Origin of the sequence: Paraburkholderia sp. EB58 (assembly GCF_050436665.1) — a bacterium.
GTDB lineage: Bacteria > Pseudomonadota > Gammaproteobacteria > Burkholderiales > Burkholderiaceae > Paraburkholderia.
The window spans coordinates 111,894-167,631 of sequence record NZ_JBNDMQ010000009.1 but is presented as its reverse complement, the minus strand read 5'-3'; the positions used below and the strand labels follow the sequence as shown (position 1 = coordinate 167,631).

The following is a 55,738-nucleotide window of genomic DNA, read 5'->3' as shown; positions in this document are numbered from 1 at the left end:
TTCATCAGTTCGGTTGCGAACCTCGCAGGTTTTCTGACGCCGTGGCTTACCGGGTACGTGCGCGAAGCTACCGGCACCTATACCAGCGGCTTCGTCACCGCTGCGTGCGCGCAAGCACTGGCGGCAGTCATGCTCGTCGTGGTCCTGCCCATGGCTTCCCGCAAAATTCAGCCGTCCCTTTCCAGCGAGGGATGATGCTGCCGACCGCGGCGGTATTACGGGGTAGCGGACCGATCGTTGCGCAGGACCTTGGCCAACCCGGCGCGCGCCCTTAAGTCCAGAAGCCGGTTTCCGTGCCCTGCCTCACGACACCCGTCACGTAGTGCCTCACGCCAGATATATAGCATTACTAATCAATTGGATTTTTATCAATTATGAGCGCTCTCAATCATATCCGGGTGTTGGATCTCACCCGCGTGCTGGCCGGCCCGTGGTGCGCGCAGACGCTCGCCGATTTTGGCGCAGACGTCATCAAGATTGAACGCCCCGAAGTCGGCGACGACACGCGTCACTGGGGCCCTCCGTACCTGAAGAAGCCGGACGGCACAGATACGCGCGAAGCGGCCTACTATCTCGCCGCGAACCGCAACAAGCGCTCCGTGACCGTAGATATCGCCACGCCCGAAGGGCAGCGCCTTATACGTGAACTGGCCGCGCAAAGCGACGTGGTGCTGGAGAACTACAAGGTCGGCCAGTTGAAGAAATATGGCCTCGACTACGCGACGTTGAAAGAGATCAAGCCGGACATTATCTATTGCTCGGTGACCGGCTTCGGTCAGACCGGGCCATATGCCCAACGTGCGGGCTACGACTTCATCATCCAGGGCATCGGCGGCTTCATGAGCATCACCGGGGAGCGTGACGGCTTGCCCGGCGGCGGTCCGCAAAAGGCCGGCGTGGCAATCACCGACCTGATGACCGGTATGTACTCAACCGTCGCCGTGCTGACAGCGCTCGCGCATCGCGACCGCACCGGCGAAGGCCAGTATATCGACATGGCGCTGCTCGACGTGCAGGTCGCCATGCTCGCGAACGTCAACTCCAACTTCCTCGCTAGCGGCCAACCGCCGGTGCGGTGGGGCAATGCGCATCCGAACATCGTGCCCTACCAGACTTTCCAGACCAGCGATGGCTGGATCATCGTTGCCGTAGGCAACGACGGGCAGTTCCGCAAATTCGTCGAAGCCGGCGGCCGGGCGGAACTCGCTGACGATAAGCGCTTCGCCACCAACCCGGAGCGCGTGCGCCATCGCGACACGCTGGTGCCGATCCTCGCGGAGATGGTCTGCGTGCGCGGAAAGCATGAATGGATCGCCGCACTCGAAGCTGCGGGCGTGCCTTGCGGCCCAATCAACGATCTCGGCGAGGTATTCGAAAACGAGCAGGTGGTGGCGCGCGGACTGCAACTCGACCTGCTCCACCCATCCGGCGGCACAGTGAAGGTCGTGCGCAACCCGATCAACATGAGCGCGACGCCACCTCAGGCACTCACCCACCCTCCTCAGCTTGGCGAGCATACAACTGACGTTCTGCGTGTCGTCCTGGGATATGACGATGAGCAAATCGCAGCGTTACGTGATAGCTCGGTGATCTAACGGGTCATGCGGGCGCTGCCTCGATTTTTGTGCGGTATCAGGCAGTGCATTGCCAGCATTGCCGTTTGTTTGAAGTGGACTGTTCCGCCGCCCAGGTCGTCACGAGACCAGCGGCAAATTGCTGAATAGAGATTGCTTATAACGCTTCACTGGGGACATACATGAAATTGAGGAAGGCGATTTTTCTTGCAACCAGCGGATTGGCCAGCGCGTCGGCCTGCGCGCAAAGCAGTGTGACGCTCTATGGGGTGGTTGATGCGGGCATCAGCTACGTGAACAACGTAGCCAGCACGGCAGGCGCCATTGGTGCCCGCAAAATTCAGGAAACATCCGGTGTCGGTGCGCCGTCCCGCTGGGGCTTTCGAGGGGTTGAGGATCTGGGTGGCGGCAACTCCGCTATCTTCGTACTTGAGAACGGCTTCAGCGTCGCCAGTGGCACGCTATTGCAAGGTGCACGTTTGTTTGGCCGCCAGGCATACGTCGGACTGGCCAACGATGATCTGGGTACGGTGACTCTCGGCCGACAGTATGACTCGGTCGTCGACTTCGTCGGGCCTTTTGTTTCATCGAGACAATGGGCGACACAATATGGCTCGCACGTCGGTGATATCGACAATCTCTACACCACATTCCGCATCAACAATGCCGTCAAGTACACCAGCCCGACCTATCGCGGGCTGGCCTTCGGAGGGTTATACGCTTTCAGCAACCAGGCCGCCAGTTCAACGGGCACTGGCTTCTCGAACAATAGCGCATGGAGCGTCGGGGCGAACTACGCCGCGGGACCGCTGACGCTGGGGGCTGGCCACCTGCACCTCTCAAGCCCTTCGGCCGGGGGTACGAACGGAACCAATACCGGTGGCGCCATCGTTGGCGATTACACGAGCCCCACCGATATCTTCTACACGCGCCCGGTCAGGACTCAGGACGTCACCGGGGCTGGCGTGGCATACCAGCTGGATGCGGCGACGCTGGGGTTTGCATACACAGTGGCCAGGTTGCGGTACGTCGATCACTCGAACTTTTCCCTTGCGAACTATGAAGCCAACGCAAAGTATCAGATCACCCCGAGTCTTCTTGCGGGTGTCGCATTCATCTACAGCGATGGAAAGGTAGGCGGAGCCCCGGACATAGCACACGTTACCGATGGAACTCATCCTCGTTGGGCGCAAATCAACGTAGGGGGACAATATTTCCTGAGCAAACGTACCACTGCCTATCTGGCCGCGGTTTATCAGAAAGCCTTGGGCGATGCCCTGACTGCAACGATCGACAACGTGGGCGGACCGACGGGTTCCAATTCGCGATACCAGGTAGCCGTTACCGCTGGCTTGCGCGTCAGATTCTAGGAGTAAATATGAGTATCCAACAAGACACCCAACTGCTGGGACGCGGTTTCTACTGGCAGGAGATTCAGGCCGGCCAACGCTTTAGAACTTATCGCCGCACCGTGACCGAGACCGATCTTGTCAATTTCATCTCCGTGACTGGCATGCTGGAGGCCATTTTCATCGACGCAGATTACGAACACGGCGCCATGCGCGGTCGTGCGGTCCCTGCCGCGCTGACGAGCGGCCTGATTGAAGGGCTGCTATTCCAGACGATGATACAAGGCACGGGGCTGGCCCTGCTGGAGTTGACGCTGAAGGCCCACGGTCCTGTTCTCGTCAACGATTCGATCTACGGAGTAGTGGAAATCGAGGAGGTGAAACCCACATCGAAAAACAACCGTGCAGTCGTCACGAGCCGCATTGACGTGTTGAATCAGCGCGATGAACGCGTCCTTTCATACACCGCGAAGCGATTGCTGGCCGGTCGCCCCATTTAGGTTTCCGAATCGGAACAACGCGCCACGACGCACAGATCAAACAGGCACCGTCCTGCCCAGATCCGCCAACGGATGCGCATCACTGCGCCACGGCGAAGCCAGGAAGTGCCGCACGCGCTCCGTGCGCACTTCCGCCAGCGTCATGGGCGCCCAGCGCGGCTGGCGGTCCTTGTCGACCAGATGCGCCCGCACCCCCTCGCAGAAATCCCCCTCTTCGATCACCCGGCTGACGATTCCCAGCTCCATGCGGAAGCATTCGGCCAGCGTCATCTGCCGGCCGCGCAGCAGCGCCTCGCGGGTCACGTGGAGCATGGTCGGCGAATGGCTGGTGAGCGCATCGAAGGTGGCCTGCAGCCATTGACGCACTTCGCGCGGCGGCTCGCGCTCCAGATCGTGGCGCAACGTGGCCACTGTCCGCTCGACACTCGCGCGGGGATCGAAATGCCGCAGGATCAGTTGCGTGAACGATCCGAGCGCGGCGTGCGGCACCACATTGCACGGCGGTTCGAACACCGCGCGCAGCGCGGGCAACAACTCGCCTTCGGTCGGCATGCGTTGCAGCCGCTCCTCGAAGCTGGCGAGCCATTCGGCGGGAACGCACAGATCGGCCAGTTGCAGACGCACCGCATCCGCGCCGGACAGCGTCACACCGGTCAGCCCGACATACAATTCAACCTCCACCGGCATGACAGCCAGGAAATGCGTGGCGCCGACATCGGGCAAGAAGCCGATGCGCGTCTCGGGCATGGCGATCTTCGTACGCTCGGTGACGACGCGGAGTCTCGCCGCCTGGCCGAGGCCCATGCCGCCGCCCATCGTAATGCCGTCGAGCAGCGCCACAACCGGCTTCGGAAACGTATGCAGCGCGTAATCGAGCCGGTATTCGTCGACAAAGAACGCTTGCCAACCGGTCTCGCCGCGCGTTTTCATGCGGTACAGCTCGCGCACGTCGCCGCCCGCGCAGAAGCCCTTTTCGCCTGCGCCGCGCAGCACCACGGCGACGATCCCGTCATCAGTCCGGCAACGCTCGAACAGCACCGCGAGTTCACGCACCATCGGGTGCGACAGCGCGTTCAGCGCAGTCGGCCGGTTCAGCGTGATGATCGCGACGCGGTTGAGCACGCGAAACAGGATGGCCGGTTCGGCCGCCAGCTCCGCCGATCCTTTGGCATCCTCAGCGGGAGCACTACGTGCGTTCGCCACGGCATTCATGACTGCGCCCCCTCACCCGTCCCCTGCGTCACGTGCCATTGCGGCGCACGCTTCTCGAGGAATGCGTTGACGCCTTCGCGCTGATCCGGACCATCGAACAGATCCACGAAGCGCTCGCGTTCGACCGCCAGCGCGGCCGAGCGCGGCACGCCATGGCGCGCCTGATGAATCAGGCTCTTGCTGAACGAGACCGCTTGCGGGCTCAGCGAGGTGACGCGTGTCGCCATCGCCAGTGCGGCCTCGCGCGCGGCGCCCTTGTCCACCACTTCTTCGACGAGACCGATGCGCAAGGCCGTCGCGGCATCGACACGTTCGCCGGTCAGAATCATCCGTTTCGCCCAGCCCTCTCCCACGAGCCAGGGCAGCGTCTGCGTGCCGCATCCGCAGGGCAACAGGCCGACCGCGGTCTCCGGCAAGGCAAGCTGCGCGTGCTGCTCGGCAATGCGGATATCGCACGACAGCGCACATTCGAGTCCTCCGCCCATCGCATAGCCGTTGATCGCGGCGATCACCACAGCGCGCGCGTTTTGCAGCGCCTCGAAGGCTGCGCCAAAGCGCGTGGCCGCCGTGCGCGCCACATCGCGATTGCCGTCGGCGAAGGTGTTCAGATCGGCGCCAGCGCTGAAGAATTTCGGGCCATCGCCGGTGATGACGATGGCCCTCACGCGCGCCTCGCCGTTCAGGCGTTCGACGGTGTGCTGCAGTTGCAGCAGGCCATCCGGTGTAAAGGCATTCGCCGGCGGGCGCTTGAGCGTGAGCAATGCAATGGCGCCTTCGTTGGCGTAGTCGAGTTCGATCATCTTGCGTCTTCCTTCAGTCTATTTACTGTTCGTGCCCGACAGATCCGGAAAGTCCTCTTCCCAGTACTCACCAGGCAGGCGCGCGGGCTCCGTCCCGCGCTCCATTTCGCGGCGCCGCAGCTCGACGCGGCGGATCTTGCCGGAGATGGTCTTCGGCAGTTCGCTAAATTGCAGCCGCCGGACGCGCTTATATGGAGAGAGTTTTTCTCGCGAAAACTGAAACACGCTGCGCGCGAGTTCGGGACCCGCTTCGTAGCCGTGCCGCACGGTGACGAACGCCTTAGGCACGCAAAGGCGCACGGCGCAGGCGCTCGGCACCACGGCAGCTTCGGCAATCGCTTCATGCTCGATCAACACGCTTTCGAGTTCGAACGGGCTCAACCGGTAGTCGGACGACTTGAACACGTCATCGGCGCGGCCCACATACACGTAGTAGCCATCGTCGCGGCGCAGCGCGACATCGGAGGTGTGGTAGTAGCCGTTGCGCATCGACTGGACGGTGGCGTTGGCGTTGTTCGCGTAACCGGTCATCAGGCCGAGCGGGCGCTGCGCCAGCGGTAAGGCGATTTCGCCTTCGCTGGCCGGTTGATCGTCGGCATCGACCAGTTCGATCCGGTAGCCCGGCAAGGGCCGCCCCATGGAGCCCGGCACGACCGGCTGACCCGGCGAATTGCCGATCTGGCAGGTGGTCTCGGTTTGCCCGAAGCCATCGCGGATCATCACGTCCCATGCGTGCCGGACGCGCTCGATAACCTCTGGATTCAAGGGCTCACCCGCGCCGACGATCTCGCGCAGCTTGACCGGATATTCCGTCAGCGGCTCCTGCACCAGCATGCGCCAGACCGTGGGCGGCGCGCACAGCGTCGTGATCTGGCAGCGCACCAGCACGTCGAGCGTTTCCTTCGGCACGAAGCGCGCATAGTTGAACACGAACACGCAGGCCTGCGCATTCCACGGTGCGTAGAAGCAACTCCAGGCGTGCTTGGCCCAGCCTGGTGAGCTGATGTTCCAGTGGATATCGCCGGGTTGCAGGCCGATCCAGTACATCGTCGACAGATGGCCGACCGGATAGCTCTGATGGGTATGCTCGACGAGTTTGGGCTTCGACGTCGTGCCCGAGGTGAAGTACAGCAGAAGCGGATCGGTGGCGTGCGTCGGGCCGTCCGGCGTGAACTGCGGCGCCGCCTCGGAGGCCGCGGCAAGATCGATCCAGCCGTCGCGCGGCGTGCCGACCGATATACGCGTCAGAGGAATCTCGAGGCCGTCGAATTTCGCCAGTTCGGCGCTGTCCACCACCACGAATTTCGCCTCGCCGATCTGCACGCGATCGCGGACATCGTCGGCGGCAAGCTGGGTGGTCGCGGGTAGCACGATGGCGCCAAGTTTCATCGCCGCCAGCATCACGTCCCACAGTTCGACGCGATTGGGCAGCATCAGCAGCAAACGGTCGCCGCGTCCCACGCCGATGCCGCGCAGGAAGTTCGCCATCCGCGCCGAGCGCTCCGACATCTGGGCGTACGAGTACCTCGTGCCCTCGCCCGCGGGATCGTCCACGATCCACAGTGCGGGGTTGTCGTTACCCTGCGCGATCACGTCGAAATAGTCGAGCGCCCAGTTGAATTCACCGAGCACTGGCCATGCGAACTCGCGATAGGCGCGCTCGTAGTCCGTGCGATGGCGCAGCAACAGGTCACGCGCCTCGAGAAAGCTCTGCGTCGAAATTGTCCGCCCGGTCATCGTCGTCTCCTGTGTCGACCAGAGTTAGCGCTTTAGCGCTTACTCTGGTCCCATGCAGTCTTATCGCGGTCGACCAGAGTTAGCGCTTTAGCGCTTACTCTGGTCCCATGCAAGGTACTTGCTCTATGGCGCATTTGCGCTCTGTTGGCGTTTGATTCTGCGCTCAAACCTGCCGCGCGATCACCATTCTTTGTACCTCGCTGGTCCCCTCGTAGATCTGCGTGATGCGGGCATCGCGATAGTGGCGCTCGACCGCGTAGTCCTCCAGGAAGCCATAGCCGCCATGAATCTGGATCGCATGCGAGCAGACTTCCTCGGCCATCTCAGAGGCGTAGAGCTTGGCCTGCGAAGCTTCGGACAAACACGGCTTACCTGCGCTACGCAGCCGCGCCGCGTGATGCACCAGCAGCCGCGCCGCGTTCAGGCGCGTGGTCATATCGGCCAGCATATTGGCGACGCTCTGATGCTCCTTCAAAGTCTTGCCGAACTGGACGCGCTCGCTGGCGTAAATACGCGCCGCATCGAAGGCCGCCCGTGCAATCCCCAGCGCCTGCGCCGCAATGCCGATCCGTCCGCCTTCGAGGTTCGACAAAGCAATGCGCAGCCCTTCGCCGCGCTGGCCAAGCAGATTCGCCTCGGGCACGGCACAGTCGTCGAACGCAATCGGACAGGTATCCGACGCGCGAATGCCCATCTTGTGCTCAGGCCGGCCAACGTTAAAGCCGGCCGTATCAGTGGGCACGATAAACGCGGATATGCCGCGCTTGCCCAACTCCGGATCGGTAACGGCGAACACGATGGCGATGTTGGCCCGCGCGCCGTTGGTCACGAACTGCTTGTTGCCGTTGAGAATCCACTTGCCGTCGCGCAACTCCGCGCGCGTGCGCAGGTTGTGGGCCTCCGAGCCGGCCTGCGGTTCGGTCAGGCAGAATGCGCCGATCCGGCGTCCCGTGGCGAGATCCTCGAGGCAGGTGTCTTTCTGCGCCTGCGTGCCGAAGTTCAGGATCGGACCGCAGCCGACCGAGTTGTGCACGCTCATCAAGGTCGCGCAGGATGCGCAACCGGCGGCGACTTCCTCGAGCGCCAGCGCATAGGCCACGTAGTCGGTGTATGAGCCGCCCCATTCGGACGGCACGATCATGCCCAGCAAACCGAGCTCGCCCATTTGTTTGACTACCGCGTCCGGCAGCTTCGCGTCGCGGTCCCACTGCGCCGCGTGTGGCGCCAAACATTCGACTGAAAAATCGCGCGCCGCGTCGCGGATCATCCGTTGGTCGTCGGTATAGAAATCGTCCATGAAGGGGCCTCGCCTCTGCGTCAATGTGAGAACCAGTGTAGCAAGTCGCTGGACAGGTTCGATGCTCTGCCCGATCATTCTGCGTGAGCGAATTTGCCATACCGGCATAACTGGCTAGGCTCAACAGGCGCGGATTCATGTGGCAGGCATCACGCGGCACGCTGATTCCTGAGCGCATTTGCCAGCTCCGTGTTTACCAACCCCGCGTTTTCCACCCGTTGCCAGCCCGAGCCGTGCAACCCGATTTGATCCAATGACGCCGAAAAACGATAGAGGGACGATCTCGCTGAGCCTCGTCGAAGAAACGCTGGCGCTCGCTCGCGCGCGCGGCCTCGACGTCCTGCCGCTGGTCGAAGCGGCCGGGATTGCGCCGCAAATGCTGGCCGCGCCGAAAAGCAGGGTGTCGTCGGCGCAATACGGCGCGCTGTGGACCGGCATTGCGCGGGCGCTGGACGACGAGTTTTTCGGCCAGGACTCGCATCCGATGCGTTCGGGCAGCTTTATCGCCATGACCCAGTGCGCCTTGACGGCGCGCAACGGCGCCCAGGCGCTGTCACGCTCGCTCGGGTTCATGCGCCTCGTGCTCGACGATCTGAGCGCACAGGTCACCTCAGAGCCGAACCGCGTGCGGATCACCTTCAGCCATCGTGAGGGCACCCCGCCGCCGACCATGTTCGCCTATGCGACGTATTTCATCCTGGTGTATGGGCTGGTGTGCTGGCTCGTCGGCCGGCGCATTCCGTTACTGGCGGCGCGCTTTCGCTGCGCCGAGCCGGCCGCGGCGCAGGAATACCGGCTGATGTTCTGCGACGACATGCGCTTCGCACAAGACGCTTCGTATGTGGACCTGCCGCCGGATTTCCTCGAATTGCCGGTGATCCAGACCACCCAGACGATCAAGCCGTTCCTGCGCGATGCGCCCGGCAACTTTATTGTCAAGTACCGCAACCCCGGCTCGCTGGCCGCGCGGGTTCGCAAAATGCTGCGCGCGCTGCCGATGGCCAGTTGGCCCGCCGCCGACCAGATCGCTCTGCGCCTGCACGTCGCCGAGGCAACCATGCGGCGGCATCTCAAGCAGGAGGGCTATACGTACCAGTCCATCAAGGACGATCTGCGGCGCGACATCGCCATTGCGGAACTGCAGGACAGCCGGCGCAGCATCGCCGAGATTGCGACCAGGGTGGGGTTCGCCGAACCGAGCGCATTCCACCGCGCCTTTCGCAAATGGACCGGCATGCGGCCGACCGACTACCGGCTCGCGCGGGCCGATCTCACGCATCCCCCAGAATCGGACTAAGCTGTAAGCAGCAGGCCTGCCCTTTTTTCGGCCCGCGCCGCCCCGTCGCGTTCGAGGCGGCGTCCCGGCCGTCCGCGATGAGAACGTACCCGCTTCTCCCGTTCCGGCAATCCGGCCCGCGCCGCCGGCGTATCCCCGGCGGTTTAGCGGTCCGGTTCCTGCGCGGCCTGGCCGCGCTTGGATTCCTGCTGGCATTCGCAGGCGCCCTCCCTGTCAGCATCGCAGTTGCCGTCGCGCCGGGCGGGGTCGTCGTGATCCCCGTCAACGGGGCGATCGGCCCTGCGAGCGCCGACTTCATTGAGCGCAGCCTGCGACGCGCCGCGCAGGACCGGGCGCAACTGGCCGTCCTGCAACTCGACACGCCCGGCGGGCTCGACACGTCGATGCGGCAGATCATCAAGGCGATTCTCGGCTCGCCCGTGCCCGTTGCGGCTTTCGTGGGCCCGAGCGGCGCACGGGCGGCGAGCGCCGGCACGTATATCGTCTATGCCAGCCATATCGCGGCGATGGCGCCCGGCACCAACCTCGGCGCGGCGACGCCGGTGCAACTCGGCATGGGCGGCGCGGAGCCGCCTGGGCAAAACGGCCCGGGATTACCGGGCTTGAGTCCAACCGGTCAAGGAGCGGCGGGAGCAGGAGGAGCGTCTGGGGTAGCCGGCACATCCGCTGCGGCGGCAACATCAAACGCTGCTGCCAGCGACGCTAACTCCGGCGCGTTGCCGCTCGATAGCCAATCGACCGAGCTGCGCAAGCAGGTCCACGACGCGGCCGCCTATATCCGCGGCCTGGCGCAACTGCGCGGTCGCAACGCCGACTGGGCCGAACACGCGGTGCGAGAAGCCGTCAGCCTGTCAGCCAACGAAGCGCTCGCGCAGCACGTCATTGACCTGACCGCGCGCGACGTGCCCGATCTGCTGCGCAAACTCGATGGCCGCACGGTCAATACCGTTGCCGGCGACCAGCGGCTGAAGACGGCCGACGCGCCCATCGTCACGCTCCAACCCGACTGGCGCAGCCATTTCCTCGCTGTCATCACCGACCCGAACGTGGCATTGATTCTCCTGATGATCGGCATGTATGGATTGTTCTTCGAGTTCGCCAATCCCGGCTTCGTGCTGCCCGGCGTGGTGGGGGCGATCAGCCTGCTGATCGGCCTGTTCGCCATGCAGATGCTGCCCATCAGCTACGTGGGGCTCAGCCTGATCTTTCTGGGCATCGCCTTCCTGATCGCCGAGGCGTTTCTGCCCACCTTCGGCGCGCTGGGCTTCGGCGGCATTGTCGCGTTCGTAGTCGGCGCGCTGATGCTGATCGATACCGATGTGCCCGGTTACGGCATCCCGTTGCCGGTGATCGCGGCCGTCACCGCGTTCAGCGCACTGTTTGTGTTCACGGTATCAAGCGTCGCATTGCGCGCCCGACGCCGGCCGGTCGTGACCGGTTCGGAAGCGTTGATCGGCAGCGTGGGTGTCGTGCTCGGCGAGGGACTCGTGCCACATGGCAGCACGGGCACGGGCGAAGGCTGGGCCCAGGTCCACGGCGAGCGCTGGCAGGTGCGCAGCGCAGCGCCGCTTGCGCCCGGCCATGCGGTGCGCGTCACGGCACGGCGTGGTCTCACGCTCACGGTGGTACCGGCGGAAAAATCACAATAGCGGGGAACCCTCATGATTGGCTTCACATTTGGCTTCAGCAGCATCCTGTTCGTCCTGATCGTCATACTGATTGCGTCGTCGATACGCATCTTTCGCGAGTACGAACGCGGTGTCGTCTTCATGCTCGGCCGCTTCTGGAAGGTCAAGGGGCCGGGCCTCGTGCTGATCATCCCGATCGTCCAGCAGGTGGTGCGGATGGATCTGCGCACCGTTGTGTTCGACGTGCCGCCGCAGGACGTGATCACGCGCGACAACGTCTCGGTCAAGGTCAATGCGGTGGTGTATTTCCGCGTCGTCGATCCGGAGCGGGCGGTAATTCAGGTGGCGAAGTACTTCGAGGCCACCAGCCAGTTGTCGCAGACCACCTTGCGCGCGGTGCTCGGCAAGCACGAACTCGACGACCTGCTGGCCGACCGCGAACAGCTCAACGCGGATATCCAGAAGGTGCTCGACGCGCAAACCGACGCGTGGGGCATCAAGGTAGCCATCGTCGAAATCAAGCATGTGGATATCAACGAAACGATGATCCGCGCGATTGCCCGCCAGGCCGAAGCCGAACGCGAACGGCGCGCCAAGGTGATTCATGCGGAAGGCGAACTGCAGGCCTCGCAGCATCTGCTGGAGGCGGCGCAGACCCTGGCGAAGCAGCCGCAGGCGATGCAGTTGCGCTACCTGCAGACGCTCACGACGATTGCCGCGGACAAGAACTCGACCATCGTGTTTCCGTTGCCGATCGATCTGCTTAGCGCTGTGCTGGACCGATTAGGTAAGCCAGCGGGATCGTAGGTCCAGCAGCACGCGGGAGCACGACGCGAGCGTTGCGAGTGTCGAGGAAGCCTCACCGCGGCACAACAAGGCGGAGCGCCCCCGCCTGCTTCAACGGGCGCAATGATGGGTTGTGCGCTTTGTTCCTTTCTAAGATGGGAAGCGAGTCCTAAAATTTTAGGGATTTCACCGATTGCCTCACAGGAGTTCGTAATGAAGACCATTTCTCGTATTGCCGTGGGGACGCTGCTAGCCGCGTGCTGCGCGTCAACGGCGTTTGCCCAGGCCTCTCAAGGGTCGTGCAATCCGGCCGGCCCCAAGACCCGTGCCGAAGTGAGGGCGGACCTGGCCCAATGGCGCGCAGCGGGCTACGACCCGCTTGACTGGATCGACTATCCGGACAACGCGCAACTGGCGGGCCGCATCGTTTCGCGACAGCGCGCCGCGGCCGGCAATACCGGTCTCTGCGCACAGTAAGCGCCGGATGCCTCCAGCGCGTCTCGCGTGCTGGGCATACCTCTCGCGTCGCCCTGCGGCGCGAAGCTCGTACCGCCGGTGGATATGACGTGGCCGGCACCTGGCTTGCCATACCACCCCGCGCGCTGGCAAGGTATCATCTCGCCCCTTCGATACCGCAAGCCGACACCATGCCAATCTGGGTAGACGCCGACGCCTGTCCGGTCGTGATCAAGGAGATGCTGTTTCGCGCCGCGCGCCGCACCGGCATAGCCGTCACGCTGGTCGCCAACCAGTTCCTGCGCGTGCCGCCCTCGCCGTTGATCCGCGCCATCCAGGTGCCCGCGGGCTTCGACGCCGCCGACGCACTGATCGCCGAGCGTGTGGCGCCTGGCGAGCTCGTCATCACCGCGGATATCCCGCTCGCCGCCGCCGTGCTGGAAAAGCACGCCGAAGCGCTCGACCCGCGCGGCAACTGGTACACGCCCGGCACCATCGAAGAGCGGCTGCGCATGCGCGCCATGCTCGACCAGCTGCGCAGCAGCGGCGTCGATACCGGTGGCCCGGCGGCCTTCAGTCCCCGCGACAGCAAGACCTTCGCGGGCGAACTCGACCGCTGGCTGGCCCGCCAGAGGCCACGCCCCGGCGTCGCCGCCGACCCTCCCGGCGGCACATGACGCGCCCATTAGCCATGCCCGTTAACCACGTCTGACTGTTGCATCGACTCCACGGCACCGTCCCGGCACGGTATTTCACCCGCAATCGTGACTACAATCCGCCCGTAGCGCTTCGCGAGCGCCTGCCTCCGTGAGAAGCGGCAGCGCCGTTCAATCACCACAACAAACAACTTCAACACGACCCGAGACTCGCCTAATGGACTCCGTAAAACGATACTTTGGCTTCGACGAAGCTGGCACCAACCTGCGTACTGAAATACTCGCGGGCCTGACTACCTTCCTGACGATGGCCTACATCATCTTCGTCAATCCGGCGATTCTCGGCGACGCGGGCATGCCCAAAGACGCCGTGTTCGTGGCGACCTGCCTCGTCGCGGCGCTGGGCTCGCTGATCATGGGCCTGTACGCGAACTATCCGATTGCATGCGCGCCGGGCATGGGCCTGAATGCGTACTTCGCCTACACCGTAGTCAAGGGCATGGGTTTCACATGGCAGGCTGCGCTCGGTGCCGTGTTCATCTCCGGGTGCCTGTTCTTGATCGTCACGCTGTTCCGCATACGCGAGGTGATCGTCAACGGCATTCCGCATTCCATCCGGATCGCCATTACGGCCGGTATCGGTCTCTTTCTGGCGATCATTTCGCTGAAGACCGCAGGCGTGGTGGTCGGCAATCCGGCGACGCTCGTGACGCTCGGCAATCTGCACGATCCGCACGTGATTCTCGCGGTGATCGGCTTCTTCGCGATCGTCACGCTCGACTTTCTGCGGGTGCGCGGCGCGATCCTGCTCGGCATCGTCGGCGTGACCGTGCTGAGCTTTTTCTTCGGCGGCAACCAGTTTCACGGCATCGTCTCGGCGCCGCCGTCAATCGATGCGACGCTGTTTCACCTCGACATTCGCGCCGCCCTGTCGGCCGGCGTGCTCAACGTCATCATGGTGTTCTTCCTCGTTGAGCTGTTCGATGCGACCGGCACCCTGATGGGCGTCGCCAACCGCGCCGGCCTGCTGGTCGAAGGCAAGATGCACCGTCTGAACAAGGCGCTGCTGGCCGACAGCACCGCCATCCTTGCGGGTTCCCTGCTGGGCACCTCGTCGACCACCGCGTACATTGAAAGCGCATCGGGCGTGCAGGCGGGTGGCCGCACCGGCGTCACGGCCATTACCGTGGCCGTGCTGTTTCTGGCCGCGCTGTTTTTCGCGCCGCTCGCAGGGGTAGTGCCCGGTTATGCGACCGCGCCGGCCCTGCTCTATGTCTCATGCCTGATGCTGCGCGAAATGGTGGACCTGCCGTGGGACGACGCCACCGAAGTCGTCCCTGCCACCCTCACCGCACTGCTTATGCCGTTCACCTATTCGATCGCCAATGGCGTGGCGTTCGGCTTCATTTCGTATGCGGGATTGAAGCTGCTGACCGGCCGCGCGCGCCAGGTCAAGCTGGTGGTATGGATCATCGCGGCGATTTTCCTGTTTCGCTATTTCTATCTCGGCGCTGAGTAAGCGTTGCGCCGCGTGATCTGGCGCGGTTGGTGCCGCGCAATAGCGCGCGGCGCGCACTCGCACCGCTTCTACGAAACAGGCTGAGAACGCGGTGGATCGGCGCGCTCGGTCGTTTCGAGCGACGCCTGATTGGCGCTTCGCTTAGTACCGTCTGACTAACGCCTGGCTAGCCCCGAATAGGGTTTTGTTGGCCTTTAGTTGGCCTTACTAGCATGAAAATCGCCTTTAATTGCGCCAGTTCGCTTCGTAGAAGCGTACATAACCGCTGCGCAGGACGAGACATTGTGCGCGCGTTTCCGACAGCAAGCGGCGCGTCGCTGCTTCGATCCGGGCACGATGCTCCGCAAAAGCGCCAACCATATCTTCAAGACGCGGCGAGGCTGCGCCAAAGTGGTCTTCGAGCGCCTCGGCAGTAATCATGCACTCCACCCTTTCACCGTCGACCATTGCCGGGAACGCCAGGGTAAGTTCGCGCCCCGAATATTCCGGGGTTTCGTTCGGGAAAATGATCTGCATGAGATTCGCCTTGGTTTGACGGGTGGATCGCTCGGGGGCCGCGCACGCCTGTTTTCTGGTTGCCTCCCTCCGGGGTCGAGGCGCGGGCTACAACAACCGCAAATAGGTGCGCAAGCACGCTCGATGCGGTTGATTTCATTCACTGTAGACGACTTCCGGCGCGCCGCAAGTTTTCTTCAGGATAGGGCCATCCGCCATCTATGAACGCAAGTCCGGGTTAGCCCGCAATCCCGTGCAGCCGTGCGGCTCAACCTGTAAGATAAACCTTCGGCTGCGCGGCATGCTGCGCTGCGGGATGGCAACAGGCGGGCAACGTACCCCCTGCGTCGAAATCCAACCGGAGACGAGCAGTGACCCATCGCCTTGGCACGCCCCCTATGGCGCCTATGGCTGCCCGCCCCTCGGCGGGTCAGCCGGACGTGATCGCGCAAGCACACGCGCGTTCGCTCCAGGTGGGACTGCGCGCCTCCGAAACGCCCGACTTCCACCCGTTGCGCGAACCGGCGCTGCGCGATCTGGTCGAGCGCAATCATTCGCTTTACACGCACGCGCTGCCAGTCATGGAGACGCTGCACGCGCAGATCGTCGATACGCAAAGCATGGTGCTGCTCACCGACGATCACGGCGTGATCCTGCATAGCCTCGGCGACAGCGACTTTATCGAAAAGGCCAACCGCGTCGCGTTATGTCCGGGCGTGTCGTGGGCCGAGGCGGATCGCGGCACCAATGCGATCGGCACGGCGCTGGTCGAGCGTCAGCCGACTGTCGTGCACGCCGACGAACACTTTCTGCATGCGAATCGCATCCTTACCTGCTCGTGCGCGCCCATTGCCGATCCCTACGGCCGCGTCATCGGCGCACTCGACGTGAGCGGTGACACGCGCGGTTTTCACAAGCACACGTTGGCGCTGGTGCGGATGTCCGCGCAGATGATCGAAAACCATCTGTTCTCCAACCAGTTCGCCGACGCGGTGCGTATCCATTTTCATGCTCGCGCCGAATTCATCGGAACTCTGGTTGAAGGGCTTGCGGCGTTTGCGCCTGATGGGACATTTCTTTCGGCTAACCGCAGCGCGCTGTTCCAGTTAGGGCGGCCGCTCGCGGAGTTGCAGCGGCAATCGTTCGACGATCTGTTCGGCATGGCGTTTCCTGCCTTGTTGCAGCAGGCGCTCTGCGCACCGGGCGAATGCATGACGCTGACGCTGCCAAGCGGTGTCCGCGTGATCGCCCGCGGAGAGTTCGCCGCGCCGCGCCAGCTTCTGCCGGCCGCCAGCATTGGCGGGGAAACGGGCATTGCCGTCGCGTTACGTCCCTCCGCTCGCACGCCCGCACCGCTACCGGTGGTGACGCTCGCCGCGCTCGACACCGGAGACGCGCAGATGGCCGCTATCCTGCGCCGCGTCGAAAAAGTCCGCGGCCGCGACATTCCGATCCTCGTGCTGGGCAAGACCGGCACCGGCAAGGAATGGCTCGCACGCGCGATCCATCACGATTCGCCGCGCCGTACGGCGCCGTTTGTGGCGCTCAACTGCGCATCGCTGCCCGACACGCTGATCGAAGCCGAACTGTTCGGCTATGAAGACGGCGCGTTCACCGGCGCGAAAAAGCGTGGCAGCGTAGGCAAGATCGTGCAGGCCGATGGCGGCACGCTGTTTCTCGATGAAATCGGTGATATGCCGCTCGCCCAGCAGGTGCGGCTGATGCGCGTGCTGCAGGAGCGCACCGTGACCCCGCTCGGCAGTACGCGGGCGACTCCGGTTGATCTACGCATCGTCTGCGCGACTCACCGCGACCTGCGCGCGATGATCGAAGCTGACACCTTCCGTGAAGACCTGTACTACCGGATCAACGGACTGGTTGTGACTTTGCCCGAGCTCAGCGAGCGGACAGATCTGGCGGCGCTGGTCACACGCATCCTCGAATCGCAGCGCGAGGGCGAACGGGTGCCTGTGCGCGTCTCCGAAGCCGTACTCGAGCAGTTTCGCCGTTGCCGCTGGCCGGGCAATCTGCGGCAACTGGCGAACGTGCTGCGCACGGCCGGCATCATGGCCGAGGGGGCGCAGCAGATCGAGTTCGAGCATCTGCCGGACGATTTCCTGCCCGACTGCGACGCCGCGACGGGCACGGGCGGCATGCAGCAGGCTGGCCCCGCGGACGCCATCGCGCAACCGGCGGCCCGCGCCGGCACAGGAAACAACATCGGCGGGCAGCCTGTCCACGAAACCGCCTCGCACGCGCATGCCTCTCCGGCGCGCATGGAGGACTGGCAGACCACGCTGATCGCGCAAACACTCTCACGTCATGGCGGCAACGTCTCGGCCGCCGCACGCGAACTCGGCCTCGCACGCAATACCGTGTACCGGTATCTGCGCCGCGGCCGGGCCCATTGATGCGGGCGCCCTTGGCGCCAATAGCACCGTTAGCGCAATTAGAAGCATTGGCATTCGCAGTAAAACTGCGCCGTGGGGGCTTCGCCTTCTGATGCGCCGCGCCGGGTTAAGCTTCGACGCTAACCCCGTGCGAACCCGTCATTCATGGCCTCCAGACACGAACTCAAACGCTACCGGACCAACCTCGCCGACGAACTCGACAGCGCGGCGCTGTACGAGACGCTCGCGCGCGTCGAGAAAGATGCGGCGCGCAGCAACGTGTTTCAGCAGCTCGCCGATTCGGAGCGCTCACATGCCCAGCTGTGGCTCGACAAGCTTCACGCAAACGGCAGCCGCGCGCGGCTGCCGAGGCGTAGCTTGAAAACGCATCTGATGCGCGCGCTGGTGCATACCTTCGGCCCGTCGTTCGTGCTGCCGTCCATCGCCGCGACCGAAAATGCCGACCGCAACAAGTACGCGAACCAGCCGGACGCCGCACATCTTTCCGCCGAAGAACAGCATCACGCTGACATCGTGCAGGCGGTAGTCGACGAGACCAGAAACGGCGCTTCAAACGGCGAGTCGAAAGGCGCGCAGATCGCCAACGCGGAGTCGTGGCACAAGGGCGTAAGGTCCGGCAACGATTTGCGCGCCGCCGTACTCGGCGCGAACGACGGCCTGGTGTCGAACTTCTGCCTGATCATGGGCGTCGCCGGCGCGGGCACCGGCAACAAGGCGATCCTCCTGACCGGGTTTGCCGGCCTGATTGCCGGGGCGTGCTCGATGGCGCTAGGCGAGTGGCTCTCCGTGACGAATGCGCGCGAGCTGGCCCGCACGCAGATCGCCAAGGAGGCCGACGAGATCGAACACGCGCCCGACGCCGAGCGCCACGAGCTGGCGCTGATCTATCAGGCAAAAGGGATCGAAGCGGGTGAAGCGCGCCGCATCGCCGCCCAGATCATGCGCGATAAGGACAAGGCGCTGGACACGCTGACCCGTGAAGAACTCGGGATCGATCCGGCTGAACTCGGCGGCAATCCATGGTCGGCGGCGGGGGTGTCGTTCTGTCTGTTTTCGTTGGGCGCGATTTTTCCGGTGCTGCCGTTCTTGTGGGCCCATGGCCTGCAGGCGATCTTGCAGTGTGTCGCGTTGAGCGGCGTCGGGCTCGCGGCGGTGGGTGTGTTCACCTCGCTCTTCAATGGCCGCGGGGCAGCCTTTTCGGCGTTCCGGCAGATTGTGATCGGCCTGATTGCGGCGGCTTTTACGTTCGGTGTCGGGCGGCTGCTCGGGGTGTCGATTTCATAGCGCCACTGCTACAGCGCGCGGGCAAGATGAGTCTGCGGTATCGTGGCGGCCTGACTCCCGTTTGTAGCCATGTCTGACACCAAGCCACTCTTTTCGGTGCGCATCGAACCGCTTGGACGCACGTTCGAAGCACCCGATTCGGTGACCGTTCTCGAAGCTGCCGGCTTCGCGAATCTGCGCCTGCCTCGTTCGTGCCGCAACGGCACGTGCAGGACGTGCCTGTGCCGGTTGGTCAGCGGCACGGTGTCGTACACCATCGAATGGCCGGGCGTTTCGCGGGAAGAGAAGGCGGAGGGTTTGATCCTGCCTTGTGTGGCGGTTGCGGAGTCGGATCTGGTGATTGAAGTGCCGGATGCGGTGGAGATAGGTTAGCCTTAGGCCAGTCCGACCACAGCCAGCATTAGTAACGCTTGACGTTAATAACGCTTCGCGTTACTATTTGTGCATGATCACATCGTTCAAGTGCCGCGATACAGAGACGCTCTTCCGAGGTACCCGCGTGGCCCGGTTTGCGAACATCGAAAGCGTTGCCATGCGGAAGCTTCAACAGCTTCACGCTGCCGCAGACTTGAACTTCCTGCGCATCCCACCTAACAATCGGCTGGAACTTCTAAAGGGAAATCGCGCAGGATATTACGGCATCCGTATAAACGAGCAGTGGCGCATATGCTTCAAATTCGCAAACGGCACCGCGACTGACGTTGAGATCGTTGACTACCATTGAACGAAAAACTGAAGCGCCCGAAAGGCAAGCATCAGAGAAAGCACAGAAAGCATCAGGAGCACTATATGACACGGCAAATTCCGCTGGCCACGCCGGGAGAAATCCTGGCTCTGGACTGGCTCGAACCAATGGGTATTTCGCAATATGCCCTCGCAAAGGCAATTGAAGTACCGGCTCGCCGCATCAATGAAATCGTAAAGGGTGATCGTTCCATTACGGCCGACACCGCCGTTCGTCTTGGCGCCTTCTTCGGCACGGACCCGCAAAGCTGGATGAATCTGCAAACGCATTACGATACGGAAATGGCGAGGGAAAAGATCGGCGAAGAAAAGCTCGCGGTGATCAAGCAGCACGCGGCCACCGTCTAATTGCACCTGCCCTTGGGCAGATCGCTAACCTATACGCCCGCGCACGGCAAAAAACCCCCCAGCCGCCCGCTCAGGCGGCTGGGGCAACTCTCTCTCGCGCGCACGGGACTCCAGCGCGCATATGAAATTTAGCGGCTTCTGCTCTCCAGATTAACCGCCCACTCTGCAAGAGTCCTTTCCTGAGCATTGGCCCTCAGACGTTGATCCCGGTCATCACCTCAACCATCTGCCCTCGCCCTTGATGCCCCCGTCCGAACACCGTTACCCAGCCGCAAGATGATGATGGCGACGCGAAGTCTCGATGACCAGAACCGGCTTGGCCGGCAGCTCATAGGGCGACGACACGCCGTTGAATTGCAACTTTAACGTTCGCCGACCCGTTTTTCATCGATGAAATTAACTTCATCTTTACGGATAATTTCGCCCACTTCTAGGGACAGGCGCGTCAGACCGGCTCCGCCTCAAGCGGCAATAGCGACAGGCGAGTTCATTCCCGCGAACTGAACAGTGTGTTGTGTTTTTGCGTGATTTTCTAATCCGGACAACGGACTACACTCGGCGCACTCCATCATCGCGAATGCCATCATGCTGCTCGCATTTTTTATCCTGTCGCCGATCGGCATACTCGCGCTGGTCGCATTCGCGCGCCGCGTCCATCCACTAACCGGTCACATCACTGGCAGTGAATAAGGGCGGCTGCGCTTAGGCTTGGCACTGAAAGTGCGGCGGGAAATGTGGCGGAAAGTGTAAAAGCTGCCCGCCGGTTAGCCGTTTTTTGCAAACGGCCAAACTCAAAGACGGCTCTCAGCCTCCGAGCTCGATTGCGTTGCCGTGCCCCCGGCAAGAAACGGTTCGAGCCCGAACAGCCAGGCGAAACAAAACGTCATCCGGGTGAGCGGACTGCGTTGCGGTCGCGGATCGTCCTCGCCCATGCTGGGCGATGCAACCGGAAATGCCTCCCCGGACGGGGCGTAGTCAGCGGTAGTGTGGTTAGGGCGCATGGCGTTTCTCGTTATGTCCATCGGGTAACCTGACTTAGCAAACCCCATGCCTCGCGGGACCTACCGAGTCCCTGCCCCCGCCCTCGCTGCGTTCACGCCCGGCGGTCAAGCCGCCAACCCCGCCGCAGAGCCCGCGCCGACTTAGCGGCGCGCGCCGAGCGCGCGTTCGATTTTCTGGTCGGTCTTGTACTGGCTGAGCGCATACACGGACCAGATTGCCGCCGGAATCCAGCCAATCAGCGTGATCTGCAAAATCAGGCAGATGATGCCCGCGAACGGACGGCCGATCGTGAAGAACTGGAGCCACGGCAGGATGATGGCAAGCAAAAGGCGCATGCAGGTTTCCTCATGAGATCCGAGTCACCCGCCTAAGCGGTGCACAGATCAGTTGATTGGAGCGAAGCGCGGTACCTTGCCGTCTTCATGTTCGACCAGCTCGAAAAATACCGAAGCTGGACGCGTCCAGATCGTACCATTCGCGCTTCGATAGACAATCATCGTGACGCTCGGATCCGACTCGAGTGTCGCCTCGCAAATCAGCTCGTAGATGCCGCCTTTGTAATGCTGATAGCGCACGGTTGGGGTCCTTCGTTGTAGTCGCAGTTCGCGGTTGATGGAAATGCAGCGCGGGAAAACCGCGCATCCTACGCGACCATCGTCGCATAAGCGAGAACCGGTTTAAATGGGCATGTGGACTCGCCGACACAAGTGCATTTTTGTTCGCTTGGCGGGCAGAATTTTTTCGTGCGATAAAAGGAGGACTATTTCACGGAGCAACAGATGGCCACGCTAGAAGCGTTTCGCGCGGTGCTTGACGATGAAGGCACGCCCGAAATCATCCGCAATCACATCATCGATTCACTGCAATACACCCTGCGCAATCACGGCCAGATTTTTACTTCGAAGGAAGTCGAGTGGCTCGCAGTCTGGGATGACGCACGCATTCCGCTTGCCGCCTCGCGCGAACTCAAGAAACGCATCGCGGAAACAACCCGCTAACGTTCGCCAACCCCAGCAAGGTCGCCAGCTCCTCGCTGGCGCCCGTCCCACAAGGCGCTCGCTGCGGCCGGCACGGCCAGTGGGACCCTTTTCACCACCCTTTTCCGGTCCGCGGCGGCTCGACCGGCAGTTTTTGCTATCCAATCTGGCCCATTTAGTGCATCATATTGAAATAGCTGTATTCCGCCGCATCTGCAGTATCAGCAGCAATATTTAGCATCTCCGCACCACCCCCGACTGTTCGACCGCCGCCCGTCGGCGATCCCGTCACTCCGGCAATGCGCAGCACGCATTCGTCGTCGCGAGTTGTGCAGTTTTTCATGCGCCTGATGTCTGCGCGACATTAGCGCGTTTCTTCTCCATTGAATCCGCGATTTTGCGCGGCTGCGCTCAAGCCCCATGCCATCGGGCCTGTGCCACTCTTCTCCATGGCGGCGCGCCCCAAGGTGCTGCGCTGCCGGGCCTGTTGTGCCGCGCGTAACACGCGTGACACGCCAGCCACGTATTACAGGACAAGGACTTAATGAATTCAGTTGTCAAGACCTACAAGGGCTACGAAATCCATCCGCTCGTGTACCCGCGCCGTCCCGCTGACGGCACGACCAGCCGCAATCCGGACGCAGGCTATGACGCCTCGGTGCGCATTTGCCGCGTCGGCGCCAATCCGGCAGCCGACGGCCGGGTGTTCCGCCTGCCGTATCTGTGGCCGTTCGAAGGCACGGGCAAAGCCCGCATCGCGTGCATGGCGCACGCGGAACAATTGATCGACGGCCGCGTAGACGGCCAGTCGGTCGCCGATCTTTGACCGGCAGCTGCATCTTCGCAGCGCGCACCTTGCGCGCCTTGCACCCCTATTTCCCGCGGGTGCGCCGTTTGGCCACCTGCGCCACAGCATCACAAGCTTTGCCGTTAAGCAAAGCGCCCTTACCCCATCGACCAGGAGTTATGCATGGCGAAAGAAGAACTGCTTGAACTTGACGGTATTGTCGACGAAGTACTTCCGGATAGCCGTTACCGCGTGACGCTCGACAACGGCGTCGTGGTTGGCGCTTACGCGTCCGGACGCATGCGCAAGAATCACATTCGTATTCTCGCGGGCGACCGCGTGACGCTCGAGCTGTCGGTCTACGATCTGACCAAAGGACGGATCAACTTCCGTCACAAGGACGAACGCGCCTCCGGTGGCGGCGGCGCCCGCAATACGCAATTCCGTCGTCGCTAAAATGGCGACACGTTTGCCGTCGCGTTGACGGCCCGCGCTGACGACCCTACCGCTAGCGAAGCTTTTCGCGCGCCTTCTCCGGCTTGAGCAATGCCAGAGCGGCGCGCAGCGGGGTCGCATCGCCGCCGAGCTGCTCACTGGCCTCAATCGCGGCCTCCAGCATCGGCTGACGCATCCGCAGCATCAATGCTTCGTCGACACGCGAACGCGGCCCAGCCAGCGTGAACGTGCCGGCAAGCGGCTGTGCCGCCGAAAACACCGGCGCCGAAATACCGGCCGTCTCAGCATCCCGCTCCCCCACCGACATGTAATAGCCGTCGTGGCGGATCCGCTCGCAAAGTTCTCCGCGCCCTGCCCCAAACGCGCTTAGCACGCGTCCGCCCGAGCCTTTGTCCATCGGCAGTACGTCGCCCTCACGTACGTGATCACGGATCGCGTGGGTCGAATCGACACGATGCAAACAGACCCGCAGGTTCTTCTGCCGTACGTAGAACGACACGCTTTCGCCGCTGGCGTCGCGCAGGCGGCGCATTAACGGCAGCACCACATCGCCGAGTTGCAGGCTGCGCTGGTACAGCGCGCCGAGTTGCAGCGTGGCCGGGCCGACGTAGTAAAGGCCGTCGTCCGAGCGCAGCAGCATCCGGTGATGCGTGAGCGACGCGATCAGTCGCAGGATCGTGCTTTTGTAGAGCCCTGTGCGGCCAGCCAGTTCGGCGAGCGACACGCCTTTGTCGTCGGGGCGGAAAGCAAACAGGATGGCAAAGGCGCGATCGAGCGCGGCGACGCCATCGGGTGAGGTCGACGGACTCGAGACGGCTTGTGCGTCGTCAGCGGGCGCAGAACTGGAAGCGCTGGAAGGACTGGAAGAGGCCATGGGCAGTGTGAGAGCGGCGCAATTCGCCGGACGGGGCCGGCGGCTCGAATACGCTAGAGGGCTAAAAAGGGGCGACAGGCAGGCATCAAACAGCCCGCAAAGCCATGCACAACGCCGCCCATGCCGCTAAAGCGCGAGCGGCCCGGCCGTTATGCCTGACAGAGCGTCATTTTACCCGGCCAGGCCCGGCGTACTCCACTGCGTCGTCAAGACCGACCCGCTGCTCGAATCCGTGATGAACAAGGTGCTGCGATGAGCGCCGCCAAACGTCACATTGGTTATCGTGCGGCCCGCGCACGATTCGATTGTGGCGAGCCCCTCGCCGTGCGGATTGAGCACGAATACCGCGCCGAGCGACGCGTGCGCCACAAACAGATTCCCGTCGCGGTCCATCGTCAGGCCGTCCGGCCCGCTCACGCCATAGAACTGTGCAAAACGGCCCACTTTGCTGGTGCTGCCGTCCGCCAGCAGCGGCAAACGCCACACCGAGTTGTCGCGCGTCATGGCGACAAACAATACTTTTTCGTCGGGACTCAGCACCAGCCCGTTAGGGCTCGGACCGTTCGAGATCAGGCAATCGAGGTGGCCATCCGGCCGCAGCCGGTAGACGCGTCCGGTGGGATCGTGCAAGCCCGTCTGGCCTTGATCGGTGAAGTAGAGGTCGCCGTTGCTCGCGACGACGAGATCGTTCGGCCCTTTGAAGCGCTCGCTGTTGCGCCGCGCGATCACCGGCGTGACGGCGCCGCTGGCGGGATCGAGCGCCAGAATGCCGTTCTTGTAGTCGGCGATCAGCACGCGGCCGTCCGGATGCCATGCCAGCCCGTTCGGCTCGCCGTCGTATTCGGCGACTACGCTCCATTCAAGTTCCGGCGAAATCCGCATGATCCGCCCGTGCGGAATATCGACGATATACAGATTGCCGTGCGGGTCGAAACACGGACCTTCGATAAACGAATCCACCACCGCCCCGCCCTTGTTGGCGCGCGACCACTCTGTCACCTCGTGACGGCGCAGCGTCTGCGGCATGGTCGTATGAATCGCGGTCCCGATGACGGGCGGCGCGGAATTCCAGTTCATTGCCCCTCCTCCTCGTCGACATGCCGCGTGGCATGTCCCGTATAGCGATAAGCCATCTGGCGCGGCATGGGCCCCTTGTTGCGCTCGCCGCGTCCGCGCTGCTCCCACGCATGCGACAGAATACCGACCGCACGTGACAGGCAGAACACGCCACGCGCGAGTTCGGGGGCAAAGCCGAGTTCGGCGTAGATCACGGCGGTGGCGCCGTCGATATTCATCGGAACCGGCTTCGACTTGCGTCCCTTGAGCAGGGCCTCCATGGCGCGCGCGATCCCGGCGTATCTGCCAGACACCACGCCTTGGGCGGCGGCTTCATCGACCATCGCCAGCAGGCGGCCCGCACGTGGATCCACGGGATGGAAGCGGTGTCCGAAGCCCGGCAGATATTTGCCGTGCGCGGCGATAAAGGCGTCGACGGAGGACTCGACCGCTTCCTCCAGCGATGCTCCGTCAGCTTGCGCACGTTCGATGCTGTGAAAGAGTTCGACGGTCTGTTGTCCGGCGCCGCCGTGGACATCATCGAGCGTATTCAACGCCGAGGCCATCGCACCGTTCAACGGCAAGCCGCAACTCACCGCCATGCGCGAAATCGCAATCGACGGCGCATGCGGACCGTGATCCACCGACGCCACCAACGCCGCCTCGAGCAGACGCGCCTCGCCCGCGCTCGGCAGGTCGCCGCGCAGCATGAGCCAGATCATCTGCGGAAAGCTGATCGCGCCAATCAGTTCCTGAATCGGATATCCGCGCACCTGGATCGAGCCTGGGTGGATGTCGATGATCGACGTGCTCCAGTAATTGGCAGCGAGGACGGCGGGATCGATGGGAGTGTTGTTCATAGCGCTCTTTTCAACGGTTGATATCTTCGAGGGCGAGACCCTTGGTGGCCGGTCCCATGATGCCGATCAGCAGCATCACAAACACCATGCAGCTGCTGATCATGACGAACACGCCATTTGCGCCGAAATCGCGCAGAAAGAATGCGACGAGAAAGCCCGAGAAAATTGCGCTCAGCCGGCTCCATGAGTAGACAAAGCCAATGGCTCGCGCGCGAATCTCGGTTGGATACAGTTCTGATTGATAGGTCTGGAACGAGTACGTCATGATCGTCAACGCAAGGTTCATACAGAAGCCGAACACGATCAGGCCGAATGATTCGGTTTGATGCGCAAAGGCGAGTCCAAAAACCGCAATCGCACCCGAGGCGCCAACCAGGCTCCACTTGCGCTCGATCTTGTCGGCAAAATAGAAAAACAGCGCCGGCCCGAGCGGCAGCGCAATCGACATCAGAAACGAGTATTGCAAGCTGTGAACCAGATTGATGCCCTTGCTGGTGAGCAGCGAAGGAATCCAGTTGCTGAAACCGTAAAAGCCGATCACCGAGACCGCGTTATAGACCGACATCATGATCGTGCGCTTCAGATACGGCGCTTTCAGGATGTCGCGAAAGCGCCGCTCGACGGTGGGCGCGCTGTGCGTATGCGGCACGGGCGGCGGCAACGGCTGCCCGTATTGGCGTTCGACGACGCGTTCGATTTCCTGCGTGACCCGCGCCGCTTCATCGAGGCGTCCGCGCGTCACGAGCCAGCGTGGGCTTTCGGGAATGCCGAGACGGATGACCCACACGATCGCCGCACCGGCCGCGCTCGCGAGCACCACCCAACGCCAGCCATCGAGACCAAATGGCTGTTGCGGCACCAGCCACCACGACATCAGCGCCACCACCGGCACTGCGCAATACGGCACGATCTGCGTGATCGCGAAAGCGCGGCCACGCAGATCCTTCGGCATCAGTTCGGCAACATAGGTATTGATGGTTACCATCTCGACGCCGAGTCCGATCCCCGCCAGCAGCCGGAACACATTCACGCCGAGCGCGCTCTGCTGAAACGCCATCAGAATGCTCGCGAGCGTATAGGCCAGCAATGCCACCACGAAGATGCGGCGACGACCGTAGCGGTCGGCAAGAAAGCCGAGTCCCATGGTGCCGATAAAAAGCCCGAGAAATGTTGCGGCGACGAATGCAGCAATGCTGTTCATCGCAAAGATCGACGTCGACGTCTTGACGAAGAGGCCGCTCACAATCAGTCCCGGCGCGATATAGCCGGTCATGAACAGATCGTAGAACTCGAAGCAGCCGCCGAGCGACAGCAGAAACACGATCTTCCAGATATGTCGCGTGGCGGGCAGACGGTCGAGCCGCGCGACAATGCCCCGCGCCTGGGACTCCTGATCTGCGTTGTGCGTTACCGCGTTCGCGAATCCTGCGCGTGCCACGGTATTCGATGCTTGTCTCATGAACTCCTCCAATCAGTCTCTTCGCTACGCGACGTTAGATAGCGCCGTCTTCTCTTAGCCGCGCAATCGCGCTTGCATCAAAACCAAGACGCTGCAAATGCGCATCCGTGTGTTCGGACAAATGCGGGGCCCGTGAAATGGGCGCGCCGCTTGAGGACTCGCCCTGGGCGTCGGCAAAGCGGAAACCCGCGCGGGTGACGCGCTGCACGGTGTCGCCGTCCTGCAGTTCGTGCACGAAATCGCGGCCAACGAGTTGCGGCTGGCTGATCGCCTCGGGCACGCTTAGGACGAGCCCCGCCGGCACGCCTGCGGCGGTCATCCGTTGTTCCCAGTTGCTCGCGGTGTCGGCCGCGAGCGCGGCTTCGATCTCGTGTTTTAACTCTGCGCGATAACGCTTGCGCGTATTGCGTTCGCTAAAGCGCGCGTCGTGCGGCAGATCGGGGCGGCCAATCAGTTCGCATAACGCAACAAACTGTTTGGTCTCGTTGGCGGCGATATTGAGCATGCCGTCGCCGCAAACAAAGGTTCCAGACGGCGCCGCGGTGAAGTTTTCGTTGCCCATCGGCGTGGGCGTCACGCCGGCGTTCAGATAGTTGGACACCACCCAGCCCATGCTCGACAGCGTCGCCTCCAGCATCGAGACATCGATGATCGTGCCCTCGCCTGTGCGTTGCGCGGCGAGCACCGCGGCGCAGATCGCCAGCGCTGCGTTCATGCCGCCCACGGTATCCGAGACCGGATAACCGACGCGCAGCGGGGCGCTCTCTGCGTCGCCCGTGACACTCATCGCGCCCGACATGCCCTGGATGATCTGGTCGTAAGCCGGACGATGGGCCAGCGGACCGTCGTTGCCGAACCCGGAAATCGCACAGTAGACAAGACGCGGATTCACTTCGAGCAACGACTTCGCGCCCAGACCCAGGCGGTCCATGACGCCCGGGCGGAAGTTCTCGACCAGCACGTCCGCTTCAGTAACGAGTTTGCGCAGGATTTCCTTGCCGGCCTCGTACTTGAGGTTGAGCGTCATCGACTGCTTGCCCGCGTTCACGGCCACGAATGACGCCCCCATATTGCGTGCCGAGGCTTGTGGATCGGCGCCCAGACGCCGGGCGAGATCGCCGCCGGCCGGGTTCTCGATCTTGAGGACATCCGCGCCGAGCAGCGCAAGCTGATAGGTGCAGAACGGTCCGGAGAGGACGTTTGATAGATCCAGCACGCGGATGCCGGAAAGCGGGAGGGAAACCATAGCGAACCTTTTTGAGTTCTTTCAGCGACGTTCTATCTGACAGAACATCGTTCTATAATTAGATGAAGAGGATCGTAGTCCTCGTGGTCTCGGTGTGGGAATAAGGGGTTACCCGGGTCGCCCTGGTATCGAACAGCGCCAGTTCAGTGCGTGCATTGGCCACCTCGCACCACCGCCGTGCACGCCGACCGACGCTACCGTCCATCCAAAGTCCTGCCGAACAAGGCATTCCGCGCCCTCATACAGATGGCATACGCCTTGCTTAAATTGGACGAACCTCCGCAAAGACGCGGCGGAACATGAGCAGGAGCCATGCGGCCCGAGCCAGCGTGACCTGCTCCTCCAAGCACAACGGCGCTTCGCAGGCACCCTTCTTCACTGATGGGGAAGACGCCGCTTCGTATTTAAAGTCGGGCAATGGCGTTCGACGTTCTTCGCATCCGGTCCGACACGCGGATGGGATAAAACTCGAACTGAACCCCTGATGCTGCTGACCCGATTCGAACCATGCTGCGTGTATTGCTCGTAACCGACACCGACAAGCCGATTGGCGACCTGCGCGACGCCCTCGCGCGGCTCGGCTACGACATGCTGGCCGGCACGACCACATCGCAGGCGTTGCACCGGCGAGTCGAAAGCGAGCGGCCCGATGTGATCATCATCGACACGGAATCGCCGTCGCGTGACACGCTCGAGCAACTAGCGGTCATGAAGGCCACTGCGCCACGTCCCGTGCTGATGTTCAGCAACGATGCCAACCAGCAACTGATTCGCGATGCCGTGAGCGCCGGTGTCACGGCCTACCTTGTCGAAGGACTGGCCACGGAAAAGCTCGCGCCGATCCTCGAAGTGGCGCTCGCCCGCTTTGCGCAGGAAGCCCAGTTGCGCGAGCGGCTCGCCGAGGTCGAAAACGAGCTGGCGGAGCGCAAACTGATCGACCGCGCCAAACGTCTGTTGATGGATCAGCAGAAATTGGCCGAACACGCCGCTTATGCGAGCCTGCGCAAGCGTGCAATGAACCAGGGCGTCAAGCTCGCCGAGATCGCGCGCCAGATCGTCGAGGCCGCGGACTTGCCCAAATGAAGCGTGGCTCATGAACCAACCTGCTCCCGTTACCCCATCGTCCGCGCCCGTGCCGCTCGAGAAGACCCATCTGCGGCTCGGTTTTGTATCGCTTGCCGACGCGGCGCCGCTTGTCGCGGCTAAGCTGCTCGAGTTCGGGCATGCATACGGCCTGACTCTCGAGCTATCGCGTCAACCTTCATGGGCCGCGTTGCGCGACAAGCTGCTGGCGGGCGAGCTGGATGCCGCTCATGCGCTATACGGCCTCCCCTATGGTGTACAGCTCGGCCTGGGCGGTCCGCAAACGGATATGGCTGTATTGATGGTGCTCAACCGCAATGGCCAGGCCATCACGCTATCGAACCGTCTTGCCGACGCATTAGCCGAACAGCACTCGCTTGCCCGAGCACTCGCGACGCTCGGCCGCAAGCCGGTCTTCGCGCAGACCTTCCCGACCGGCACGCATGCGATGTGGCTCTACTACTGGCTGGCATCGCAAGGCGTGCATCCGTTGCGCGACATCGAAAGCGTGGTGATTCCGCCGCCGCAGATGGTGGCCGCGCTCGCGGAAGATCGGCTGGACGGACTCTGTGTGGGCGAACCGTGGAATGCCGCCGCCGAAGCGCGCGGCGTCGGCCGAACGCTCGCCTATAGCAGCGAAATCTGGCCCGACCATCCGGAGAAAGTGCTCGCCTGCCGTCGCGATTTTGTGAGCCAGCACCCCAATACGGCGCGAGCGCTGGTGCAAACCATGCTCGAAGCGTGCCGCTGGCTGGATGGTCCCGACCATCGCAACGAGATTGCACGTTGGCTGGTGCGACCGGAATTTATCGGCATTGATGAAGCATTGATTGCGAGGCGCCTTACCCGTGACAGCGTGTCGCCGGGGTCCAACCGGCTGCCCGTGCGATTCTTCGAAGACGGCACGGTCAACTATCCGCGCGCGACCGACGGCGTCTGGTTTCTGACGCAATACGAGCGCTGGGGGATGATCGGGCGCCGCGACGACTATCGTGAGATTGCGGCGGCCATCAACCAGACGCAGTTGTATCGTGAAGCAGCGCAAAGTATCGGCATTGCGATTCCGGCTGAAACCGCCTCGCAGGTGTTGATAGATGGCCGCGTGTGGGACGGTAGCGATCCGCAGGCGTATGCTGAAGGGTTCGAGATCCGCGCATGATACGGACGCCGTAACAAAAAGCGCGGAGCGCATGCCGAACCAACCGGCCCAACACACGCCCCGCTACATGGAGACTCCTTTACCCTTCGTTATCCGTTAGTGCGAAGCGATATACGATTTCACTGCTGGCAAGCCCGGTTTTCCATCGATCGTCGTCACGCCGGCCAACCACTGATCCAGCACTTGTGGATTCTGCTTGAGCCAGCCGAGCGCCGCCTGATTCGCGTCGGTCTTGTTCATGATCGGCACCATCACATGGTTTTCGATTGCCGTGGTGAACTGCAGATTCGACACCAGTTTCGCCGCATTCGGGCAGCGCGCGGCATAGTCCGGCGGCGTCGCCGTGAACACCTTCGCTTCGCCGTAGTTCGGCCCGAATACATCGTCGCCACCGGCCAGATAGTCGATCTTCATCTGCACATTCATCGGATGCGGTTCCCAGCCGAGAAACACGATCCATTGCTTCTCGCGGATCGCCCGGTTCACTTCCACCAGCATGCCCGCTTCGCTCGATTCGACCAGCTTGAATTTGCCGAGCCCGAACTGATTGGCGTCGATCATCTTCTTGATCAGCGCATTACCGTCGTTGCCGGGTTCGATACCGTAGACCTTGCCGTTGAGTTTGTCGGCAAACTTCTGGATATCGGCGAAGTTCTTCAGGCCGCCGTTATACACATAGTCCGGCACCGCCAGCGTGTATTTCGCGCCGGTCAGATTCGGCGTCGCCAGTACCTTGATCGTGCCCGCCTTGACGAACGGCGTGATGATCGGGTCCATGGTGGGCGCCCAATAGCCGAGAAACACGTCGATCTGCTTGCTCTTGATCCCGGCAAAAGTGATCGGCACCGAGGCGATGGTCTTGGTCGGGCGATAGCCCAGCCCTTCGAATATCGTCGAGGCCAGACCGGTGGTCGCCGCGATATCGGTCCAGCCCACGTCGGCGAAACGCACATCACGGCATACGGCCGGATCGGCCGCATGGGCCACTGCGCTTGTCAGGCCCATTGCACAGGCTGCGGCCATCAGCTTTCTGTTCATCTTCATTCTCTCTCCACGCTTGTTGTTGAATTAATTGGGTTGCCGACGCTCGACGCTTGGTGCATGGCCGAATTGCGCGCGGTACGCCTTGCTGAAATGACAGGGCGAGTGAAAACCACATACCGTCGTGACGCGCGCGATCGATGCATCAGTCGTGCGCAGCAGATCGCGCGCGCGGCGCAGACGCAGCGTCAGGTAGTAATGCGTTGGCGATACGCTCAGATAGACCTTGAACATGCGCTGCAAATGGCGCTGCGAAAGCTGCACGAGACGCGCCAGTTCTTCGAGCGACAGCGGCTCCTCGATATTCGCTTCCATCAATCGCACCACTTCGATCAGCTCGGCGCGGGAAAAACCCACCCGCGCGTCGACCGGAATAGGCTGCGGATCGCTCGCGCCACGAATCCGCTCAAGGATAAATTGTTCGGATACCTGAGCAGCTAGGTTCTGTCCGAGGCGACTTTCCACCAGGTTCAGCATCAGATCGAGCGGCGCGGTGCCGCCGGTGCAGGTCAGGCGGTCACGATCGATGACAAACAGCTCGTCGGCGAAATGCACGCGCGGGAATTCCTTGTGCAGCGTCGACAGATCCTCCCAGTGCACGGTGCAACGATAGTCGTCGAGCAACCCCGCCGACATCAGCGCATAAGCCCCCGTGCAGATACCACCCAAGGGCACGCCCTGCTCCGCCACATCGCCGAGCAAGGCCTTGACATCCGAATCGACCGCGCTGCGGATCTGCGTGCCGCCGCAGACGATCAGTACATCGGGCATGCCGGCCTCTTCCAGGGTGCGGGTCGGCTTGACCGTCATGCCATTGCTGGCCCGCGCGGGAACACCATCAGGTGTGAGCACCGACCAGCGGTAATGCTGTGCACGGCCGACATAGTTAGCCATACGCAAGACTTCGATTGCACTGGTAAACGCGATCATCGAAAAACTGGGCAGCGTCAGAAAACCGAAATGCGCAAGACTCGACAACGGCGCGTTGAGGCGGACCGATTCAGTCGTAGCAGACGTCACGTCGCACTCCATGATGCACAGGGTGAGTTTTTCCATCGCGAAGACCCGAAGGTCATCGCGATGCCTGAGTGGCGTTTGAGTTTGTTTTAGCTGGCTTGGCCGGGCTTGACTTAAGCGGGCCCGAATCAGCTTTGCACGGCTGGCTGGTCGCGCCGCACACGCATCACACTGCGTAGGCCTGCGAAACGCGGCACATTCGCCGTGCCCGGCGAGCGGCCGAAGCTCTCGGTGATACGGTCCAGAATGATCGCCAGCAACACGACCGACAGACCGCTTTCGAAGCCGAGTCCGATATCGAGGCGCTGAATACTTGCCAGCACGTCGTTACCGAGGCCGCCTGCACCAACCATCGAGGCAATAATCACCATCGACAAGGCCATCATGATGGTCTGATTGACGCCCTGCATGATCGACGGCAGCGCGTTAGGAAATTGCACCTTGTAAAGCAGCTGCCACGGCGTACATCCGAAGGCCTGGCCCGCTTCCACAATCTCGCGATTCACATGACGGATGCCGAGGCTCGTCAAGCGCACGGCGGGCGGCATCGCAAAGATCACGGTCGAGAGAATCCCCGGCACGCGCCCGAGGCCGAACAGCATCGCCGCCGGAATCAGGTAGACGAACGCCGGCATGGTCTGCATCAGGTCGAGAATCGGCCGCACCACCATCGCCACATGCTTGTTTTTGGCGGTCCAGATGCCAAGCGGAATGCCGAATAGCAAGCTGATCAAGGTCGACGACAGTGTCAATCCAAGCGTAATCACGGTTTCGTCCCAGAAGCCCGTCGCGTAGATCAGCAATAGCGCGAGCGTCGTAAAGAACGCGAACCGCCAGCCCACCCGCCAGAGGCCGATGCCGATAAAGAACGCCATGAGCGCCCACATCGGAATGGCTTGCAGGCTATGCTCGATCAGCGCGGCAAAGCTCTCGATAGCCTTGCCGATTGCATCGAACGTATTCGCGTCATGGTCGAGCAGATAGTGAACGGAATCATCGACCCAGCGGCCGAGCGGGATGATCTCAGACATGAGAACCTCGATTGCGCGTAAGAACCTTCAGGACGGCTGCCTGATTGACGGAGCCGCAATAGCGGTTTTCGTCGTCGACAACCGGCAGCGCGGTGGCGTTAGCACAGACGCGCGAGACCACATGCTCCAATGACGCACCCAGCGAGATGCATTCGACCTTGCGCAGATCCGGTGCGTCGTTGCCAATCGCATCACGCGTAACGAAACCGCGAATGCGGCGCTCGGCATCGAGCACGAAGGCGTATTCGGCGCTGCCGTTCAACGAAGCCGCCACGCTCGACACATCCAGATTGCGCACCAGCGGCACGTCGTTGGTCTGCATCAGATCGCCAGCGGTCAGATAGCGGCACGTATCCACACCTTCGAAAAACGCGCGAACGTAATCGTCCGCCGGATTGCTGATGATTTCCTGCGGCGTGCCGATCTGCACCACCCGGCCGCCCTCCATAATCGCAATGCGGTTGCCGATGCGCAGCGCCTCTTCGAGATCATGCGAAACGAACATGATCGTGCGGCGCTGGTTCTTTTGCAGTTCCAGCAGCACGTTCTGCATTTCCTTGCGCTTGAGCGGATCGAGCGCCGAGAATGCCTCATCCATGATCATCAGCGACGGATTGACGGCCAGCGCGCGCGCCAGACCTACCCGTTGCTGCATGCCGCCGGACAATTCAGCGGGCAGCTTTTGCGCGAAGGTGGCGAGGCCAACCTGTTCGAGCACGCCGAGCGCGCGCTTTTCGCGTTCCTTGCGACCCACGCCCGCGACTTCGAGGCCGAACGCCGCATTCGAGAGCACCGTGCGTTGCGGCATGAGCGCGAATGACTGGAACACCATGCTCATGTCGGTGCGGCGCAGCGAGGTCAATTCAGAGCGGCGCACGGCGGCGATATCGCGGCCATCCACCAGCACCTTGCCCGCCGTGGGCTCGACCAGGCGGTTGATCAGACGGATCAGCGTCGACTTGCCGGAACCCGACAGGCCCATCAACACGAAGATCTCGCCTTCCTGGACGTCGAAGGAAACGTTGTGAACGCCGACCACGTGGCCGGTTTTCGCATGCACTTCGTCCTTCGTGGAGCCGCTGGCCAGCATATCGAGCGCCAGCTTGGGATTAGCCCCGAAAACCTTACATAAACCTTCGACCACGACCTTTGGGGAATTCATTGAATCCATCTCCTCGTGGTGCAGGCGCCGGCCCGCACAGTGTGCCTACATAGTTGCCAGAAAAAACCCCGACAGGCCGACTAATTGCGACAGACGCTTGCGCAAATACGACACGGGTAAAAAAGCACGGGCGTTAGCGGCGGGCTGGCGGGCTTGCTGGGTGGGCGTTTGAGGGGATGATGCGATGCGTCATGGATAAATGCCCATGTCGCGTTTTGGAAGATGGGTGGCGGAATGGGGATGCTGGTGAGAGTGGGCTGGACCACTCACGACTTGGACGCGTCAATTCGAAACGTTGTCCGCATTTCCTCGATGAATAAACGTGACTGTCCGACGACCCACGACGCCAAAGCCATATCGACGTTTTCGCCAGTGTAGTCGGCGACCTGTCGAATTTCCTGAGCGCGGTTTAATGTGCGGCCCCACTCACGTTGGACTTGCCCAGTCTTGACCAGGTGCAGTCCAAACGCGGCAATCGCCCCGTTATGCGTTCGCACGATGTTCGGATCGACCGGCGCGCCGGCGGCCAGCAACCCAGCACGCGCTGGCATCGAACATCGCGTAGTAGGCACGATTGCACGCTCCATTAATGTCGCCGTCAGCGAGCAGCAACGCAGCAGAGGACGAGGCGCGAAGGGCCTTCGTCAACAATTCGGGCGCGCCTACCACAGGCGAACCCCATCGCTTTCAATATTGCGCAGCAGCGCGGGGTTTGAATAAGACTCAGGGTGCGCCCATTCGTCTTCCCAGACGGGAAGCGGCTGGACGCGAATACCTGTTTCCAGCAGGACGTCGAACGCCATATCGGCCAGTGCCAATTTGGCCGCCATGAACTGGCCGCGATTCCCGGGCAAGACTACGGCGATATCGGCATCACTGTCCGCGCGGAATTCGCCCTTCGCACGGCTGCCGAAGAGAATGGCGCCTTTTACCGTAAAGGCCTTTGCCGCCTTGTCGAGAAAGGCGAAAGCGGTTTGCCTGGTGGCGGAATCGATAGGGTGTTCGGTCAGGGTGTGCATATGCCACGCCACGTTAGAATCTACTCACTGAGTATCATCATATAACATGAGACGACCGGCGAACCCGATGAACAGCCCCGCATCCGCCGGCATGCCAGCAAAGCCCTGATTAGCCGCTACCCTGATCCGAGAATCCCCCTCACCTAGCCATTTCCGCCATGGAACAGCGTGAGCTTGTTCGAAACTGACGTGACGCCCTGCACCGTATGGGCAACCTGCTCGGCCTGAGCGATCTGCTCTCCCGTATCGACGCTGCCGGACAGCGTCACCGCGCCACTGCGGGCTCGCACAAACACGTTTGAGACGTTAAAGCCCTGGGCTTTGGACAATGCGCGGCGCACCGCCCGCGCAAGCGCCCGGTCAGCCTTGGTAGCGGCTTTTTTACCACTCGGCATGGAGCCGTTGTCCATGCCGGCCATCGCGTCGCTTGCCTGCGCATAGGCCGCCACGGGCATGGCTATCGCTACTGTCAGACATAACGCGCTTAAGATTCCGACTGTCTTCACGTTCTTCTCCTATGAGAGCGCCGCATTTCGTATGACCGATTCGTCTGCCGCAGTACCGAACAAATCCCAGCAACTTCCGGATTGAGCCAGCGTGCGACCCGCCGACCTTACTCAATCTAATTCATCGGCTTACAAAGCGCAAAGCATTCAGCCACCCGCCACACGACCACTGGAAGCGAGTGCAGGTTCAGCATCCTGACTCCACCCGCCCCCAAGCGAGCGATACAGCGCCACCGCAGCCAGCGCATGCTCGCGCCTCGCCTGATTCAACGAATCGGAGTCCTGCAGATAGGTCTGCTGAGCGGACAACACGTCGAGGAAGTCGGTCGCACCGCCCTTGTACAACTGGTTCGCCAGCTTGAGCGACTGATCGGAAGCCCCCAATGCGTCGGTCAGCTTTTGCGTCGACGCTGTCGTGCTCACCAGGTCGCTGCGCGTATCTTCCACTTCCCTGAGCGCCTGAAGCATCGTCTGCTGCAGATTCAGTTGCGATTCGCGCATTTTGCTCTCGCTCTGCTGGATATCCGCCGTGATCCGCCCAGCGTTGAAAATCGGGCTGGTGGCATTCAATGCCGCGCTGAACAGGTTGTCGGTCAATGCGGGCATACCGAGGTACGAAGCCGCGAGCAAGCCATCGCTCAAATTCAGATTGAACTTCGGATAGCGCTCTGCCTTCGACACCCCCACTTCGGCCGCACGTTGCTCAACTGCTGCATAGGCAACGAGCACATCGGGACGACGCAGCAACGCCTCGGAGGGCAACGTCGTCGGTGCCGCGCCTTCCGGGTTGGGAATCGGGCCAGGCGTGGCCAGCACCAGCTTGTCCACCGATTCCGGCGTGCGCCCCGTATACACAGCAATCAGGCTGAGCTCATGCTCGATCGTCGATTGAGCACGCGGGATCCGCGCCTGAAGTTCATCCAGTTGGTTCTGCGCGCGGGCGACATCGAGTTGCGTCGACAAGCCGTACTTCAGACGCTCCTGGGTCAGTTGCAGGGCTCGTTGCCGGATTACCTGGTTATCCTGCAGAATCTGCAATTCCTGCTGGGCCCAGCGCAAATCGACATAGGCCGATGCGGTATTAGCCGCGAGTGCAAGCCGCAGTGCATCCTCGGCGTGCTTTTGCCCAACGAGTTGCGCCTGCGCGGCCAGCAGATCGAGCCGCTCGCCGCCGAACACGTCCGGCGACCAGTTCAGCGCAAGACCAACACCACCCTGCCGTACATAGCCGAGCGGCGGCGGCGTGTTGATACGGCTATCCGAAGCAGTGGCCGTCGCGTCAAGTTCCGGCAGCAAGACCGCGTGCTTTTGCGTGGTGACGGCTTGCGCCTGCTTGACGCGTTCCGCGGCGGCCTGCAGATCCAGGTTGCCGTTGAGCACGGAGTCCACCAATTGGTCCAGCACCGGGTCGCCGAACTGCGACCACCAGGTCTTCGCATCCACCGCATCCTGCGGCGCTTCGACGCTCCAGTTGACCGGCGCGACCGTTTTGACCGTAGCCGGCAAGTCGGCATGGGTGGCCGGCTGGACCGCACACGCGGCCACCGAGAGACAAGCCAGAATTTCTGCAATGAGCTTTTTCATGATTGGCCTCAATGTGCGTCCGGCGGCGGCGCGCCGTTAGAGAAAGGTTTGGAAAACACCAAACTGGCTATCGCGACGATGAAGCACAGCGACAGTACATAGAAGGTGTCCGAGTACGTCAGCACCAATGCTTCGCGCAATACCAGCGCATGAAGGTTGGCGAGGCCAGACTGCGTCGTGTTGAGCACGTCGCCGGCCACGGATGACCAATGCGCGGTCTGCTCCGTGAGTACGGACTCCACTTCCGGACGGCCGACTGTGACGCTTTCGTTGAGCCGCAGATAGTGGAAATTGAGGCGATCGTTGAGCATGGTCGCGCTGACCGCAATACCGATTGCCCCACCCAGGTTGCGCATCAGATTGAACAGTCCGCTGGCTGACTTCAGCCGTGATTGCGGCAGCGATCCGAGCGCCATCGTGACAATCGGCGGCACCGCGAACTGCTGGCCGATACCGCGCAGCGCCTGCGGCAACAGCAGTTGTTGCCAACCCCAATCGTGGGTCAACGGCACATACAGGTAACAACCAAGGCCGAAGCAGATCAACCCGAACAGCAACAACAGGCGCATGTCGACAAACCGTGCCACCGCCGCATAGACCGCAAGTGCGAGCAACTGGAACACGCCAACCGACAGCAATGCGATCCCGATCTGCAGCGAACTGAAGCCGCGAACCTGGGCGAGAAACTCGGGCGTGAGAAATACCGCCACAAAAATCCCGATCCCCGTGATGAACGACAGCAAACTGCCGATGCCGAAATTCCTCACCACCAGCGCACGCAGATCCACGATGGGGTCATCCGCCGTCAATGCATGCACGAGGAAGAGAAAGCCGCAGATCGCCGAAACCCACGTACAGGCAATGATGATGTGATCGCCGAACCAGTTCTTGCGCGGCCCTTCTTCCAGCACGTACTCGAGACAGCCGAGAAAGCCCGACATCAAAAGGATTCCCAGGTAATCGCCTTTTTTCAGCAGCGACAGATCGGGCTTGTCGATATTTACATACTTGGGTACCAGCGCGGCCACAACCACGCCCGGCGCGAGGTTCAGATAGAACAGCCAGTGCCACGACCACTGGTCCGTAATCCAGCCGCCGATCACCGGGCCAATTGCCGGCGCGAGCGAGGCCAACGCGCCGATCGTAGTGGACGCAACGAGACGCTGCTTGCCCGGGAACAGCACGAAGGCCGTGGTGAACACCGTCGGGATCATCGCGGCGCCCATGGCGCCCTGCAGACCGCGAAACAGGATCATCGAATTGATGTCCCACGCAATGCCACACAGCATGCTGGTGACGGTAAATCCCACCGCGGAAGCAACGAACAGCCAGCGTGTCGAGAACACTTTGGAAAGCCAGCCCGACATCGGGATCACGAGAATTTCCGCAATCAGATAGGCCGTCTGCACCCATGACAACTCATCCTGACTCGCAGAAAGTCCGCCACCGATATCCCGCAGTGACGAAGCGACGATCTGGATATCCAGGGTTGCCATAAAAAATCCCAGGCACATGAGTGCGAATGCAAACACGCGTTGCTGCATAGGCTGGGAGGCCGGATCGAGCGTATGAGCGCTTGTCATAATGTTGGCCCGGTTCGCTTAGTGACCGCTCGACGCTTGCGAGCCGTCGGCAAGATGCACTTCAACGGTCGCCGACAGGCCGGGACGCAACACGTTCTCCATCCCGCGCGGCACGTTCAGGCGAATCCGGACCGGCACACGTTGTACGATCTTCGTGAAGTTGCCGGTTGCGTTTTCAGGCGGCAGCACGCTGAAGGTGGCGCCAGTGGCAGGCGCGAGGCTTTCGACATAGCCGTGCAGCGGCAGGCTCGAGGCGTCGAGCGCGACATCGGCCTTGTCGCCGATCTGCATCTTCTTCAGTTGGTCTTCCTTGAAGTTCGCGTCCACCCAGAGGTCCGTGGACGGCACTACGGTCAGGAGCGGCGCGCCGATATTGGCGAGCATGCCGACCCGCGCCGTGCGATTGCCGATATAACCGTCGACCGGCGAGCGGATCGTCGTGTATTCGACGTTCAGTTGTGCCACGCGCTGCGCGGCCAGCGCCGTGTTGACGCGTGCCTGCGCGTCGGCGATCTGCGCACCGAGCACATCGAGTTCGCGTTGCGCGGCAAGCACCGCTGCGCCGCTGCTTTGCACCGCGGCCTGCGCCTTGGAGAAATCGGCGTCGGCGCGTTCGACGATCTGGTTAGACACGGCGTCGTCCTTGACCAGCTCGCGGTAGCGCGTCTGGTCCTGCGCGCTGCGGGTCAGTTCAGCCGACGAGGCCCGCACTTCCGCCTGATGCTGATTGATCACCGCGGCCTGCAGGACCTGCTTCGCCTGCAACTCCGCTACCGCCGCGCGGGCGCTATCCACCTCGGCGGTGGCCTGGGCAAGTTTCGCGTCGTAGTCGCGCGCATCGAGGCGGATCAGCACCTGATTCGCGGAAACGTGCTGGTTGTCCTGCACGAGGATGTCCGTGACGAAGCCGTTGACCTTCGGCGCCATCACCGTCACGTTGCCGCCGACGTAGGCGTCGTCGGTGGATTGCTCGAAGCGCAGAACGAAGAACCAGTAGCCCGCCGCAGCAGCCAGCACCAACGCTACCGCACCGTAGGCGAGGCGCATCCATGGAATACGGCCTCCCCTGGCAGCGTCGGCGGACGGCTTGGGAACAACGGAAGCAGGAGTTGCAGGGCTCGACATGATTTCACCTGTGTATATGCACTAAATTGATTGGAAAATTGCATTTACTGCGTGGGCCATTGGCCCAATATTTCTTTAGGCTTTCGAAACGTCGCGTGTCAGACGGAACAGCTCGCGCCGGAGCATGGCGGCCTGTTGCGGGCCGAACTTGCGCTCAAACTCCTCCTGCGCCGCGAGCCAATGCGTCATTGCCTGATCAAGCCGCGTATGACCGTTTTGGGTCAGGGTCAGCTGAAGACGCCGCGTACCCTGCCCATCCGGTTCATCGGCGATCAGACCGTTTCGCAGCAAGGGCCTGAGCGCGCGCACCAGCGTGGTCCGTTCCATCACCATCGCCTGCGCCAGTTCGAGCATCGTCAGACTCGCGCCGTGCCGCAGCGCGGCGAGAATGCTGAACTGCGTCGGCGTGAGCTCTGCTTCAGACAAATGCCGCTCGTAAAGCTGGGAAATCTGCCGGGCGGCCTGGCGAATCGCGAAGCAATCGTCGTTTTCGGGTGAGTTAGTGTGCATGTGCACAGATTAGTGATGCCGCGCTGCCGGATCAATCTCGCGGGGACATCTGATTGTTGCGACAGCGACAAGAGTCAGCGCGACGACGGGCTGTAACTGGGCAGCTCAGCGCCAGAAGCATCGGCCAGTGGCCAATCATCAGATCTATTGCCTGGCCGTCAGATCTCGCGACGCCTACGCCTCAGCGGCCGACATCTCGGCAAAGAATTCCGCGGCGTGCTCGACGAAGACTTTGACCTTCGCCGGCAATAGCGTGCGCGTGTTGTACGCGAGCCTCAGATCGACCGATGGGTCGACCACCTCGAATTCGTCGAGAAGAGTCACCAGCCTGCCGCTGGCCAGTTCGGCCTGGGCCAGCGGCGCGGGCAGCACGCCAATGCCAAATCCCTCCAGCACCATCTCACGATTGAACACGGCGTTATTCGAAGCGATGTCGTACTTGAACGGGATCACCAGATCCTCTGCCCCGAGCCGGAAGGTCAGCTGGGGTTTGCGAAACTCAGGCGAGAGCACCACAAACATATGCCCGTTCAGCTCCGACGGATGGGCTGGCCGCGAGTGCCGTTTCAGGTACTCCGGTGTCGCCACGATGACGAAGGTCATGCGTTCGAGCAGGCGCGTCACGACCGTGTCGGTGCTCAGCATAAAAGGCAGCACGATCCCGAGGTCATAGCCGTCCGCAACCAGATCGACCGGCCGCTCCGTCAGCGTCACGTCGAGACTCACTTTGGGATGCTTGCGCTTGAAGGTCGAGATCAGCGGCACGAGCCGGTTGACGGTGGCTGTCGTATGCGCGACGAGGCGCAGCACGCCGCTCGGTTCGCGGGTCTGCGCCGAAGCGTCGGCCTCGAGCGCTTCCAGATCGTCGAGAATCCGTGCGCAACCTTCATAGAAATGTTCCGCCGCCTCGGTGAGCGAAACCTGCCGCGTGGTTCGATTGAACAGACGGCTGCCCAGACGGCGCTCGAGTCCGGAAATGGAGCGTGACACGATCGGCGTGGTCAGGCCGAGCATATCTGCAGCGCGCGTAAAGCTCCGTGCTTCGACGACTGCGCGGAAGACCCGCAGACTCTCCAGATAATCCATAGGGCACCTCGTGGTGGGCTCGAGGGCGGGCGGATTACCGGGTGGGGCCGCACGCCCTCGGCGTCGAATGCGTGACTGAGCGTCCGGAGATTACCGCATAGTTGGGGCCGTCGGGCAAGCTGACGAAAGGCTTCGCCGCACGGCCGCGGGTCAAATGGCTTCAGCCTTGCGCAACTGCTTCTGCAGGAACGCGACGAGGTCGGCCAAGGCCTCGGCATGCGTGCCCAAAGCGTCCCGTGAGGTGTCCGCATAGCGTCGCACTTCGGTGACGACTCCGGCACGAGTGAGCGCGGCCGCGTACGTTTCGGCCTCCTCGCGCAACGAGTCGTTCTGCGCGCTGGCGATCAGAGCGGGAGGCAGGCCCGCGAGCCGCCACGAATCCAGCGGTGCCGCATAAGGATGCAGCCGCTGCGTAGCGTTCGGCAGATACTCGCGATAGCAGCGCGCACATTCATAAAGATCGAGGGAGGTCTCGACTTTCTTGTGGTCGGCGACGCGCGTCATGCTCGGATCGAGCCGCGGCGCCAGCAACGCCTGGGCCGAAACGATGATCTCCGCGCGGTCGCGCGCGATGGCCGCTACGCAGGTGGCGAGATTGCCGCCCGCGTCATGGCCGGCAATGCCGATCCGTCGCGGATCGGCGCGTTGTCCACGGGCTTGGTATACCGCCCATTGCAACGCGCGATAGCCGTCTTCAGGGGCAGCGGGAAAGGGAAACTGCGGTGCCAGCGAATAACCGACCGACACGACCCACGCTGGCGTAGCGCGAGCAATATGCCGCGCCGCGATGTCAGCATCGTCGAGTGTGCCGCCACAAAATGCGCCTCCGTGGAAATACAGGACCACGGGCAACGTCGCGCCATTCGATCCGGGCCGGTAGCTCCGCAGCGTGATCGGCTGCGCATGCCCCGTGATGCGGACATCCTCGATAGAAAGTCCAAGATCCAGCTTCGACACCATGTCTACTGTCGGGCGCGCTCGCGCCGTCCCCTTGTTGTGATGACACCTATTCTGGTGCTCAAGGGGCGCCGGATAAAGGGTTGTAGAACCGAAACACAATCTCGCCGCGACGAACAATCCGCTGCTCCAGCGGCGCTCCGCCCGCCATGCTGAAGCAGCCAGCTCAGGATATCTACTTATACGGCCAGTTCAGACACGGCCGGTTCAGGCCGCCAATTCCACGCTATCCGCGGACACAGGCTTAGCTGCAGGGGAAGTGCGCCGGATCGCAGGCGCTTGCGCGGGCGCCGTAGTCGGCAGGCAACGCTGTTCGGCGTCTTCCTGACCGGAGAACAGCGGGCAGCGGCCAAACAACTCGGCCACCCAGTCGACGAACACCCGCACGGTGGGCGACAGATGCCGGTTATGCGGATAGACCGCCGAGATCGGCAGCGGCGAGGGTTTCCATTGCGAGAGCACTTCGACCAGTTCGCCGGAACGCAAGTGCGGCAAGGCCATAAAGCGCGGCGCCTGCAGCAGACCAACGCCTTTCAGGCCGCTGGCAACGTACGCTTCCGCGTCGTTCACGGCGATGTTGCCGCGCATCTTCACTTCAACGGTCTGCTCGTCGACCCCGAAGGTCAAATCCACCACGCGCCCGGTGCGGCCCAGGAAGTAATTGACGGCAACGTGGCCCTCCAGGTCCTCGATCGTCTCCGGCGTGCCATGTTGTTCCAGATAAAGCGGGCTCGCCACCGTCACACGCTGGAAAACGCCAATACGCCGTGCGACCAGACTCGAGTCCTGCAAGGTGCCAATGCGGATGACGCAATCCACGCCCTCCTGAATCAGATCGACGGGTTTGTCGCCAAAGCCGACCATCAACTCGATGTCCGGATACCGCTCGTGAAACTCGTCGATCTTGGGCATCACCACCAGCTTGCCGAGCGCGCTCGGCATATCGACCCGCAACCTGCCGCGCGGCGCCCGCTGTGCGTGCGACAAGGAGCTTTCGGTCTCCTCGATATCGGCCAGGATGCGCACGCAACGCTCGTAATAGGCGGCGCCATCCGGCGTAAGGCTCAGGCGGCGCGTCGTGCGCTGCAACAGGCGCACTTTCAGATGGGCTTCGAGATTCTGGATGATCGTCGTGACCGACGCACGCGGCAGATCCAGCGTGTCCGCGGCGCGGGAAAAGCTGTTCGTCTCCACAACCCGCGTGAACACTTTCATTGCTTGCAGCCGGTCCATATCCAGATTCCCTTTGAACTTTCACGTCCGCCCGGGGCTCCGGGCGATATTTTTTGTGGCTGGCAGCGGGCCAAGTGCGCGACAGAAATGCCCAATTTTTCCGCAAACCAATACGACTGTCCGTATTACAATGGAACGGTCACACTATGTCAAGGATGCCCCTGATCGCGACAGGGTCCCTATCTCCGGTAGACGGGCACTGATCGCCGTTGACGCCCAAATATGGACGACCGTACAATTTCCTCACTATGCCAAGACCCTCACACCGCGGAAAGATCCTCGCCGAAGGCCTCAAGGTCGTCCATGAACACGGCTTTGCGGGCGCAAGCGTGCGCGATATCGTTCAGGCCGCGGGGGTGCCGCAAGGCTCGTTCACGAACCACTTCGCCTCGAAGGAAGCGTTCGGTCTCGAGGTCCTCGAGCTCTACTTCGCCAACACCCGCGAGATTCTGCGCGACACGCTGCGCAACGACGCGCTCCCGCCGCTCAAGCGGCTCGGCGACTACATCGACTGGAGCATCTCGCGCATCTGCCTGAATCAGACGCGCAACGGTTGCCTGATCGGCAACTTCGCACTCGAAGCGAGCGACCATAGCGATGCCATCCGGCACCGCGTGGTGGAGATTTTCGCGGAGCTCCAGCAGTGCCTCGAATACTGCCTCGCCTCGGCGGTCCGGGCGGGCGAGTTGCCCGCGGATTTCGATTGCAACGACGTGGCCGGCTTTATCGTCGCCTCACTGCAAGGCTCGATTCTGCTCGCCAAGGCACAACGCAGCCCGCAGCCGGTAGTGCGTTTCAAGCATCTGCTGTTTTCGAAAATCCTGCGCTAAACGCGCAAGCGGGGGCGCAGCGGAATCAGCGGCTCGCCCTGCTCCCTCCTCTGTCCTTCCGCTTGGCCAACGTGCACTGCGCAACGTGCACTGCGCGATCGCGCCGCACATGGGTGATTTCAGCAAGGCCCGGTCTCGCCGCCGGCGAAGCAATCCATTGTTCAAACCGCCAGACAAGTGTCTTCAGGCGACACCTCTATATGTGCTGCACGGAAATCCCCTAGACTGCGACCATCCACAACAAGGAGTCGATCAAATGGCAGATCTGGCATCTCCGACAGCAAAAGCGTCGGGCACATTCAAGCTCGGCGGCGAACTCGAGATTCATCGTTTGGGCTACGGCGCCATGCGCATTACAGGTCCTGGTATCTGGGGGCCGCCGGACGATCCGTCCGAAGCGTTGCGCACGTTGCAGAGCCTGCCGGAACTCGGTGTGAATTTCATCGATACGGCGGACTCGTATGGTCCCGACGTGTCGGAGCAGCTTATCCGCGAGGCATTGCATCCTTATCCGGACCTGTTGATTGCGACCAAAGCGGGTCTGCGCCGAAGTGGACCGGATCGCTGGAGCCCCGACGGCAATCCGGAATACCTGCGGCAGAGGCTGCAGAAGAGTCTGCAGAACCTCGGCGTCCAGCAGATCGCGCTGTGGCAGCTGCATCGTGTGGATCCCAACGTGCCGCGCGACGAACAGTTCGATGCGGTCCGCTCGCTGCAAGCCGAAGGACTGATCCGCTTTGCCGGCTTGAGCGAAGTATCGGTCGAGGACATTCAGGCTGCCTCGAAGTATTTTAAGGTCGCGACGGTGCAGAACCGCTACAACGTAGCCGATCGCGCCAGCGAGGACGTGCTCAGATATTGCGAAGAACACGGCATCGGCTTCATCCCGTGGTATCCGCTCGCGGCCGGCAGTCTGACGCAAACGGGCTCGCCACTGCAAAAGATAGCGGCCCAACGTGGCGTCAGCGCAGGCCAGATTGCACTCGCGTGGCTGCTCAAGCGTAGTCCGGTGATTCTGCCGATACCGGGGACGTCGAAGCGCACGCATCTTCGCGAGAACGTGGCCGCCGCGGAGATCAGCCTGAGCGATCAGGAGTTCGCAGCGCTCGAAGCATTGCGCTAGGCGAGCAGCGAGGTTGAAGTACCGCAGGGAGCCGCATGCATTGCGGCTCCCTGATCACGTGCCTTAAGCGGCACTCGCCACGCCATAGCGCGCAGCCGGTTCCCTGCGGGACAAGTTAGGCCCCAGCGCGGCACGTGCCGATTCAAACGCAGCCCAGTCGCCCGCATCCGGCAACGACGGAACCGTTGCGAGTTCGCCCAGGTCCAGGCCGGCGAGCGCTGCATCGACCAGATCGTCGGCGCTCATCACAATGCTCTGCGGCAGGTTTTCGACCGGCTGACCGGCGATGTCCCAGAACTCGGTACGCGTGGCGCCGGGCAGCACCGCGTGCACGCGGATCCCCTTCGCGGCCAGCTCATGATGCAGCGATTGACTGAACGCCAGCACGAAAGCCTTAGTGCCGCCGTACACGCCGTTCAGGACTTCCGGCGCGACGGCCACGATCGAGGCGATATTGATGATCGTGCCGGTTCCCCGCGCAACGAACGCCGGCGCGATCGCATACGTCAGCCGCGTGAGCGCGGTGACATTCAACTCGATCATCGATTCCATGGTGTCCACATTCGAAACCAGCAGCGGACCGGCGCCGCCGATGCCGGCATTGTTCACCAGCATCGTGATGCTCGAATCGGTACGCAGAATCTCCTCAATGCGGCGCACATCAGCCTTGTTACCCAGGTCCGCGGCGACCACTTCGATCGAGCGGCCCGTTGCCGTGGTCAGACGGTCGGCCAACTGGTCGAGCCGTTCGCGGTTGCGCGCCACCAGAATCAGGTCATAGCCGCGGCGGGCGAGGCGATCGGCGTATATCGCGCCGATTCCTGAAGAGGCGCCGGTAATGAGGGCTGTGCCCTTGTGTGTCGTGTCGTTCATGGCATTTCTCCTTTGGTTCGTGAGCGCCGACCGATGTCGGTCTGCATGGAAAGGAGATTAAGGTCATAATCGGATGTCTCCAATGTCGTAGATGCCACCTTTTCGGCCATCGGCTGCAACACCCAAGGACATCACCATGTTACGTATCGGAATAGTGCTGTACGAAGGCTTTCAGGTCATCAACCTGGCCATCACGACGGTCTTCGAATTTGCCAACATCACGGCTGGCAAACCTGTCTATGAGGTCGTACTGCTCTCCGAGCACGGCGGTGCGGTGCGAACTTCGGCCGGCTTTGCGGTCGAGACTCAGGCCTTCGACGACAGCCGTTTCGATACCGTGCTGGTGGTCGGCGACAATGCGGTGATCGAACCTGGAACTGCCCTGATCGGCTTTCTGCAGCGCGCGGCGCAGACCTCGCGGCGCATCGGCTCGACCTGCACAGGGGCGTTCAATCTCGCGCAGGCCGGCTTGCTCGACGGCCGGCGCGCCACCACCCACTGGTTTTTCGCCGCGCGTCTGCGCCGTGAATACCCGGCTGTGAAGCTGGAGGAAGACCGCATCTTTATCATCGACGGCCCGGTGTGGACCTCTGCAGGCATGACCGCGTGCATCGACCTGGCACTGGCACTCGTCGAAAAGGACGCGGGCGCCGAAATCGCGCGACTGGTGGCGAAGAAGCTCGTTGTCTATCACCGGCGGGCGGGCGGCCAGTCGCAGTATTCAGCGCTGCTTGAACTGGAGCCACGCTCGGACCGCATTCAGACCGCCCTCGCCTATGCGAAGCAGAATCTTCATACCGAACTGTCGGTCGAGCAGCTTGCCGAAGCAGCCCATTTGAGTCCGCGGCAATTCAGCCGCGCGTTCCGGGCAGAGACCGGCCAATCGCCCGCGAAGGCGGTTGAGCATCTGCGCATCGAGGCTGCGCGTCTGATGCTCGAGTCGGGCCTGCATCCGATTGAAGTCGTCGCGCGCGATACCGGTTTCGGCGATCGCGAGCGGATGCGGCGCGCGTTCCTGCGTGCGTTCGGACAGCCCCCGCAGGTGATACGGCAGGCTTCGCGGGGCGGCGAGCAGCGGGAGCGCGTTTAAGCGAAGGGTTTGTGGTTGTGCGGCCCTGTTTACGACTGCGGCAACGCCACCACGAAAGGGCCACCCTGAAAGCGCTGCGCGGGATCATCGAAATCGTCAGTCGGCGCCTGAACGGGGAATAGCCCGTCGAATTGCGCTGAACTGTCCTGTGGCCGGAAGCCCAGGAACGAGGCCTTGGTGTTATCCCACCAAACCACCCGATTGTTCGACACGCCATAAACAATCGCATGCCCCACGCGGTTCGTGAGCAGCGAGCACCGCACCAGTTCGATAAAGTCGCGATAGCTCAGGTAGGTCACGAGCATGCGTGGATTCTTCGGTACTTCGAACGACGAACCGATCCGCATGCAGACCGTTTCCAGGCCGAAACGGTCGAAGTAGTAGCGCGACAACGATTCACCGAAGCACTTCGTCACACCGTAGAGACTGTCGGGACGCAAAGGCGCATCGGCATCGAGTACAGTCGTGGTCGGATGAAAGCCGATCGCGTGATTGGAGCTCGCAAACAGCACGCGCTCCACGCCATGCTTCTGCGCCGCCGCATACAGGTTGTACACGCCGCGAATATTCGCTTCGAGCAGATCGTCGAACGGCGCATCGACGGAGATGCCGCCCAGATGCACGACGGCGTCGACGCCTTCGAGCAGCGCATCCACGCCCGCGCGGTCGGCGAGATCCAGCACCACATGTTCTTCATGCTCAGCGGCTTCGCCCAGCGGCGTGATGTCCGACAAACGCACGACGTCCGCCCAATCTGCGAGCGCACTGCGCAATTGCCGACCGAGATTGCCGGCAGCGCCGGTCAGCAAAAGCCGTCGAAACGGCTTACCCTTCGATTCCTGCTTGCTCATCCTTGCTGCTTCTCCATTTCTGCTGCCGCCGTCCGGGGCACCAATGCCTTGTTGCCCGACCGACAGCTGACTGTGCTTTATGCGCGCGCTGCGTCGGCAACGGGCGGGATTGTATCGGCGGCACGCTGCTGCGGCTCGCGCGGCTCCTTCAAGACGAACCACACCACGACCGCCCCGATCAGATCGAAGCATGCGAGCGAAACAAATAGCGGGTCATAACCGACCAGCGCCACCACCACACCCACCGCCAGCGAAAACAGCGTGGCACCTGCATAGCCTGCCATCCCGGTCAGGCCGGTTGCCGTGGCCACATCGTTCTTGCCGAACACATCGGAAGCGAGCGTATAGAGCGCGCCCGACAACGTCTGATGGGCAAACCCGCCAATACAAAAGAGCGCAATCGCCACATACGGGCTGGTTGCGAGGCCAATACACGCCGGTCCGATCATACAGAGCGAACCCGTGACCACGACCAGCTTGCGCGACGTGATCAGCGACGTCTTGAAGTGCTTCTGATACCACGGCGCAAGATAGCCACCCAGCACGCAGCCAATGTCAGCCGCGAGGAACGGGAGCCACGCGAACATCGCGATTTCCTTCAGGTTCATATGACGCACGCTCACCATGTAGAGCGGAATCCAGAAATTGAAGGTCTGCCATGCCGGCTCGGCCAGAAAACGCGGAATCGCAATGCCCCAGAATGCGCGGCGCTTGATAATGGCGCGCCACGAAGGACGGGCGGCGGTATCCGTTTTGTATTGCGCTTCCTGTCCTGCGAGGATGTAGTCACGCTCGGTATCGGACAGGCGCGGTTGATCTTTCGGGGCGCGGTACAGCAGCAGCCACAGCATGCTCCAGATCAGCCCAAGCACGCCGATCGACACAAACGCCATGCGCCAGTTGCCATGCAGCACCCACCAGACCACCAGCGGCGGCGCGATCACTGCGCCAATCGACGAACCGATATTGAACCAGCCGGTTGCGATTGAACGCTCTTTAGCGGGAAACCATTCGGAGGTGGCCTTCAGGCCGGAGGGAATGCCCGCGGCTTCGGTCAGGCCCAGCATGCCGCGGAACACCGCGAGCGAAATCCAGCCGTTGGCCGCACCGTGCAGCATGCACGCGCCGGACCATGCAATGGCAAAGAGCGCAAAGCCGATTTTGATGCCGACCACGTCGAGGATGTAGCCCGCAATCGGCTGCATCACCATGTAAGCAGCCTGGAACGAAGCGACGATATAGGAGTACTGCGCGGTCGAGATGCTCAGCAGCCGGTTCATTTCCGGGGCGGCGACCGCCAGCGAATTGCGCGCAATGTAGTTGACGATGAGACCCGACGTGACGAGTCCGATCATCCACCAGCGCATGCCTCTTACCTTGCCCATTTGCTCCTCCAATATGCCGCCGTGTGCTGGCGTGCCGTGTTGTATGGTGCGTGCGGCGTTTTCCCGGCGTGGACCGTGCCGAGGCGAGAGTCGCCGTGATGAATCAGGTCCGTCGACGGACCGTCATGCAGGATCGCACCATGGACGCCAAGATAATCAACGGTAGCAATAGTTGTCAAGCAACATTGAAATGGAAGACATCTGGCGCCGATTCTAGTTATTGTATTTATTGAATGTTGCCTGAATTTGCGCGTTATTTCGTGGATATAAACTCAAAACACAACGTCTAGGCGTTTACCCGGAACATCATTTTGCCATACAACTTCCCTGCGTTATGAACGTGGGCTTTCAGGCATGGACGCGCGTCTCCCCACCCTTCGACGGGCGCGGATTCGCCACGCACCACCCCGCTCGAAGCGTTGCGCGAAAGAGATCAGACAGGCGGGAATAGCGGCGTCGCCAGGAAGCGAGCCGCGCTACGGCCGGACCAGCCAACGACTCAGTGGAGCGTGTTTTCGTCCAGCGGCAACAGGAGCGCTGTCACGCTAACGTCTTGCTGCAGCTCCGGCCAGTAGAGCCGCTGTTTGTCGATCGAAATCGCAAAGCAGTCCCGCTGCACCGGCGAAGCCGACTCCAAGGCAGGAAATTGGGCCAGAGGAAAGTGAGCCACCCGGCCGTCGGCCAGATCCAGCACCATAAACCGTGCATCGAAATGCACATCCACCGCAGCGCCTTTCATGACCGGCTCCTTGAGAGAGGCAAGCCATCCAAGCGTATAGCGCCGAAACCGGGCGTTCAAGCAGGAAAAAGCGGGTACGAGCACGGCGCGGCCACTTGCGCTCTGGATAGCAAAAACGCCCCGAAGGGCGTTTTTGTCTACAACGAGCGTCGCCCGTTTCCGGAAAATGCCCGCTCAGAAGTTGAAGTTGTCGATATTGCTGGAATCAAACGTAGTCGGCGGTCCAAGAATGATTTCCCCTTGCGGCCCGATAGTGCGCTTGCCGAGCTTGCCGGCGTCGAACGACTCGCCTTCCTTGCCCGTAATCGTCCCCGACGACAGCGCCGCTGCCGCATAAGCCGCCAGATACCCGAGCTGATTCGGATCCCACAACTGGAATGCCTTCACGGTGCCATTCTTGACGAACGCACGCATCTGGTTCGGCGTACCCAGACCCGTCACATCCACCTTACCCTTGCTCGAGGACGTCGAGATATAACGCGCCGCCGCTGCAATGCCCACCGTCGTCGGCGCAACGATCGCCTTCAGATTCGGATAGGCCTGCAACAAGCCTTGGGTTTCGACAAACGACTTTTGGTCGTCGTCATTGCCGTAGGCGATCTTCACGAGCTTGATCTTCGAGTATTCAGGCTTCTTCAGTTCCTCCTGCATCCACTTGATCCACGTGTTCTGGTTGGTTGCGTTCGGCGTCGCCGAGAGAATCGCAAACTCGCCCTCGCCGCCCATCAGCTTCGCGACCAGTTGAACCTGTCCACGGCCAATGCCTTCTGCGTTGGCCTGATTCACAAACAGTTGCCGCCCATCCGGCGCCGTGTCCGAATCGAAGGTCACCACTTTGATACCCTGCGACATCGCCTTCTTCAGGTAGGGCACCACCGCGTTCGCATCGTTGGCGGCAATCACGATCGCGTCCTGGCGCTGCGTGATCAGCGTGTTGATGTACTGCACCTGCGACGATGCGCCCGCATCCGACGGACCTACCACCTTGCCGACGCCACCGAATTCCTTGATTGCGGCCATACCGCCGTTATCGGCGATCACCTCATACGGGTTGTTGATCTGCTTCGGAATGAATGCAATCTTCAGGCCGCTTTTGATATCGGCCGCGCCTGCCGCGCAACTGATGCCCAAGAGGGCCACGCAGAGCGCGGCCGCTCCGGCCTGACGTAGGGGTTTGAACATGAAGTGTCTCCTGGCTGAATAATCGGACGTTAAAGCGTCCGGGTTGTTGATATCAGGAACGGCACACCGTACGGTCCTCGTACGGCTATGAAGCAGTAGACTTAGCGATAAAACGCCGGTCGCGCATCGCACGCCAGCGGGCCACCAGATTCGGAATCAGCACGGACGCGAGCAGCAACACGCCGGTCACGATCGTGAGCGTTTCGCTCGAGACGTCATCGAGCGTGAGCGCATTTTTCAGCACGCCGATAATCAGCAGCGACAGCAACACGCCGACCATCGAGCCCCGTCCGCCAAAAATGCTCACGCCGCCGAACAGCACCGCCGCGATCACCGACAATTCGAAGCCTTCACCGTTATCGCCGCGCGCGCTGGTAAAGCGCAGCGTGTACACCACACCGGCCAGTGCGCTCATCACGCCCGACAAAACAAACAGACGTAAACGGATCTTCGCCACTTCAATGCCGGAGAACGTCGCAGCAGTCGGGTTCGCGCCGATCGCATAGAGACTGCGGCCAAAAGCGGTGGCTTGCAGCAGCACCGTGAACACCACGGCGCCGACGATCACAAACACAAACGGCAGCGGAATAAAGGTCGAACCGAGATTGTTGATACCGAACGCCGTATAGCCTGCCGGAAAATCCGCGACGGCCTGATCGCCGAGCAGCACATACGCGAGCCCGCGAAACAGCGCGAGCGTGCCGATCGTCACAGCCAGCGAAGGCAGATTCAGCCTGACGATGACCAGACCGTTCAGCAGCCCCGCCAACGCACCGACAATCAGCACCAGCACGATCACCAGCGGCATAGGCAAGCCCATATGCCAGAGCACGCCCATCAGCGCACTCGATGCCCCGAGCACCGACGCTACCGACAGATCGATTTCAGCGGCCACGATAATCAACGTCATCGGCAAGGCCATCAGCGCGATCTCGGTCAGATCGGCCAGGACGTTGGTGATATTGGCGCCGGTCAAAAACATGGGCGAGAGCACCCTGCCCAGCACCAGCGACAACACCAGCACGATGACAAGCAGGATTTCCCAGCGCAGCGGCGTCTCGCGTTTGCGGGTCAACAGCGCGGAATCGGGTTTAGCCATGATCGCGTTTCCTCATCATGCGTTTGGCGACGGAGCGGGCGAGTAGCGTATCGGCTGCAATCGCAGCGACGATCAGCGCACCCTGAATGGCCTGCTCCCAGAACGGGGACACGCGCAGCACCACCAGCGCAATACTGATGACGCCGAGCACCAGCGCGCCAAGCGTCGCGCCGAGAATCGTGCCGACCCCACCGGTAATCGCCACACTGCCGACCACCGCCGCGGCGACCACCTGCAATTCGATGCCCTTCGCCGTGCTCGCGTCAACGGTACCGAAGCGCGCCAGCCACAGTGCCCCGGCAAAGCCCGCAATCGCGCCGGACAACAAAAAGCCCGACATCACGCGCCGCTCGACATTGACCCCGGCAAGACGCGCGGCCTCCGGATTCGAGCCGATCGCATAGTGCTCACGGCCGGCACGAAACTGCTTGAGGTACATCGACAAGCCGATCAGCACCACAATCGCGATCAACGCGAGCGTCGGCACGCCGAGGATCACCCCCGTCGCAAGCCGCGAATACGCATCGGGCAAGCTGGTGGCGTTGATCTGTCCGCCGTGCACCCACGCGTAGTCCGCGCCACGGAAAATGTAGAGCGTCGACAAAGTGGCGACTAGCGACGGCACGCGTCCCACGGCCACCAGCAAAGCGTTGATACCGCCCGCAACCAGACCGATTGCGAGCCCCGCCGCGAGCGCCACGATCACCGGCATATGGGGAAACGCGACATACAGGCTGCCGACCGCATAGGCGCTGACACCGACCGTCGAGCCAACCGACAGGTCGATATGCCGCATCAGGATCACCACCGTCATGCCGGCGGTCAGCAAGCTGATAATCGACACATTCAGCAGCACGTCACGCAGATTCTGCAGATTCAGAAACTGCGGTCTCGCGAGCGCCGTGCCGACGATCAGCAGGATCAGCACGATAAACAGCGTGGTCTCGCGGCTTTTCGCAATGGTCGCGACGAGGCCGCCCGTTTTCGCGGTGGAGCCGCCGACGGCGGGAGGCTGCACCGGCGCCGGATGGGGATGAGTATGAGAATGGCGCATTATGCGGCGTGCCCTAGTGGGTTCACAGGCTGGCCGAGCGCGGCGCCCATGATCCGTTCTTCGTTCGCGTCGGCGCGCGCAATCTCGGCGCTGATACGTCCTTCGTGCATCACCAGCACGCGGTCGGCCATACCGAGCACCTCTGGCAATTCGCTCGAGATCATCAACACCGCCATGCCGCCCGTGACCAGTTCGGCCAATGCGCTATACACCTCCGCTTTGGCGCCGACGTCGATGCCGCGCGTCGGCTCGTCGATGATCAAGACCTTGGGATCGGTGGCAAGCCACTTGCCGAGCACGACCTTCTGCTGATTGCCACCGGAGAGCGTGCCGACCGGCGCGTTGGCGTCGCCTGCCTTCAGTCGCAGCCGCGTGCCCCACTGCGCCGCGAGTTGCGTTTCGCTGCGCGTGGAAATGAGTCCGTGTTTGACGAGACGTCCGAGCACTGTCATCGACGCATTGCGCGCGATGCTCAACTCGAGCGCGAGCCCCTGCTGGCGGCGATCTTCCGGCACCAGCGCGAGCCCCGCGCGCACTGCCGCCGCCGGCCGCCCCGTTGCGAGCGGCTTGCCGGCAATCCAGACTTCACCCGCATCAAGCGGATCG

The 55,738-nt window shown here is 62.1% G+C and carries 59 protein-coding genes (2 of these 59 only partly in view); 23 read left to right on the top strand and 36 right to left on the bottom strand.

From position 1 onward, the window contains the following. From P3T40_RS15615 to P3T40_RS15600, 4 genes are all read left to right on the top strand, one after another. On the top strand, positions 1-195 hold the final stretch of the coding sequence (locus tag P3T40_RS15615) for an MFS transporter (protein WP_429268612.1). Its footprint begins 1,158 nt before the window's first position; the window shows 195 of its 1,353 coding nt (coding positions 1,159-1,353); the start codon falls outside the window, past its left edge; the stop codon is at positions 193-195. A gap of 179 nt (positions 196-374) precedes the next feature. Beyond that, entirely contained in the window at positions 375-1,595 is a 1,221-nt protein-coding gene (locus P3T40_RS15610; protein ID WP_429268611.1) for a CaiB/BaiF CoA transferase family protein, read from the top strand. A gap of 161 nt (positions 1,596-1,756) precedes the next feature. Further along, positions 1,757-2,944, top strand: a complete 1,188-nt coding sequence (locus tag P3T40_RS15605) for a porin (RefSeq protein ID WP_429268610.1) — start codon at positions 1,757-1,759, stop codon at positions 2,942-2,944. 8 nt (positions 2,945-2,952) lie between these two features. Beyond that, positions 2,953-3,423 carry a MaoC family dehydratase gene (locus P3T40_RS15600; protein ID WP_429268609.1) on the top strand — a complete coding sequence of 157 codons (471 nt, stop codon included), beginning with the start codon at positions 2,953-2,955 and terminating at the stop codon, positions 3,421-3,423. Positions 3,424-3,459: 36 nt separating this feature from the next. Here P3T40_RS15600 and P3T40_RS15595 read toward each other — a convergent pair whose 3' ends face one another. The 4 genes from P3T40_RS15595 to P3T40_RS15580 form a co-directional block, all read right to left on the bottom strand. Then, complete coding sequence (locus P3T40_RS15595) at positions 3,460-4,635, bottom strand: enoyl-CoA hydratase/isomerase family protein (protein ID WP_429268608.1); 1,176 nt, start codon at positions 4,633-4,635, stop codon at positions 3,460-3,462. Next, positions 4,632-5,435 (bottom strand): enoyl-CoA hydratase, encoded by an 804-nt coding sequence (locus P3T40_RS15590; protein ID WP_429268607.1) that lies wholly within the window; start codon positions 5,433-5,435, stop codon positions 4,632-4,634. Before P3T40_RS15590 ends, P3T40_RS15595 begins: the two co-directional genes overlap by 4 nt. 18 nt (positions 5,436-5,453) lie before the next feature. Then, positions 5,454-7,172: an AMP-binding protein gene (locus P3T40_RS15585; RefSeq protein ID WP_429268606.1), complete on the bottom strand. Its 1,719-nt coding sequence runs from the start codon at positions 7,170-7,172 to the stop codon at positions 5,454-5,456. Positions 7,173-7,335: 163 nt separating this feature from the next. Next, positions 7,336-8,469, bottom strand: coding sequence for an acyl-CoA dehydrogenase family protein (locus P3T40_RS15580; protein WP_429268605.1), 1,134 nt, complete (start codon positions 8,467-8,469; stop codon positions 7,336-7,338). A 253-nt stretch (positions 8,470-8,722) separates the two neighbouring features. Here P3T40_RS15580 and P3T40_RS15575 point away from each other — a divergent pair, with 253 nt between their 5' ends. The 6 genes from P3T40_RS15575 to P3T40_RS15550 all read left to right on the top strand — a co-directional run bounded on the left by P3T40_RS15575 (position 8,723) and on the right by P3T40_RS15550 (position 14,811). Continuing rightward, complete coding sequence (locus tag P3T40_RS15575) at positions 8,723-9,766, top strand: AraC family transcriptional regulator (protein WP_429268604.1); 1,044 nt, start codon at positions 8,723-8,725, stop codon at positions 9,764-9,766. A 77-nt stretch (positions 9,767-9,843) separates the two neighbouring features. Next, complete coding sequence (locus P3T40_RS15570) at positions 9,844-11,415, top strand: NfeD family protein (RefSeq protein ID WP_429268603.1); 1,572 nt, start codon at positions 9,844-9,846, stop codon at positions 11,413-11,415. 12 nt (positions 11,416-11,427) lie between these two features. Then, on the top strand, positions 11,428-12,201 hold the full coding sequence (locus P3T40_RS15565; RefSeq protein ID WP_429268602.1) for a slipin family protein: 774 nt from the start codon (positions 11,428-11,430) through the stop codon (positions 12,199-12,201). 192 nt (positions 12,202-12,393) lie between these two features. Continuing rightward, positions 12,394-12,657, top strand: coding sequence for a DUF4148 domain-containing protein (locus P3T40_RS15560; protein WP_429268601.1), 264 nt, complete (start codon positions 12,394-12,396; stop codon positions 12,655-12,657). Positions 12,658-12,827: 170 nt separating this feature from the next. After that, on the top strand, positions 12,828-13,313 hold the full coding sequence (locus tag P3T40_RS15555; protein WP_429268729.1) for a YaiI/YqxD family protein: 486 nt from the start codon (positions 12,828-12,830) through the stop codon (positions 13,311-13,313). Positions 13,314-13,509: 196 nt separating this feature from the next. Then, positions 13,510-14,811, top strand: a complete 1,302-nt coding sequence (locus tag P3T40_RS15550; protein ID WP_429268600.1) for an NCS2 family permease — start codon at positions 13,510-13,512, stop codon at positions 14,809-14,811. Between the two features lie 225 nt (positions 14,812-15,036). Here P3T40_RS15550 and P3T40_RS15545 read toward each other — a convergent pair whose 3' ends face one another. After that, positions 15,037-15,327: a DUF1488 domain-containing protein gene (locus P3T40_RS15545; protein WP_429268599.1), complete on the bottom strand. Its 291-nt coding sequence runs from the start codon at positions 15,325-15,327 to the stop codon at positions 15,037-15,039. A gap of 377 nt (positions 15,328-15,704) precedes the next feature. On the opposite strand from P3T40_RS15545, the gene P3T40_RS15540 reads away from it, so the two are divergent. The 5 genes from P3T40_RS15540 (at position 15,705) to P3T40_RS15520 (ending at position 20,093) form a co-directional block, all read left to right on the top strand. Continuing rightward, on the top strand, positions 15,705-17,717 hold the full coding sequence (locus tag P3T40_RS15540) for a sigma-54-dependent Fis family transcriptional regulator (protein WP_429268728.1): 2,013 nt from the start codon (positions 15,705-15,707) through the stop codon (positions 17,715-17,717). Between the two features lie 144 nt (positions 17,718-17,861). After that, a complete protein-coding gene (locus P3T40_RS15535) occupies positions 17,862-19,001 on the top strand; it encodes a VIT1/CCC1 transporter family protein (protein ID WP_429268598.1) in 1,140 nt (379 codons plus the stop codon). 69 nt (positions 19,002-19,070) lie between these two features. Continuing rightward, a complete protein-coding gene (locus P3T40_RS15530) occupies positions 19,071-19,373 on the top strand; it encodes a 2Fe-2S iron-sulfur cluster-binding protein (RefSeq protein WP_429268597.1) in 303 nt (100 codons plus the stop codon). 73 nt (positions 19,374-19,446) lie between these two features. Next, positions 19,447-19,725: a type II toxin-antitoxin system RelE/ParE family toxin gene (locus P3T40_RS15525; protein ID WP_429268596.1), complete on the top strand. Its 279-nt coding sequence runs from the start codon at positions 19,447-19,449 to the stop codon at positions 19,723-19,725. Positions 19,726-19,790: 65 nt separating this feature from the next. Further along, a complete protein-coding gene (locus tag P3T40_RS15520; RefSeq protein ID WP_429268727.1) occupies positions 19,791-20,093 on the top strand; it encodes a HigA family addiction module antitoxin in 303 nt (100 codons plus the stop codon). A 791-nt stretch (positions 20,094-20,884) separates the two neighbouring features. Here P3T40_RS15520 and P3T40_RS15515 read toward each other — a convergent pair. The 3 genes from P3T40_RS15515 to P3T40_RS15505 form a co-directional block, all read right to left on the bottom strand. Beyond that, entirely contained in the window at positions 20,885-21,094 is a 210-nt protein-coding gene (locus P3T40_RS15515) for a hypothetical protein (protein WP_429268595.1), read from the bottom strand. 141 nt (positions 21,095-21,235) lie between these two features. After that, positions 21,236-21,430, bottom strand: a complete 195-nt coding sequence (locus P3T40_RS15510) for a YqaE/Pmp3 family membrane protein (protein WP_074295142.1) — start codon at positions 21,428-21,430, stop codon at positions 21,236-21,238. 48 nt (positions 21,431-21,478) lie between these two features. Beyond that, positions 21,479-21,670 (bottom strand): DUF1653 domain-containing protein, encoded by a 192-nt coding sequence (locus P3T40_RS15505; RefSeq protein ID WP_429268594.1) that lies wholly within the window; start codon positions 21,668-21,670, stop codon positions 21,479-21,481. 204 nt (positions 21,671-21,874) lie between these two features. Between P3T40_RS15505 and P3T40_RS15500 the strand changes: the two genes are divergently transcribed. After that, the gene (locus tag P3T40_RS15500) at positions 21,875-22,093 is read left to right on the top strand and encodes a hypothetical protein (protein WP_090686211.1); all 219 of its coding nucleotides are present in this window, start codon (positions 21,875-21,877) and stop codon (positions 22,091-22,093) included. Between the two features lie 154 nt (positions 22,094-22,247). Here the strand turns inward: P3T40_RS15500 and P3T40_RS15495 are convergent, their stop codons facing one another. Continuing rightward, positions 22,248-22,415 (bottom strand): hypothetical protein, encoded by a 168-nt coding sequence (locus P3T40_RS15495; RefSeq protein ID WP_429268593.1) that lies wholly within the window; start codon positions 22,413-22,415, stop codon positions 22,248-22,250. Between the two features lie 201 nt (positions 22,416-22,616). Between P3T40_RS15495 and P3T40_RS15490 the strand changes: the two genes are divergently transcribed. Next, positions 22,617-22,898, top strand: a complete 282-nt coding sequence (locus P3T40_RS15490) for a hypothetical protein (protein WP_074295140.1) — start codon at positions 22,617-22,619, stop codon at positions 22,896-22,898. Positions 22,899-23,042: 144 nt separating this feature from the next. Further along, positions 23,043-23,315, top strand: coding sequence for a translation initiation factor IF-1 (gene infA / locus P3T40_RS15485; protein WP_042325066.1), 273 nt, complete (start codon positions 23,043-23,045; stop codon positions 23,313-23,315). A gap of 52 nt (positions 23,316-23,367) precedes the next feature. Here infA and P3T40_RS15480 read toward each other — a convergent pair whose 3' ends face one another. From P3T40_RS15480 to P3T40_RS15460, 5 genes are all read right to left on the bottom strand, one after another. Further along, positions 23,368-24,189, bottom strand: a complete 822-nt coding sequence (locus tag P3T40_RS15480; protein ID WP_429268592.1) for an IclR family transcriptional regulator — start codon at positions 24,187-24,189, stop codon at positions 23,368-23,370. Positions 24,190-24,360: 171 nt separating this feature from the next. Beyond that, the gene (locus tag P3T40_RS15475) at positions 24,361-25,266 is read right to left on the bottom strand and encodes an SMP-30/gluconolactonase/LRE family protein (RefSeq protein ID WP_429268591.1); all 906 of its coding nucleotides are present in this window, start codon (positions 25,264-25,266) and stop codon (positions 24,361-24,363) included. Further along, the gene (locus P3T40_RS15470; RefSeq protein WP_429268590.1) at positions 25,263-26,105 is read right to left on the bottom strand and encodes a citryl-CoA lyase; all 843 of its coding nucleotides are present in this window, start codon (positions 26,103-26,105) and stop codon (positions 25,263-25,265) included. The genes P3T40_RS15475 and P3T40_RS15470 overlap by 4 nt, the downstream gene beginning before the upstream one ends. Before the next feature lie 10 nt (positions 26,106-26,115). Further along, entirely contained in the window at positions 26,116-27,564 is a 1,449-nt protein-coding gene (locus P3T40_RS15465; RefSeq protein WP_429268589.1) for an MFS transporter, read from the bottom strand. 34 nt (positions 27,565-27,598) lie between these two features. After that, positions 27,599-28,810, bottom strand: a complete 1,212-nt coding sequence (locus tag P3T40_RS15460) for a CaiB/BaiF CoA transferase family protein (protein ID WP_429268588.1) — start codon at positions 28,808-28,810, stop codon at positions 27,599-27,601. A 507-nt stretch (positions 28,811-29,317) separates the two neighbouring features. On the opposite strand from P3T40_RS15460, the gene P3T40_RS15455 reads away from it, so the two are divergent. Continuing rightward, positions 29,318-29,893, top strand: a complete 576-nt coding sequence (locus tag P3T40_RS15455; RefSeq protein ID WP_429268587.1) for an ANTAR domain-containing response regulator — start codon at positions 29,318-29,320, stop codon at positions 29,891-29,893. 10 nt (positions 29,894-29,903) lie between these two features. Continuing rightward, positions 29,904-31,052 (top strand): CmpA/NrtA family ABC transporter substrate-binding protein, encoded by a 1,149-nt coding sequence (locus tag P3T40_RS15450; RefSeq protein ID WP_429268586.1) that lies wholly within the window; start codon positions 29,904-29,906, stop codon positions 31,050-31,052. Between the two features lie 96 nt (positions 31,053-31,148). On the opposite strand, the gene P3T40_RS15445 is transcribed toward P3T40_RS15450, so the two are convergent. The 14 genes from P3T40_RS15445 to P3T40_RS15380 all read right to left on the bottom strand — a co-directional run bounded on the left by P3T40_RS15445 (position 31,149) and on the right by P3T40_RS15380 (position 44,906). Then, positions 31,149-32,090, bottom strand: a complete 942-nt coding sequence (locus P3T40_RS15445) for a choline ABC transporter substrate-binding protein (RefSeq protein ID WP_429268726.1) — start codon at positions 32,088-32,090, stop codon at positions 31,149-31,151. A gap of 30 nt (positions 32,091-32,120) precedes the next feature. Then, positions 32,121-33,125, bottom strand: coding sequence for a GlxA family transcriptional regulator (locus P3T40_RS15440; protein ID WP_429268725.1), 1,005 nt, complete (start codon positions 33,123-33,125; stop codon positions 32,121-32,123). 113 nt (positions 33,126-33,238) lie between these two features. Continuing rightward, the gene (choW, locus tag P3T40_RS15435) at positions 33,239-34,141 is read right to left on the bottom strand and encodes a choline ABC transporter permease subunit (RefSeq protein WP_429268585.1); all 903 of its coding nucleotides are present in this window, start codon (positions 34,139-34,141) and stop codon (positions 33,239-33,241) included. Next, complete coding sequence (locus tag P3T40_RS15430) at positions 34,134-35,303, bottom strand: quaternary amine ABC transporter ATP-binding protein (RefSeq protein ID WP_429268584.1); 1,170 nt, start codon at positions 35,301-35,303, stop codon at positions 34,134-34,136. Before P3T40_RS15430 ends, choW begins: the two co-directional genes overlap by 8 nt. Positions 35,304-35,569: 266 nt before the next feature. After that, positions 35,570-35,854: a hypothetical protein gene (locus P3T40_RS15425; protein WP_429268583.1), complete on the bottom strand. Its 285-nt coding sequence runs from the start codon at positions 35,852-35,854 to the stop codon at positions 35,570-35,572. Positions 35,855-35,965: 111 nt separating this feature from the next. Beyond that, positions 35,966-36,322, bottom strand: a complete 357-nt coding sequence (locus tag P3T40_RS15420; RefSeq protein ID WP_429268582.1) for a nucleotidyltransferase domain-containing protein — start codon at positions 36,320-36,322, stop codon at positions 35,966-35,968. Positions 36,323-36,465: 143 nt separating this feature from the next. After that, a complete protein-coding gene (locus tag P3T40_RS15415) occupies positions 36,466-36,828 on the bottom strand; it encodes a BON domain-containing protein (RefSeq protein WP_429268581.1) in 363 nt (120 codons plus the stop codon). Between the two features lie 147 nt (positions 36,829-36,975). After that, the gene (locus tag P3T40_RS15410; protein WP_429268580.1) at positions 36,976-38,412 is read right to left on the bottom strand and encodes an efflux transporter outer membrane subunit; all 1,437 of its coding nucleotides are present in this window, start codon (positions 38,410-38,412) and stop codon (positions 36,976-36,978) included. Positions 38,413-38,420: 8 nt separating this feature from the next. Further along, complete coding sequence (locus P3T40_RS15405) at positions 38,421-39,995, bottom strand: DHA2 family efflux MFS transporter permease subunit (RefSeq protein WP_429268579.1); 1,575 nt, start codon at positions 39,993-39,995, stop codon at positions 38,421-38,423. 18 nt (positions 39,996-40,013) lie between these two features. After that, entirely contained in the window at positions 40,014-41,120 is a 1,107-nt protein-coding gene (locus P3T40_RS15400) for an HlyD family secretion protein (protein WP_429268578.1), read from the bottom strand. A 75-nt stretch (positions 41,121-41,195) separates the two neighbouring features. Then, positions 41,196-41,630 (bottom strand): MarR family winged helix-turn-helix transcriptional regulator, encoded by a 435-nt coding sequence (locus P3T40_RS15395; protein WP_429268577.1) that lies wholly within the window; start codon positions 41,628-41,630, stop codon positions 41,196-41,198. 174 nt (positions 41,631-41,804) lie between these two features. Further along, entirely contained in the window at positions 41,805-42,716 is a 912-nt protein-coding gene (locus tag P3T40_RS15390; protein WP_429268576.1) for a LysR family transcriptional regulator, read from the bottom strand. A 150-nt stretch (positions 42,717-42,866) separates the two neighbouring features. Then, entirely contained in the window at positions 42,867-43,676 is an 810-nt protein-coding gene (locus tag P3T40_RS15385) for an alpha/beta hydrolase (protein ID WP_429268575.1), read from the bottom strand. A gap of 204 nt (positions 43,677-43,880) precedes the next feature. Next, entirely contained in the window at positions 43,881-44,906 is a 1,026-nt protein-coding gene (locus P3T40_RS15380; RefSeq protein ID WP_429268574.1) for a LysR substrate-binding domain-containing protein, read from the bottom strand. A 248-nt stretch (positions 44,907-45,154) separates the two neighbouring features. On the opposite strand from P3T40_RS15380, the gene P3T40_RS15375 reads away from it, so the two are divergent. Beyond that, the gene (locus P3T40_RS15375; protein WP_429268573.1) at positions 45,155-45,736 is read left to right on the top strand and encodes a TetR family transcriptional regulator C-terminal domain-containing protein; all 582 of its coding nucleotides are present in this window, start codon (positions 45,155-45,157) and stop codon (positions 45,734-45,736) included. A gap of 256 nt (positions 45,737-45,992) precedes the next feature. Beyond that, a complete protein-coding gene (locus P3T40_RS15370) occupies positions 45,993-46,859 on the top strand; it encodes an aldo/keto reductase (protein WP_429268572.1) in 867 nt (288 codons plus the stop codon). 63 nt (positions 46,860-46,922) lie between these two features. On the opposite strand, the gene P3T40_RS15365 is transcribed toward P3T40_RS15370, so the two are convergent. Then, complete coding sequence (locus tag P3T40_RS15365; protein WP_429268571.1) at positions 46,923-47,732, bottom strand: SDR family NAD(P)-dependent oxidoreductase; 810 nt, start codon at positions 47,730-47,732, stop codon at positions 46,923-46,925. A 136-nt stretch (positions 47,733-47,868) separates the two neighbouring features. Between P3T40_RS15365 and P3T40_RS15360 the strand changes: the two genes are divergently transcribed. Continuing rightward, positions 47,869-48,822: a GlxA family transcriptional regulator gene (locus tag P3T40_RS15360; protein ID WP_429268570.1), complete on the top strand. Its 954-nt coding sequence runs from the start codon at positions 47,869-47,871 to the stop codon at positions 48,820-48,822. Between the two features lie 29 nt (positions 48,823-48,851). On the opposite strand, the gene P3T40_RS15355 is transcribed toward P3T40_RS15360, so the two are convergent. The 7 genes from P3T40_RS15355 to P3T40_RS15325 form a co-directional block, all read right to left on the bottom strand. Beyond that, the gene (locus P3T40_RS15355; protein ID WP_429268569.1) at positions 48,852-49,673 is read right to left on the bottom strand and encodes an NAD-dependent epimerase/dehydratase family protein; all 822 of its coding nucleotides are present in this window, start codon (positions 49,671-49,673) and stop codon (positions 48,852-48,854) included. A gap of 77 nt (positions 49,674-49,750) precedes the next feature. Next, on the bottom strand, positions 49,751-51,058 hold the full coding sequence (locus P3T40_RS15350; RefSeq protein ID WP_429268568.1) for an MFS transporter: 1,308 nt from the start codon (positions 51,056-51,058) through the stop codon (positions 49,751-49,753). 499 nt (positions 51,059-51,557) lie between these two features. Next, complete coding sequence (locus tag P3T40_RS15345) at positions 51,558-51,797, bottom strand: DUF2442 domain-containing protein (RefSeq protein ID WP_429268567.1); 240 nt, start codon at positions 51,795-51,797, stop codon at positions 51,558-51,560. Between the two features lie 174 nt (positions 51,798-51,971). Then, the gene (rhaS, locus tag P3T40_RS15340) at positions 51,972-52,979 is read right to left on the bottom strand and encodes a rhamnose ABC transporter substrate-binding protein (RefSeq protein WP_429268566.1); all 1,008 of its coding nucleotides are present in this window, start codon (positions 52,977-52,979) and stop codon (positions 51,972-51,974) included. Positions 52,980-53,064: 85 nt separating this feature from the next. Next, the gene (locus P3T40_RS15335) at positions 53,065-54,078 is read right to left on the bottom strand and encodes an ABC transporter permease (RefSeq protein ID WP_429268565.1); all 1,014 of its coding nucleotides are present in this window, start codon (positions 54,076-54,078) and stop codon (positions 53,065-53,067) included. Further along, positions 54,071-55,135 carry an ABC transporter permease gene (locus tag P3T40_RS15330; protein ID WP_429268724.1) on the bottom strand — a complete coding sequence of 355 codons (1,065 nt, stop codon included), beginning with the start codon at positions 55,133-55,135 and terminating at the stop codon, positions 54,071-54,073. The genes P3T40_RS15335 and P3T40_RS15330 overlap by 8 nt, the downstream gene beginning before the upstream one ends. Next, positions 55,132-55,738 carry the end of a sugar ABC transporter ATP-binding protein gene (locus tag P3T40_RS15325; RefSeq protein WP_429268564.1) on the bottom strand. It continues 923 nt past the right edge of the window, so only the last 607 of its 1,530 coding nucleotides appear in the window; its start codon lies beyond the right edge, outside the window — the gene reads right to left on this strand; the stop codon is at positions 55,132-55,134. Before P3T40_RS15325 ends, P3T40_RS15330 begins: the two co-directional genes overlap by 4 nt.

Excerpts from the sequence above, each read along its gene's own strand:
- P3T40_RS15610 (WP_429268611.1), top strand. The coding sequence starts at position 375 with ATGAGCGCTCTCAATCATATCCGGGTGTTGGATCTCACCCGCGTGCTG.
- P3T40_RS15605 (WP_429268610.1), top strand. The coding sequence starts at position 1,757 with ATGAAATTGAGGAAGGCGATTTTTCTTGCAACCAGCGGATTGGCCAGC.
- P3T40_RS15600 (WP_429268609.1), top strand. The coding sequence starts at position 2,953 with ATGAGTATCCAACAAGACACCCAACTGCTGGGACGCGGTTTCTACTGG.
- P3T40_RS15595 (WP_429268608.1), bottom strand. The coding sequence starts at position 4,635 with ATGAATGCCGTGGCGAACGCACGTAGTGCTCCCGCTGAGGATGCCAAA.
- P3T40_RS15590 (WP_429268607.1), bottom strand. The coding sequence starts at position 5,435 with ATGATCGAACTCGACTACGCCAACGAAGGCGCCATTGCATTGCTCACG.
- P3T40_RS15585 (WP_429268606.1), bottom strand. The coding sequence starts at position 7,172 with ATGACCGGGCGGACAATTTCGACGCAGAGCTTTCTCGAGGCGCGTGAC.
- P3T40_RS15580 (WP_429268605.1), bottom strand. The coding sequence starts at position 8,469 with ATGGACGATTTCTATACCGACGACCAACGGATGATCCGCGACGCGGCG.
- P3T40_RS15575 (WP_429268604.1), top strand. The coding sequence starts at position 8,723 with ATGACGCCGAAAAACGATAGAGGGACGATCTCGCTGAGCCTCGTCGAA.
- P3T40_RS15570 (WP_429268603.1), top strand. The coding sequence starts at position 9,844 with ATGAGAACGTACCCGCTTCTCCCGTTCCGGCAATCCGGCCCGCGCCGC.
- P3T40_RS15565 (WP_429268602.1), top strand. The coding sequence starts at position 11,428 with ATGATTGGCTTCACATTTGGCTTCAGCAGCATCCTGTTCGTCCTGATC.
- P3T40_RS15560 (WP_429268601.1), top strand. The coding sequence starts at position 12,394 with ATGAAGACCATTTCTCGTATTGCCGTGGGGACGCTGCTAGCCGCGTGC.
- P3T40_RS15555 (WP_429268729.1), top strand. The coding sequence starts at position 12,828 with ATGCCAATCTGGGTAGACGCCGACGCCTGTCCGGTCGTGATCAAGGAG.
- P3T40_RS15550 (WP_429268600.1), top strand. The coding sequence starts at position 13,510 with ATGGACTCCGTAAAACGATACTTTGGCTTCGACGAAGCTGGCACCAAC.
- P3T40_RS15545 (WP_429268599.1), bottom strand. The coding sequence starts at position 15,327 with ATGCAGATCATTTTCCCGAACGAAACCCCGGAATATTCGGGGCGCGAA.
- P3T40_RS15540 (WP_429268728.1), top strand. The coding sequence starts at position 15,705 with ATGGCGCCTATGGCTGCCCGCCCCTCGGCGGGTCAGCCGGACGTGATC.
- P3T40_RS15535 (WP_429268598.1), top strand. The coding sequence starts at position 17,862 with ATGGCCTCCAGACACGAACTCAAACGCTACCGGACCAACCTCGCCGAC.
- P3T40_RS15530 (WP_429268597.1), top strand. The coding sequence starts at position 19,071 with ATGTCTGACACCAAGCCACTCTTTTCGGTGCGCATCGAACCGCTTGGA.
- P3T40_RS15525 (WP_429268596.1), top strand. The coding sequence starts at position 19,447 with ATGATCACATCGTTCAAGTGCCGCGATACAGAGACGCTCTTCCGAGGT.
- P3T40_RS15520 (WP_429268727.1), top strand. The coding sequence starts at position 19,791 with ATGACACGGCAAATTCCGCTGGCCACGCCGGGAGAAATCCTGGCTCTG.
- P3T40_RS15515 (WP_429268595.1), bottom strand. The coding sequence starts at position 21,094 with ATGCGCCCTAACCACACTACCGCTGACTACGCCCCGTCCGGGGAGGCA.
- P3T40_RS15510 (WP_074295142.1), bottom strand. The coding sequence starts at position 21,430 with ATGCGCCTTTTGCTTGCCATCATCCTGCCGTGGCTCCAGTTCTTCACG.
- P3T40_RS15500 (WP_090686211.1), top strand. The coding sequence starts at position 21,875 with ATGGCCACGCTAGAAGCGTTTCGCGCGGTGCTTGACGATGAAGGCACG.
- P3T40_RS15495 (WP_429268593.1), bottom strand. The coding sequence starts at position 22,415 with ATGAAAAACTGCACAACTCGCGACGACGAATGCGTGCTGCGCATTGCC.
- P3T40_RS15490 (WP_074295140.1), top strand. The coding sequence starts at position 22,617 with ATGAATTCAGTTGTCAAGACCTACAAGGGCTACGAAATCCATCCGCTC.
- infA (WP_042325066.1), top strand. The coding sequence starts at position 23,043 with ATGGCGAAAGAAGAACTGCTTGAACTTGACGGTATTGTCGACGAAGTA.
- P3T40_RS15480 (WP_429268592.1), bottom strand. The coding sequence starts at position 24,189 with ATGGCCTCTTCCAGTCCTTCCAGCGCTTCCAGTTCTGCGCCCGCTGAC.
- P3T40_RS15475 (WP_429268591.1), bottom strand. The coding sequence starts at position 25,266 with ATGAACTGGAATTCCGCGCCGCCCGTCATCGGGACCGCGATTCATACG.
- P3T40_RS15470 (WP_429268590.1), bottom strand. The coding sequence starts at position 26,105 with ATGAACAACACTCCCATCGATCCCGCCGTCCTCGCTGCCAATTACTGG.
- P3T40_RS15465 (WP_429268589.1), bottom strand. The coding sequence starts at position 27,564 with ATGAGACAAGCATCGAATACCGTGGCACGCGCAGGATTCGCGAACGCG.
- P3T40_RS15460 (WP_429268588.1), bottom strand. The coding sequence starts at position 28,810 with ATGGTTTCCCTCCCGCTTTCCGGCATCCGCGTGCTGGATCTATCAAAC.
- P3T40_RS15455 (WP_429268587.1), top strand. The coding sequence starts at position 29,318 with ATGCTGCGTGTATTGCTCGTAACCGACACCGACAAGCCGATTGGCGAC.
- P3T40_RS15450 (WP_429268586.1), top strand. The coding sequence starts at position 29,904 with ATGAACCAACCTGCTCCCGTTACCCCATCGTCCGCGCCCGTGCCGCTC.
- P3T40_RS15445 (WP_429268726.1), bottom strand. The coding sequence starts at position 32,090 with ATGAACAGAAAGCTGATGGCCGCAGCCTGTGCAATGGGCCTGACAAGC.
- P3T40_RS15440 (WP_429268725.1), bottom strand. The coding sequence starts at position 33,125 with ATGGAGTGCGACGTGACGTCTGCTACGACTGAATCGGTCCGCCTCAAC.
- choW (WP_429268585.1), bottom strand. The coding sequence starts at position 34,141 with ATGTCTGAGATCATCCCGCTCGGCCGCTGGGTCGATGATTCCGTTCAC.
- P3T40_RS15430 (WP_429268584.1), bottom strand. The coding sequence starts at position 35,303 with ATGAATTCCCCAAAGGTCGTGGTCGAAGGTTTATGTAAGGTTTTCGGG.
- P3T40_RS15425 (WP_429268583.1), bottom strand. The coding sequence starts at position 35,854 with ATGCCAGCGCGTGCTGGGTTGCTGGCCGCCGGCGCGCCGGTCGATCCG.
- P3T40_RS15420 (WP_429268582.1), bottom strand. The coding sequence starts at position 36,322 with ATGCACACCCTGACCGAACACCCTATCGATTCCGCCACCAGGCAAACC.
- P3T40_RS15410 (WP_429268580.1), bottom strand. The coding sequence starts at position 38,412 with ATGAAAAAGCTCATTGCAGAAATTCTGGCTTGTCTCTCGGTGGCCGCG.
- P3T40_RS15405 (WP_429268579.1), bottom strand. The coding sequence starts at position 39,995 with ATGACAAGCGCTCATACGCTCGATCCGGCCTCCCAGCCTATGCAGCAA.
- P3T40_RS15400 (WP_429268578.1), bottom strand. The coding sequence starts at position 41,120 with ATGTCGAGCCCTGCAACTCCTGCTTCCGTTGTTCCCAAGCCGTCCGCC.
- P3T40_RS15395 (WP_429268577.1), bottom strand. The coding sequence starts at position 41,630 with ATGCACACTAACTCACCCGAAAACGACGATTGCTTCGCGATTCGCCAG.
- P3T40_RS15390 (WP_429268576.1), bottom strand. The coding sequence starts at position 42,716 with ATGGATTATCTGGAGAGTCTGCGGGTCTTCCGCGCAGTCGTCGAAGCA.
- P3T40_RS15385 (WP_429268575.1), bottom strand. The coding sequence starts at position 43,676 with ATGGTGTCGAAGCTGGATCTTGGACTTTCTATCGAGGATGTCCGCATC.
- P3T40_RS15380 (WP_429268574.1), bottom strand. The coding sequence starts at position 44,906 with ATGGACCGGCTGCAAGCAATGAAAGTGTTCACGCGGGTTGTGGAGACG.
- P3T40_RS15375 (WP_429268573.1), top strand. The coding sequence starts at position 45,155 with ATGCCAAGACCCTCACACCGCGGAAAGATCCTCGCCGAAGGCCTCAAG.
- P3T40_RS15370 (WP_429268572.1), top strand. The coding sequence starts at position 45,993 with ATGGCAGATCTGGCATCTCCGACAGCAAAAGCGTCGGGCACATTCAAG.
- P3T40_RS15365 (WP_429268571.1), bottom strand. The coding sequence starts at position 47,732 with ATGAACGACACGACACACAAGGGCACAGCCCTCATTACCGGCGCCTCT.
- P3T40_RS15360 (WP_429268570.1), top strand. The coding sequence starts at position 47,869 with ATGTTACGTATCGGAATAGTGCTGTACGAAGGCTTTCAGGTCATCAAC.
- P3T40_RS15355 (WP_429268569.1), bottom strand. The coding sequence starts at position 49,673 with ATGAGCAAGCAGGAATCGAAGGGTAAGCCGTTTCGACGGCTTTTGCTG.
- P3T40_RS15350 (WP_429268568.1), bottom strand. The coding sequence starts at position 51,058 with ATGGGCAAGGTAAGAGGCATGCGCTGGTGGATGATCGGACTCGTCACG.
- P3T40_RS15345 (WP_429268567.1), bottom strand. The coding sequence starts at position 51,797 with ATGAAAGGCGCTGCGGTGGATGTGCATTTCGATGCACGGTTTATGGTG.
- rhaS (WP_429268566.1), bottom strand. The coding sequence starts at position 52,979 with ATGTTCAAACCCCTACGTCAGGCCGGAGCGGCCGCGCTCTGCGTGGCC.
- P3T40_RS15335 (WP_429268565.1), bottom strand. The coding sequence starts at position 54,078 with ATGGCTAAACCCGATTCCGCGCTGTTGACCCGCAAACGCGAGACGCCG.